A 53590-nucleotide genomic window follows, 5' to 3' on the forward strand; every position below is an offset into this window, starting at 1 on the left:
GCGCGGCTATCACGGCAAGCGCGACCTGACGCCGAAGGAGGACTAGTTGCGCGTCGTCGGCGGTCGCTTGAAGGGGCGTAATCTCGCCTCACCGTCTTCGCGTGACATCCGCCCCACGGCGGACCGGCTGCGCGAGTCCGTGTTCAACATCCTCGTGCACGCCTATGACGATCCGATTCCGGACGCCCGCGTGCTCGATCTCTTCGCCGGCACCGGCGCGCTCGGCATCGAAGCATCGTCACGCGGCGCGAAGTTCGTGCTGTTCGTGGACAATGGCGCCGAGGCCCGCGCGCTGCTGCGTAACAATGTGGAATCGCTCGGCCTCGGCGGGGTGACAAAAGTCTACCGCCGCGACGCGGCCGATCTCGGCCCCGCGCATCCGGTCGAACCGTTCTCGCTGGTGTTCCTCGATCCGCCCTACGGCAGGGGACTTGCGGAGAAGGCACTCGTCTCATTGCGCGATGGCGGCTGGCTGACGCCGGGTGCGCTGCTCGTGGTGGAAGAGGCGAAGGCCGCACAGTTTGCGGCGCCCGAGGGTTACGAGGAATTGGAGCGGCGGGCGTATGACGACACGGAGTTCGTGTTTTTGCGGAAGCCGTAGCCGCGCTGCCGTAGGGTAGGCAAAGGCGCAACGCGCCGTGCCCACCAACTTTCCTCGATCGCGATAGGTGGTGGGCACACTTCGCTTTGCCCACCCTACGACACCGTGATTACCGCCGCCCGAACAGCTTCTCCACATCGCTCAGCTTCAGCTCGACATAGGTCGGGCGGCCGTGATTGCACTGGCCGGAGTTCGGCGTCTCCTCCATCTCGCGGAGCAGGGCGTTCATCTCCTCGGGCCTGAGCCTGCGGCCGGCGCGCACCGAGCCGTGGCAGGCCATGGTGGCGGCGACGTGCATCAGGCGGCGCTCCAGCGGCAGAGCCTCGTCCCATTCGGCCATGTGCTCGGAGAGATCGCGGAGCAGCCCGCCCGCATTGGTCTTGCCGAGCAGCGACGGCGTCTCGCGCACCGCGACTGCGCCGGGGCCGAAGGATTCGATGGCAAGCCCGAACGAGGCCAGCTCCTCGCTGCGCTCCAGCAGGCGCTCCACCGTGGCCTCGTCCATCTCGACGATCTCGGGGATCAGCAGGATCTGCCGCTGCACGCCGTTGGCGGCCAGCGAGGCCTTCAGCCGCTCGTAGACGATGCGTTCATGCGCGGCGTGCTGGTCGACGATGATGAGGCCGTCGCGGGTCTGCGAGACGATGTAGGTCTCGTGGATCTGCGTGCGTGCCGCGCCGAGCGGGCGGTCGACGAGGTCGCTGGCGGGCTGTGTCTCGAACCGTACATCCGCGCTGGGCGCGCCGACGTCGAACGCCGCCTGCGCGCGCTCGGCGAAGGCGGGCGCGGCCGCTCCGTCGAATGACGGCATCGGTGCGACCGGGGCGGATGGCGAGGCCCGCCAGTCCCAGCTTGCCGGGCGCTGTGGCGTGAAGGCGGGGCGGAACGAGGACAAGGCGCTCTCACCGCTGTTGGCGGCGGTACGCCGGCCCTCCCGTGCGAGCGCTTCCTTCAGCCCGTGCACGATCAGGGCGCGCACGAGGCCGGCATTGCGGAAACGCACCTCGGCCTTGGCGGGATGGACGTTGGCGTCGACCTCGCGCGGGTCGAGCGTGACGAACAACGCCAGCACCGGATGGCGGTCGCGCGGCAGGTAGTCGGCATAGGCCCCGCGCACGGCGCCCAGGATCAGCTTGTCGCGCACCGGGCGGCCGTTGACGAAGAGATATTGACCGAGCGCATTGGCCTTGGTCAGCGCCGGCGCTGCGGCATAGCCCGAGACGACGACGCCCTCGCGTTCTGCATGGACCTCGATGGCATGGCTGCGAAACTCCGCGCCGAGGATGTCGCCGAGCCGTGTCAGCCGTCCGGCGGCGCCGGGGAGCGCCGCGGCCCAGGTCACCGGCGCGCGCTCTTCGCCTGCGAGCGTGAAGGCGACGTCCGGCCGCGCCATCGCAAGACGCCTGACAACCTCGCGGATCGCCTCCGCCTCGGTGCGGTCGGTCTTCAAGAACTTCAGCCGCGCCGGCGTCGCGTAGAAGAGGTCGCCAACCTCGACCCGGGTGCCATGTGCGAGCGCCGCCGGCATGATCTCGGATTTCTCGCCGCCCTCGACAGTGAGCGCCCAGGCATGCGGCTCGCTGGCATGGCGCGTGGTGATCGAGAGACGCGCGACGGAGCCGATCGAAGGCAGCGCCTCGCCGCGGAACCCGAGGGTGCGGATCTGGAGCAAATCCTCGTCGTCGAGCTTGGAGGTGGCATGGCGCTCGACCGCGAGCGACAGGTCTCTCGCCGTCATCCCGCTGCCGTCGTCGGTGATGCCGATCCGCCGCCGGCCGCCGCCATCGGTGAAGACGTCGATCCGGCTCGCGCCGGCATCGATGGCGTTCTCGACCAGTTCCTTGACCACGCTCGCGGGCCGTTCGACCACCTCGCCGGCGGCGATGCGGTTGACGACCTGCTCTGGCAATTGGCGGACGGGCATGGGCTCGGATCTTGGATTCGCGGAACGGCGTTATCTTAAGCGGTGTTGCGTCAAAAGCATGTGTTGGGCAACAGTCGTGTGGCGGCCTGGGGAAGAGGGATGCCTATCACATTGAAGACATTGGACCTTCGAGAAAAACGTGCAACCGGGGTGATGCGACTTCCGCCTGCCGTCCTGATTGTGGGGTGCCGGGCAGCGGTGTAGCATCGTGAAAAAACGGCAACAGGACGGGAGGACGCCATGTGCCATCTCTTCGCGCACCAACCCCAACGCGACTATGAATCCCAGACCCGTTCCTTGCGGATCGACGGCCACTGCACCTCGATCCGGCTGGAAATGGCGTTCTGGGACACGCTGGAGGAGATCGCAGCCAGGGAGAACATGAGCCTCGGCAAGTTCCTGACCACGCTCTACAACGAGGTGCTCGACCATCACGGCGAGGTCAACAATTTCGCCTCGCTGCTGCGGTGTTCGTGTTTGATCTATCGCTCGCGAAACATGGCGCCGGTGCAGGAGTTCAAGGCGAGCGTTACGCCCATTCTCGACGCGGCCGAGTAGCTGCATCCATTTTCTCGATGTCGTCCTGGCGAAAGCCAGGACGACGACCGAGGGTGCAGTTAGATCAAATCTCCTTCTTCTGCATCGCCCCGGCGATGTAATCCGCCTGCCGGATTGCGAGCGCGACGATCGTCAGCGTCGGGTTGCAGGCCGCGCCGCTGGTGAACTGGCTGCCGTCCGAGACGAACAGGTTCTTGACGTCGTGGCTCTGGCCGAACTTGTTGACCACGCCGTCGCGCGGCTTCTCGCTCATTCGGTTGGTGCCGAGATTATGCGTGCTCGGATAGGGTGGGGTCGGATAGGTCACGGTGGCGCCGACGGCGTCGTAGACCGCAGCGCCCTGCTTGTAGGCGTGCGCGCGCATTGCGATGTCGTTGGGATGATCGTCGAAATGCACGCTCGCGACCGGCTGGCCGAACTTGTCCTTCACGACAGGATCGAGCGTGATGCGGTTGGTTTCCTGCGGCATGTCCTCGCCGACCAGCCACATGCCGGCCATCCTGGGATAACCGTCGAGCGCTGAGGTGAACGGACGGCCCCAGGCGCCGGGATTGAGGAACGCGGCCATGAACGGCAGTCCGATCGACAGCGTCTCCATCTCGTAACCGCCGACGAAACCACGCTTCGGATTGTTGGCGGCTTCATCGCGGATGATGCCGGCCATGGTGGTGCCGCGATACATGTGCACCGACTTCTCGAACACGGCATAGACGCTGCCGGTCATGTGCCGCATGTAGTTGCGGCCGACCTGACCGCTCGAGTTGGCGAGGCCATCCGGGAACATGGTCGAGGCGCTGTTGAGGAGGAGCCGCGGGCTCTCGATCGAATTGCCGGCGACCGCGACGATGCGCGCCTTCTGGCGCTGCATCGCGCCGCTCTCGTCGGCGTAGACGACGCCGGTCACCTTGCCGCCGGCGTCATGCTCGATCTTGACCGCCATGCTGCCCGGCCGCACTTCGAGATTGCCGGTCGCCTCGCCCTTGGGGATCTCGGTGTAGAGCGTCGACCATTTCGCGCCGGACTTGCAGCCCTGGAAGCAGAAGCCGATCTGCTGGCAAGCGCCGCGTCCGTCGCGCGGCTGGCTGTTGATCGCCATGTTGCCGGTGTGCACGGTCTTGTAGCCGAGCTTCTTCGCGCCGGCCTCCAGCACCTTGAAGTTGTTGTTGCCGGGAAGTCCGGGAATGCCGTTGGTGCGGGTCACGCCCATCTTGTTCTCGGCCTTGGCGTACCACGGCTCGATCTCCGCCAGCGTCACCGGCCAGTCCAAAAGGTTGGCGCCGGGAATGTTGCCGTAGGTGCTCTTCACCCTGAACTCATGCTCGTCGAAGCGCAGCGACGCGCCAGCCCAGTGTGTGGTCGAGCCGCCGACCGCCTTGACGATCCATGCCGGAAGACCCGAAAAGTCCTTGGCGACGCGCCATGTCCCCGACGTGGTGCGCGCATCGGTCCAGGCGAGTTGGGAAAAGCTCTCCCACTCGTCGTTGACGAAGTCCTGGTTCTCGATGCGGGGACCTGCTTCGAGGATGACGACCTTGACGCCCTTCTGCGCCAGCTCGTTGCCCAGCGTGCCGCCGCCGGCTCCGGAGCCGACGATCACCACAACGCTGCTGTCGTTCAGATCGAATTTGGCCATATGCGTTCTCCTGAACCGTTGGGGTGCGACTTAGGCTTTTGGCAGCCAGTCGATGTCGGCGAAGCCGCGGTTGATGTAGCCGCCATGCTCGGCGGAGGAGCCCTCGTAGCCGAATCGCGGCCAGACCTCTTTCTGGTTGTAGAGCGAGACGATGAGGTCGCCGCGCACCTTCTGGAAGAAGTCGCTTCCCTCGATCTCCTTCAGCAGCACCACACGGTCGGCTTCCCAGGGGACTTCGGCGTAGGCCATCTTGTGGCGATCCCGTGCGTTCTGATCGAGCCGCGCGATGCCGTCGCTGATCAGCGCCTTGACGGACGCGTCCTTCGCGGCCTTGCCGTCCCACGGCTTGATCGCGGTGATGTAATAGCTGTCGCCGAGCACATCGTGCGGATAGATGTCGCGCGCGACCTTGAGCAGCGTCTTCATCGTCGCAGGCGAGAGCGTACTGGCATCATCCGCCCAGGCGTCCTCGATGCTGACGGCAACGCTGGTCGCGACGGCGACGACCGGGACGGCCGTCGCCGCACCCTGGAGAAAGACGCGGCGGCTGTGCTTGCTTCGACGATCGACTTCTCTCATGGCATTCCTCCGTATTTTTGTGATTTGGATTTTGTGGTTCGTTTAGTTGAAACGTCCGCCCCGCTGGATCACCTCGATCTTGTAGCCATCGGGATCACTGACGAAGAAGAAGCGCGCCAGCGTTTTGCCGTCATGCTTGAAGTCGCGTAAGGGGCCCGGCGAGAGCTTCTCGCGCTCGAAGCGGGCATGTTCGGCATCGAGATCGTCGACCACCACGGCGAGATGACCGTAACCGTCGCCGAGCGCGTACGGCTCCCTGCGATCGAAGTTCACCGTCAGCTCCACCTCGAAAGGTGAGGACGGGTGACGCAGATAGATCAGGGCAAAGTCCGAGAATTTCAGGTGGTCGGCGACTTCGAGGCCGAAGGCGCGCCTGTAGAAATCGAGCGAGCGAGCCTCGTCGAGCACGCGGATCATGGAATGGACGGGCTTGGCCATTCAGTTCAGCTCCTTCAGGTAGGCGATGATGGCGGCGCGCGTCTCCGGCCTTCCCTGCCGGTAGGCCATGACCACGCCGGGGATGACGGCTTGCGGATTGGCCAGCCACGCGTCGAGCTTCGCCTCGTCCCAGGCGAAATCAGCCTTGGCGAGATCGTCTGAATAATGAAAGCCTTCGACCTTGCCGGCGGTCCGGCCCACGATCCTGACCAGCGGCGGACCTTGTCGCATCGGCTCCGACAGATTCGTCGTGTGGCACACCGCGCATTGCTGCTTGAACAGCGTCGCGCCATCCGGCGGCTTTGCCGCCGGCAAGGGCATCTGCGCGTCCGCAATCCGCACCACCAGCACCACTGCGGTGCACAATCCCAGCACGACTGCGCGCATCGCCAAGAGCTCGCCCATCCACGTCACATTCAGCGTGCGCAAACTCTAGGCGCCGCGAAACATGCGGTGGTAGTAGCGGGCTGTTTCGCTGCGAGCGGAAGATGCTCGCAGGTCGCGTTGTTCCGTGCCGCCGCATATGCGGAGGACAATTCCGCGAAACCGCCTCGAAATCCCTAAACGATCACCACATGAGACGGGTTGCATCGCAACCGCGCCGTTCGAACTCTCTACGCGATGAACTGGTCCGGCACAGAAGGGCGGCGCAGGAAGCAGCCGACCCGGTCATCGCGAAAAATCCAGGAGAAATGGATGAAGTTGGTGAAGACTTCTGCAATCGCATGCGCTCTTGCGGCCCTCGTTGCGACGCCCGTTTTCGCGCAAGGCACGTCATCTGGCATCAAGCCGGGCGGCACCGTGCAAGGCAAACCCATGCAGGGGGGCGCGTCAGGCAGCGAAGATGAGGAGCTCGGTGCACAGCAGGGCGCAGCGGGCGAGAAGACCGGCATGAAGTCGACCAAAGGCACCCGAGGCACGGTCGGCACCACGGGTAGCGCCGCGCACAAGGGGACCGCCGACGATGCCGCGACGGGCGGTGCGGCCCCATCCAAGCGTTACTAGTCTCGCCAGGTGAAACGGCAAAACTCCGGTCGCCTTGCGACCGGAGTTTTTTCGGTTGCTTTTGCTAGTCGTCGAAGCGGCCGCCGCGTCCGGCCTTGACATCGCTGCGCCGCTTCTTGCCGTCGAGCCGGCGCTGCTTGGAGCCAAGGGTCGGCCGTGTCGCGCGCCGTGGCTTCGGCCGTATCATCGCCTCGGTCAGGATCTCGACCAGCCGGTCGATGGCGTCCTGCCGGTTGCGTTCCTGGGTCCGGAAGCGCTGGGCATGGATCACGATCACGCCGTCCTTGGTCATGCGCTGGCCGGCGATGCGGGCAAGCCGGATCGTCGCATCCTCAGGCAGGGTTAGCTTGCGGGTATCGAAGCGCAACTGGGCCGAGGTCGAAACCTTGTTGACGTTCTGCCCGCCCGGGCCCGAAGCGCGGACGAAGCCGATCTCGATGTCGTCCTCGTCGATGACGAGATCGCGGGATATCCGCAGCATGATGGCACCATTCGTGATGTCCGGACATATCCCGGACGTCCACGTTCGGCAATGGCGCTCGTCCGAAACGCAAATGGCCGGGGCGAGCCCGGCCATTCAACACAGCGGGCAGAAGACCTCAGTTCGACTTGGGTGCCGCCGCCGCCGGCTGCGCGGCGGCCTGCGGGGCGCGGCCGACGACGACGGTCAGGAGGCCCTGGCCCCAGAGGCGCCTGGCGGACGCTTTGGCGTCGTTCAGGGTCACCGCGTCGACGATGGCGTTGCGCTTCTCGATATAGTCGATCGGCAGCTTGTCCTGCTGATATTGCAGCAGCGCCTGGGCAAGCTTCGAGGACGTATCCAGCGCCAGCATCTGCGAGCCCTTGAGGTAGGACTTGGCCTCGTCGAGCTCTTTCTGCGTCGGGCCCTCCTCGGCGATCCGGCGCACCTCCTTCTCGATGGCGTCGATGGTGTCGCCGGCGCGGTCGGCGCGGGTGCCGGTGTTGCCGATGAAGATCGCCGAATGCTCCATCCAGAGCAGAGATTCGTATACCGAGTAAGCGAGGCCGCGCTTCTCGCGGACCTCGCGGTAGAGCCGCGAGGACAATCCGCCGCCGCCGAGGATGTGGTTGACGACATAGGCCGCCATGAAGGTCGGATCGCTGCGCTTCACGCCGGGGCCGCCGAAGGTGATGACGGTCTGCGGCACGTCGAGCGGCACGAAGGCGCGCTGCGGCGGCTTGGCCGCCTCGATGTCGGGGACCGGCACGAGATTGGCCTTGGCCGGCAGGCTGCCGAACGTGTGGTCGAGCAGCTTGCCGAGGGTCGCCGGATCGACGTCGCCGACGACTGCGACCTTCAAGGTGTCCTTGGCGAGCACGCGGCCGACATAGTCCTTCATGTCGGCGACGGTGATGGTCGGCACGCTGTCCAGCGTACCGTTGGTCTGCCGGCCGTAGGGATGATCGCCGAAGGTGACTTCCAGAAATTTGCGGCTGGCCAGCGACGACGGGTTGGTGGTCTCGCGGCGCAGGCCCGAGATCACCTGCGAGCGGATGCGCTCGACGTCGGCGGTGTCGAAATGCGGTGAGGTCAACGCCATCCGCAGCAGGTCGAAGGCCTCGTCCTTGTTGTCGCGCAGCATGCGCAGGCTGCCACGGAAGGTATCGCGGGTGGCGCTGAAGGAGAGCTCGATGGCGCGGCGGTCGAGCCGCTCGTGGAACGTCCTGGAGTCGAGATCGCCGGAGCCTTCGTCGAGGAGATCGCCGACCAGATTGGCGACGCCCGACTTGTCCTTGGGGTCCTGGGCCGAGCCGCCGGCGAAGGAATATTCCATGGCGATCAGCGGCACGGTGGCGTCCTGCACGAACCAGGCCTCGATGCCGCCGGGCGAGACCAGGCGCTGGATCTTTGCGGCTGCGTGCGAGGGCGAGATCGTGGCGAGTGCGAGCGCCGCGCCGGTGACGAAAGACAGTGCGAAGTGACGCGTTCGAAGGAAGGGATAGGTCACGAACGCTTCTCCTCGCGCTTGGTGGTCGCGGTGTCCTTGATCAGATAGCCCGTCACCGAACGCTTCTTCTCGAGCCATTTCTGCGCAACGGCGCGAACCTGCTCGGCGGTGACGGCGCGAATGCGGTCGGGCCAGCTTCTGATGTCCTCGATCGACAGGCCCGTGGTCAGCGCGCCGCCATACCAGCGCGCCAGCACCGCCTGATTGTCCTGGGCGTAGATCGCTTCCGCAATGAGCTGGGTCTTGACCCGTTCGAGGTCCTCGGCGCGGATCGGGTTCTGCGCGATGTCGGTGATGACGCCGTCGATCACCTGCTCGACTTCGGCGAAGCTGACGCCGGATTTCGGCGCGGCCGAGATCGCGAACTGGGTCGGGTCGAGCGAGATGCTCGAATAGCTGGCGCTGGCGGAAACCGCGAGCGGCTTGTCGACGACGAGCGCGCGGTAGAGATAGGAGTTGCTGCCGCCACCCATCAGTTGCGCCATCACGTCGAGGGCCGCGCTTTCGCTGGCCGCGGCCGTCGTCGCCGAGGGCACGAGATAATAGCGGCGCAGGCTCGGCTGCTCGACGCGCGGGTCGGCCAGCGTGACGGTGCGCGGTGCCGCGGGCTCCGGCTCCTGCGGGCGGACACGGCGCGCCGGGATCGCGGGCTGGGCGGGAATCGAGCCGAAATTGCGTTCGACCAGCGGGCGGATGTCGGCCGCCTCGACGTCGCCGGCGATCACCAGGATCGCGTTGTTCGGCGCGTAGAAGCGGCGGTAGAAGGCCAGCGCATCCTCGCGATCGAGCTTCTCGATCTCCTGGTGCCAGCCGATCACCGGCCGGCCGTAGGGATGGTTGAGATAGAGCGCGGCCATGATCTGCTCGTTGAGCCGCGCGTCGGGATTGTTGGCGACGCGCATGTTGTACTCTTCGAGCACGACGTCGCGCTCCGGCAGCACGTTCTCGTCCTTGAGGATCAGGCCGGTCATACGATCGGCCTCGAACTCCATCATGGTCGGCAGCTGCTCTTTCGGTACGCGCTGGTAGTAGTTGGTGTAGTCGACCGAGGTCGAGGCGTTCTCGTTGCCGCCGACGCGGAGCACGGTCTGGGAGAATTCGCCGACCGGATGCTTCGAGGTACCCTTGAACATCAGATGCTCGAGGAAGTGCGCGAGCCCGGACTTGCCCGGCGTCTCGTCGGCCGAGCCGACCTTGTACCAGATCATCTCGGTGACGACGGGCGTGCGGTGGTCCGGAATCACCACGACCTGCATGCCGTTGCCGAGCGTGAAGCTGGCGGGCGGGGCCGATGTCACCGTGGTCTGGGCGAGGGCCGCGCCGGCTGAGAGGACACTCGTCGAAAGCAGCGCGGCAAGGAGGCGGGCAACCGATCGGTTTGCGAACATCATGATCCCTAGTGAAAGGCCGAGCCCGGATGTCCGGCTCGGAGGCACGGCATGCTACACCGTGCGGCTGAGGCTTCGCGTCACGAAGCAGAGAACTCAACGCGTAGGCAAGTTACTGATAAGCAATTTAAGGGCCGCGTCCGGCGCGCATGGGCCGCCGGCGCCGGGTTTGCAACTGTCAGGACGTCGCGGAGGGCGAGGACGCTATTGCTCCTTGTCCTTGCCGGACATGATGTCGAAATAGGTCCGCCGCGACTTGTCCTCGCCGGCGCCATAGGCATAGCTCGGCGAAGGCGTCTGGTAGCCCGGTGGTGGCTCGACCAGCGACTGGCGGGGCGGCTCGCTGGTGAACTGCTTGGTCTCGCCTTTGCCGCCGACGCCCTTCATCATGTTCCAGAGGCCGCCGGAGAAACCGAGTTCGGCGGGGCTGAGCGACGGGTTGCCGTTGGTGCCCGGCTGAATCGGATCGTTGCTGGTGCGCTCGGGGGCGGCTGCCGTGCCGGCTTTCATCTCGGCGGGCGTCAGCGGCTGGGCCGCCTGCCAGCTCTCCGTCGCCTTGACCGCCTTCTTCCGCTGGGCGATCGCCTCCTTGCGGCGCCTCTCGTCCGGGTCCTTAGGCCAGTTCGGCGCGGCCTTGGCCTGGGTCTCGGCGGGCGGCGGCAGGTCGAGCCTGGGCGGCACCACCAGCGGCGACCGCTCGCGGTACTCGATACCCTTCTTTTCCATGCTCTTGGCGCCGATGCCGGACATCAGATTGTCGATGAGCTTCTCTTCGAAGGTCATGTCGTCATCATCGTCGCCATCGTCACCGGCGCGGACCGGGCCTGCCGACATGACGAGACCGATGCCGAGCGCGACAGCTGACAATTTCAATGCCCGCAAGATCCCCCATTTGGGGTCTCGAACCATCGAACCGCTGGTCTTCGAGCTGCGCATCACTGTACCTGTTCCAAATTGTGGCAGATTGCCGCGTCGCGCACGGCCAACCCTCGCAAAACCAAGGTTCCACCTGCCGGTCCGTATCGGCCGGGATCAGGGCGCTTTTGCGGCGGGTACCCCCAGGAAGGAATCATACAATAGCGCCGCCACCCCAGCAACGATGGCCACGTCCGCGAGGTTAAACACGTACCAATTATAGGTATTTCCGCCGACATCGAGATGAAACAGGGCGAAATCGACCACCGCGCCGTAGGCCAGGCGGTCGATGCCGTTGCCGATGGCGCCCCCGATGATCAGCCCGAGCGCGACGGTCGCAAGCAGGGTCTGGGAGCGGGCCATCCAGATCGCCAGCGCGACCACCGCGATACCCTTGACGGCCATCAGCGCGATCTGCGCCGCCTGGCTGTCGTTCTGGAGCCAGCCGAAGCTGATGCCGATGTTCCAGGCCAGCACCAGGTCGAAGAACGGCGTCACCTTCACCGCGCCGCGCCGCGCGAGGTCGAACACGTTCAGCAGCCACAGTTTTGAGGCCTGGTCGAGGATGACCGTGGCCACGGCGGAGATGATGCCGGCGCGGAGGAGGGTCATGCCGGGGCGTCCGCCACAAACATCGTCGTCGTCCCGGCGAAGGCCGGGACCCATACTCCGGGGCGGTCGTTAGTGGAGGGACTCGGAATCATCAGCCTTCGCGACGATTAGCTGCGGTGGTTATGGGTCCCGGCCTTCGCCGGGACGACAGATGAGATTAGACGCTCACCCCCAACGCCTTCCATTCGCGCAGCGCCTTGGCATCGCGCGGGGTGACGTCGGGGTATTCGGGGTCTTCGCCGACCGCCTGCGAGATCTTCCAGGAGCGGGCGCATTTGGTGCCGACTGCCTTCTCCACCACGACGGCAACGCCGGGCACGACATCGAGACGGAACGCAGAGGCCGGCGCCTCACCCTCGCGCACCTCGTAGTTCGAGGTGATGCAGATTTCGGCGAGGTCGATGTCGAACAACGTCGCCAGCATGTCGCGGTCGGCGACATAGATCACGGGCGAGGCCTCCAGCGACGAGCCGATGTTCTTGGCGGCGCGTTCGAGCTCGAGCGCGCCGGTGACGACGCGGCGGACGTTGCGGATCGCCTCCCATTTCGCGGCGAGCTTGTCGTCGCGGAGTTTCTCGAGATCCCTGGGAAATAGCGTCAGATGCACCGACGGTTCGGCGTCGGGCCGGTACATGCGCCAGGCCTCCTCCGCAGTGAAGCTGAGGATCGGCGCCAGCCATTTCAGGACCGACGAGCACAACAGGTCGATCGTGGTCAGCGCCGCCTTGCGCGTCGGCGAGGACGGCGGATCGCAATAGAGCGTGTCCTTGCGGATGTCGAAATAGAACGCGGAGAGCTCGCTGTTCAGGAATGCGGACAGCGTTGCCACCACGCTCTTGAAGTCGAACGTCGCATAGGCCTTGCCGACCAGCTCGGCGCGCATGGCAAGCTCGTGCAGCATCAGCCGCTCGAGCTCGGGCATCTCGGCCGGCAAAACCGCGTCAGCCGATTTGTAGTGATGCAGCGTGCCGAGCATCCAGCGGACGGTGTTGCGCAGCTTGCGGTAGGTCTCGACGGTGTTCTTCAGGATCTCGGGGCCGATGCGCTGATCGTCGGTGTAGTCGCAGGACGCGACCCAGAGTCTCAGGATGTCGGCGCCGGATTCCTTGATGACGGCCTGCGGCTCGATGGTGTTGCCGAGCGACTTCGACATCTTGCGGCCGTCCTCGGCTTGGGTGAAGCCGTGGGTCAGCACGATGTCGTAAGGCGCGCGGCCGCGCGTGCCGCAGCTCTCCAGCAGCGAGGAGTGGAACCAGCCACGATGCTGGTCCGAGCCTTCAAGATACATCACGGTGTCGGTGCCGCCGTCGACCTTGCGCTTGATGCCGGCAAGACCGGGGAACTGCACGGGGTCTTCCAGCACGAAGGCATGGGTCGAGCCGGAATCGAACCAGACGTCGAGGATGTCGTCGATCTTCTGCCAGTCCTCGCCGGCGTGCGAGCCCAGGAAGCGTTCGCGCGCGCCTTTCGCGTACCAGGCGTCGGCGCCTTCCTTCTCGAAGGCGTCGCCGATGCGGGTGTTGACGGCCTCGTCCTGAAGGATTTCGGCCGAGCCGTCGCCCTTCTCGCGGACGAACACGGCGATCGGCACGCCCCAGGCGCGCTGGCGCGAGATCACCCAGTCGGGGCGCGCCTCGATCATGCCGTTGATGCGGTTCTCGCCTGAAGGCGGCACCCATTGCGTCACCGAGATCGCGTGCAGCGCGCGGGCGCGCAGCGTGTCGCCGGACCTGGTCTTGCCATCGGTGGCAATATCCTTGTCCATCGCGATGAACCATTGCGGCGTGTTGCGGAAGATCACCGGCTTCTTGGAGCGCCAGGAATGCGGGTATTGATGCTTGAGCCGGCCGCGAGCGAGCAGCATGCCTCGTTCGACGAGAGCCTTGATCACGGCCTCGTTGGCGTCGCCCTTCTCGCCCTTGTCGTTGATAACACGCTTGCCGGTGAAACCGGGGGCCTGAATAGTAAACGCTCCGTCTTCGTCAACAGTATAGGGGATAGCAGTACTGATGTTACGCGCCTGCAGTTCCCTTGCGTATTCTACCCAAACATCGAAGTCTTCACGGCCATGACCTGGAGCGGTGTGCACGAACCCAGTGCCGGTATCGTCGGTGACGTGATCGCCGGCTAGCAACGGAACAGTGAATCCGTAGCCTCCCATCCCTCTTAATGGATGATCGCAAACAAGCGTTGCGAGCACGTCGTTGGGAACATCGTCGATCTTTTCGTAATCGCCGGGCTCGACGCGAGCTTGCTTGAATACATCTGGCGCAAGATTCTCGGCAAGAACATAAAGATCGCCAGCTTTAGCCCAATTTCCGGCCGGTGCATTTCTCACACCATATAGCGCGTACTTGATTTTTGGCGAGAAGCTGATGGCCCGATTTCCGGGCAAGGTCCACGGAGTGGTCGTCCAGATCACGATAGATGCCGCGAGCAAAGCCATGTTCTTGACAACGGGCTTGCTGTTCGGGTCAACCGACTGGAATTCTTCCTTGATCGGAAACTTTACCCATACCGTATCGGACGTGTAGTCCTCGTATTCGACTTCGGCTTCCGCCAGCGCGGTCTTCTCGACCACGCTCCACATCACTGGCTTGGAGCCGCGATAGAGCGTGCCGTTGGCGGCGAACTTCATCAGCTCGCGCGCGATCTGGGCTTCGGCCGGATAGTTCATGGTGGCGTAGGGATGATCCCAGTCGCCGATCACGCCGAGGCGCTTGAACTCCTCGCGCTGCACGCCAAGCCAGTGCGTGGCATAGGCGCGGCATTCTTTCCGGAAATCGATCATCGCGGCAGAGTCGCGGAAGTCGGGCTTCTGCTTGCCCTTCTTGCGGTAGTGCTCCTCCTCGACCTTCCACTCGATCGGCAGGCCGTGGCAGTCCCAGCCGGGCACGTAGTTGGAATCGAAGCCGAGCATCTGCTGGCTCTTGGTGACGAGATCCTTCAGGATCTTGTTCAGCGCCGTGCCGATATGGATGTTGCCGTTGGCGTAGGGCGGGCCGTCATGCAGCACGAACTTGTCGCGGCCCTTCGCCGTCTCGCGCAGCTTCTCGTAGAGGCCGGTCTCGTACCAGCGCTTGAGGATCTCCGGCTCGCGCTGCGGCAGGCCGGCGCGCATCGGGAATTCCGTCTGCGGCAGGAACAGGGTTTTCGAATAGTCTTTGGCGTCGGACTTATGCGGCTTTTCGGACATGAGGCTGACTGGCTCGGAAGGGCGCGGGAAAACGGATGGCGATGCGGAATCGCGGGGTGAAACGACAAAATCCCGGTCTTGCGCCGAGCCGAAGGCTCAGGCGGAAGCCGGGCCGCTAATCCCTATGATGCGCCGCGCAAACATGGGCTCTCCATAGCAGGGGGCCAAGGGAAGCGCAAAGGTCCGGCGAGCCGGTTTTCGGGATCAATCGATGACGCCAAGCCGCGGAAACGCGTCCGGGGCGGCGGCCAGGATGGCGCGGGCGCGGGCGGAATCGTCGTCCATCTGGCGGATCAGGGCCTCGATGCCGTCGAATTTCAGCTCCTCGCGGATGAAGCCGACGAAGGCGCAGTCGAGCGCCTGCCCGTAGAGGTCGCCCTTGAAGTCGAACAGGAAGATTTCCAGCAGCGGGGCGCCATTGTCGAAGGTCGGCCGGCGGCCGAAGCTCGCCACCCCGTCCAGGCGCTCCGTGCCACGGCCGACCCGCACCGCATAGATGCCGTGCTTGAGGCCGCAATTGGCATCGAGGCGGATATTGGCGGTGGGGTAGCCGAGGTCGCGGCCACGCTTTTCGCCATGGATCACCTCGCCGGTGATGAACCAGGGGGCGCCGAGCATGGTGGTGGCTTCGTCAAGCTGGCCTTCGGCGAGTGCAATCCGGATGGCGCTGGAGGAGACCGGCCGCTCGTCGAAATCGACATGCGGCTGCACGTCGACCTCGATGCCGAGCCGGGGCGCCTCGTTGACCAGCAGGCTCGGCGAGCCGACCCGTCCCTTGCCGAAATGGAAGTCGTATCCGACCGCGATCGCGCTGACGCCGAGACGCCCGATCAGGTCATGGTGAATGAAATCTTGCGCGCTGGTGCCGGCTCGTGCCTTGTCGAAGGTCATGACCACGGCGCCGGAGAGCCCGGTCCCGGCCAGAAGCCGCAACTTGGCCCGCTCGTCCGTCAGGCGGAATTGCGGGGTGTTCGGGCTGAAAAACCGCCGTGGGTGCGGCTCGAAGGTCAACGCCAGCGCAGGGCGGCCATGCGTCCGGCCCATTTCCAGGGCCGCTGCGATCACGGCGCGATGGCCGAGATGAACCCCGTCGAAATTGCCCATGGCGACCACGGCGCCGCGGGGAATGGCGGAATCCGGCGTGGTGTCGCGGATAACGGTAAAATGCGGGACCATCAGGGGAATTCTCGAGCCGGCGGGACCGGCCGGGACCGTGGCTTGACCCGCCCGGCGAAGTCAAGCGGGGGGAGGCGGCCGCATTGAACGCGATTTCAATTCTTCCGGGGCGGCCCCAGTTAACGCGCTGTTTAACGCCTTGGTGCTAGTCCTTGGAACGTGGAACTGCGCGGGCCTCCGGCCTGGCAGCTCCGATCGTAATATTCCTGAGTTTGCGTTGGGGGAGTCGAGATGGCGGTTGATTTGTCGATGCCGGTTCTGGTGGTGGATGACTACAGCACCATGATCCGTATCATCAGGAATCTGCTGAAGCAGCTTGGCTTCGAGAACATCGACGATGCCAGCGACGGTTCGGCGGCGCTGAACAAGATGCGCGGCAAGAAGTACGGCCTCGTGATCTCCGACTGGAACATGGAGCCGATGACGGGTTACGACCTCCTGCGCGAAGTGCGCGCGGATCCGAACCTCGCCACCACGCCCTTCATCATGATCACGGCGGAATCGAAGACCGAGAACGTGATCGCGGCCAAGAAGGCCGGTGTTAACAACTACATCGTCAAGCCGTTCAACGCGGCGACGCTGAAGACCAAGATCGAGGCGGTCTTCCCGGACATGGCGAGCGCGTAAGCGCGCTTTCGAAGCCATCAGGTGAATTTGAAAAGCCCGGGCGCTCGTCCCGGGCTTTTTCATGTTGGGCCGGTCGTTCCGGGTTCGAAGCTTCGCATAGTCGCCCGGAAGGACGGAAACTCGACAATCACCACTTCAATTCGCGCATCAGCGCCTTCGGCGGGTGGCCGAACAATTCCATCACCGATGCCGGGTCGAGCTGGTCGAGGCCCTCGAACTCCTCGGCATGGATGCCGCGGGTGACGAACAGGCAGTCGATGCCGAATTCGCGCGCGCCGGTTAAGTCGGTGCGGACGGAATCGCCGATCGCCAGCACGCGTCTGCGGTCGATCTGGTGGCCCTGGCGTTCGCCGGCGAGCGCCATCGCGCGCTCATAGATCGGCCGGTGCGGCTTGCCGTAGAAGATCACCTCGCCGCCGAGCTCGCGATAGAGCTCGGCGATCGCGCCGGCGCAATAGATCAGCCGGTCGCCGCGCTCGACCACGATGTCGGGGTTGGCGCAGACCAGCGTCAGCTTGCGCTCGCGCGCCTTCAGCATCATGCCGCGATAGTCTTCGGCCGTTTCGGTCTCGTCGTCATAGAGGCCGGTGCAGACGATGTAGTCGGCCTCTTCCAGCGGCGCGGTCACCGCATCCAGGCCGCGATAGATCGAGTTGTCGCGCTCGGGGCCGAGCCAAAACATCTTGCGGCCGGGATGCTGGGCGACATAGAGCCGGGTCAGGTCGCCCGACGAGACGATCGCGTCATAGGTCTCGTCGGCGACCCCGAGCTTGCGCAATTGCCGCTGCACGGAGTCGGCGGGGCGCGGGGCATTGGTGATCAGGATCACCGTACCGCCGTGGCTGCGGTAGGTGTGCAGCGCCTCGCAGGCTTCTGGGAAGGATTCCAGGCCGTTATGCACGACGCCCCAGATGTCGCTGAGCACGACGTCCACACCGCCCACGAGCTCGCGCAGGCTTTCGGCGAAATGCAGCGTGGTCATGATGCGCGCGGCCGATCAGATGCGGCGCGCGAGCGCCGCGTTGCCGGTGATACGTTGTGCCGGAGGTGCGGCTGACGTCGCGCCCGATGTCGCGCCTGGGCTGGGGGAAGCGGAGCCATTGGATCCCTGAATGTCCTGCGCCTGGTTCGGCGAGGCCCCGCCGGTAGCAGATGCCCCCTCGGGCCGCAATGGCCGGGGCGGCGCGAACAGGAAGCCCTGGCCGAACCGGACGTCATAGTCGAGCAGATCGACCACGGCGCGCTCGCCCTCGATCCGCTCGGCGATCAGGTCGATGCCGAAGCGGCCGAGCAGGTCGGAGAGGTCGGACGGGTGGATGTCGGAGGTCGAGGCCTGCCTCGGGTCGAGCAGCAGCGTGGCCGGCACCTTGATGAAGCGCACGCCGCGGTCGGCGAGCTCGCGCGGCTCGATGCGCAAATCCGTGACGTGGTCGATCGAGAAGCGGAAGCCGCGCTGGGCGAGCGCGGCGAGGTTCTCGGTCTCGGCCAGGCCGAGATTGCGGAAGGTCGACTGCTTGAATTCCAGCACCAGCGACGGCGCCAGTGCCCGGTTGGCTTCGAGGAAGTCGAGGCATTGCGCGAAGGTGGTGGAATTGCCCAGCGTGGAGGCCGCGACGTTGCAGAACACGCCGACGTCCTTGTTGCGCACCATCAGCCGGCGCAGCACCTGCACGCAGCGCAGCATCACCATGTTGTCGATGCGCCCGATCAGGCCCGAGGCCTCCGCGATGCTGATGAACTCCTCGGCGGCGATCAACTGCTCGCGTTCGTCGCGCACCCGCGTCACCGCCTCATAGAACCGCACCTTGCGCTGCGGCAGCGTCACCATCGGCTGGAGGAAGATATCGATGCGGTTCTCGTCGATCGCGTTGCGCAGCGTCGCCAGCAATTGGGTCTGGTTGCGTCCGTTGGCGGTCTGGACCGGATTGGCGGTTTGGGTCTGAACCGCCGGTGCCGGCCGCGGCTGCGCTGCGGGAGGTGGGGGCGCCGCAGGAAGCGCGGGCGGCGCCGCCGGCCGCTCCTCGAACGGCGCGATCAGGTCGATCGGCGCTTCCGGCTCCGGCCTCGCGACCGGAGCGCGAGAGGGCGGCGCCGCGCCGGCCAGCAGGTCCTCATGGGTCGACACCGTGGAAGCGAGCTGCCTGACCAGCCCGCCGAGCTCGTTGATCTCGCCGACCACCGATTGGATGCGGTCGGAGTTGGTCGAATTGGACGAGGCGATGCGCCCTTCGATCGCGGCTAACCGGCGGCCGAATTCGGCGACCTGGCGGGCGAGGTCGGCGGTGCCGCGCGACAGATCGGCGATCTGGCCGCCGACGTCGCTGCGGTCGCGCAGCCGCATCGACACCGCGTTGTAGAGGATCAGGAAGGTCAGCGCGGTCAGCGCCACGATCGCGGATTCGGTTCCGCTGATGCCGGCGACCGCGTAGAGCACAAGCCCGAGGGAGGCCGCGACCAGAACCATGCAGATGGCGATGAAGATCGTCGAAATGCGAATCATGCCGCGCGTTACGCCTCAAGAGCTGACTGCCTTACCGGGAAAACACGGGGCGTTGTGCGACCCCGTCACGCCTCATGCTCCCCCAAGCCGGATGACCCTAACATCATTGTTGATTCGAGGGGATAGTGCTCCGTTCGCGGCGCGGTCAGGCCGGGGCGGCGGCGCCGACCGTATCGGCAGAGACCGCCTCGCGGCTGCCGAGCGGCTTGGGCCGCCCGGTGGTGGTGTCGCGCAGCGTCTGCCGCTCGATCTCCGAGTTCAGCTCGGCGCCGAACATGATGACGATCGCCGACAGCCACATCCACATCATCAGGCCGATCGCCGCGCCGAGCGAGCCGTAGGCCGCGTTGTAATTGGCGAAGGACGAGAGATACCACGACAGCAGCGACGATCCGGCGATCCAGAGGATGGCGGCCGTCACCGCGCCGACGCTCAGCCATTGCCAGCGCGGTGCGTCGCGGCTGGGCGCCAAGCGGTAGAGCACGGCCAGCGCCGCCAGCAGGATCAGGAACAGCAGCGGCCATCGTGCCAGGGCCACGATCAGCTTGCTTTCGGCCGCCATGCCGAGATGGTCGAGCGCGAGCGGAAAGGCGACGACGGCGCCGACCATCGACAGCAGCGCGACGATGCCGCCGGCCGTGAAGGCGAGCGACTCCATGTTCAGATGGATGAAGCTGCGTTTCTCGCGCTCCTCATAGGCGACGTTGAGAGCGTCGAAAATGGCTTTCATGCCGGCATTGGCGCTCCAGATCGCGAGCACGAGGCCGGCCAGGAAGGTGAGGCCGAGCGTTGCATTGCCGTTCGAAACCACGCGTCCGACCTGATCCTCGACGATCTGGAACGCGCCCTCGGGCAGCATCGTCGCGAGGGTCTGGAGATTGGCGCTGATCGTGGCGGGATCGGCGAACAGCCCATAGGACGAGACCAGCGCGGTGACGGCCGGAAAGATCGCAAGCAGCCCGAAGAACACCACACCGCCGGCGGTCGCGAGCAAGCGATCGTCGTCGACGCGCTGATAGGTGCGCCAGAAGATATCCTTCCAGCCGGTCCAGGGGATCGCGAAGGGGCTTTGGGAACGGCGACCACGGCCGGGCTGCATCGCGGCACGGGTTGCGCTCGTTTCCGGAGAGCTAGCTTCGTTGTTGCGGTGGTCTTGCGGAGGTCCCGGCCGGATCACGCCGGGGTCCCGGAAGTAGCGTTCGGCGGTCAGCACGAAGACGGCGGTGGCAGCGACCAGCAGCCAGGAGTCGAGTTGCCCTGAGCGCCGCGCTGCCATCTCACGCGTCCAATCCGTGCCCGTGCCGTCTCCGACGCGCGGCCGTGAAGCCCAGCAGCCCGACGGCTGCGAGCATCAGACCCAGTTGCACGGGACGGTTGGCGCGCGCGAGCCGGGTCTTGTCGCCATGGCTGCGTTCGCCGGGCGCGAGCGGCGCCAGGGGAATCGTCGTGGCGACCTCTTTCATCGCCTGCTTGACCGTTCCGCGCGGAATCCGCGGGGTGGCGATCGCAACGCGCAGACGGCTGGCCAGCGGCACGATCGGCTTGTCCCGACGCTTCATTTGAGCCAGCGCCGCGCCGGCGCAGCCCGCAGCCAAGACCAGCAGGACCCCGCCGACGGCACCAAAGCCCCAAAATTGTCCGTAGGTGATTGCGATCCAGCGGTACAAGGCGACCAGACCGACAAAGCAGGCCGCGATCAGGAACAGTCCGGCCGCTGCGAACAGCCCGCCGGCCACCGCGTAAGATGTCACCTTGCCGGTTGCGTGGCTGGTCTGGTCACGCAGGTAGGATTGGGCGGCGCGTTTGACGTGATTGAGCTTCAGCGCCATGCCGGCGCGCAGCAATTCGCCCGATGGCGCGAGCATGCGGACATCCTCCGAGAGCGAGACATTCGTCGGGGATGAACGTGACGGGATTTGACTTGTTCCGCGCGGAGCGGCGCCGCGGTGACCGATCAGCCGAGGTCGGCCGCCGCGATCCAGAACACCTCGCCTTCGGAATCCTCGGTGTCCAGCCACAGCAGCGGCAGTTCCGGAAAGGCCTCGTCGACCAGTTCGCGGCCGCGGCCGATCTCGCAGATCAACCCGCCGTCCGGTGTCAGGTGATCGGGCGCGTCGCGCAGGATCCGGCGCACCACGTCGAGACCGTCGGCGCCGCCGTCGAAGGCGAGCTTCGGCTCGGCCCGGCATTCCGGCGGCAGCGCCGCCATGCCTTCCGCATCGACGTAAGGCGGGTTGGTGATGATCAGGTCATAGCGGGCATCGCCGAGCGGGGCGAACAGATCGCCGCGGTGCAGGCCGATCCGGTCATCGAGCCCGTATTCGCTGACATTGCGCGTGGCGACCTCGATCGCACCCTTGGAGATGTCAACGGCATCTATCGTCGCGTTCGGGAAATGATGCGCGGCGAGGATGGCAAGGCATCCCGAGCCGGTGCAGAGATCGAGCACCCGCTCGACCGCCATGGGGTCGTCGATCAGCGAGCCGGCCTCGCCGTCGCCGCCGAAATGCGAATCCATGAGCTCGCCGATGAAGGAGCGCGGGACGATGACGCGCTCGTCGACATAGAACGGCAGGCCGCGCATGTAGACCTTGTTGACGAGATAGGCGGCCGGCTTGCGCGTGGTGACGCGCTGATGGATCAGGTCGAGGATGGTCTTGCCTTCCGCAGTCGTGACGCGGGCGTGGGCAAAGCCCTCGAACTGGTCGGGATTCAGGTGTAGCGCCTCGCAAACCAGGAAGGCGGCTTCCGCGACCGGGTCGGTCGTGCCGTGGGCAAAGGCGAGCTTGGCCTCGACAAAGCGGCTCACGGCATAGCGGACGAAGTCGATCAGCGTGAGAAGTTCGCCGGGGCCGACTTTGGCAAGCTTAGGTGCGGCGCGGCCGCGCGCGGTCTTTTTCGAAACTCTTGCCATCACGATTTCGTCCAGCGGGCGGCGGCCTCGTCGTCACGGGCGTGGGCTTCGACCCAGCCGGTGCCGGTGGCGCTCTCTTCCTTCTTCCAGAACGGCGCGCTGGTCTTGAGATAATCCATCAGGAACTCGGCCGCCTGGAACGCCGCCTGGCGGTGTTGCGAGGCGGTCAGCACCAGCACGATGTTCTGGCCGGGCATGAACCGCCCGACGCGGTGGATGACCGTGACGCCGTTGAGCGGCCAGCGCGTGGTCGCCTCGTCGACATGACGCCCGATCTCTTCCTCGGCCATCCCGGGATAATGTTCGAGCGTCAGCGCGGCGATCTTCGCGCTGTCCTCGTCGCTGCGGCAGATGCCGGAGAAGCTCACGACCGCACCGATGTCGGTCCGGCTCCTGGTCAGGAGCGCGATCTCGCGCGCAACGTCGAAATCGTCTTCCTGGATACGGATGGTGACGGGGCCGGTGGTCGCAGGGGAAGTCATGGGGCCTAGCCGCCGGTCATCGGCGGGAAGAACGCGATCTCGCGGGCGCCCGCGATTGCGGCGTCCGACTTGACGTGGGCGTGGTCGATCGCGGCGCGGATCACCTTCGGCTTCTCGAAGGCGTAGGCATAGGCTTCGCTTTGGCCGGACAGCCAGGCGATCAGTTCCTCCACGGTGCGCACGGTCGCGGGCGGCTCGATGGTCTCCTCGGCCTTGCCGACGCGCTCGCGCACCCAGGCGAAGTACTTCACCTTCATGCCTCATCCTCCTTGATGAGGTGATGGATACCGGAGCGGAAATAATCGTAGCCGGTGTACATGGTGAGGATCGCCGAGGCCCACAGCAGCAAGAGGCCGATCTGGGTCACGACCGGCACGACCTGGTCGCCGGCCTCGCCCGCGAGCAGGAAGCCGATGGCGACGAGCTGGACCGTCGTCTTCCACTTGGCAAGCTTGGTCACGGGCACGCTGACGCGGAGCGCGGCAAGGTATTCGCGCAGGCCCGAGACCAGGATCTCGCGGCACAGGATCACGATGGCGGCCCACAGTGACCAGCCGTGGATGATGCCGTCGGCGGCCAGCATCAGCAGGCAGGAGGCGACCAGCAGCTTGTCGGCGATCGGATCGAGCATCCGGCCGAACGCCGATTGCTGATTCCAGATCCGGGCGTAATAGCCGTCGAGGTAATCGGTCACGGCCGCCGCGATGAAAATGGCGACCGCAACCCAGCGCAGCCACAGCGGCTGATCCAGGATCGACTGCGCATAGATGCATCCAACTACCACCGGGATCGCGGCGATCCGGCCATAGGTCAGGATGTTCGGGAGGGACATCGCGCGGTTCGTCGTCCCTCGTGTCGTGGCGATGTTCATCCGTCCTACCAATACCGCTCGTGCCTGAAGGTCAACCGTCCCGCTCCCAAATGGGGCGCGGGATGCGACGACCATATGACCGCGGTCCCCTTTAATTCACCCCGGCTGGGGATGGAAATACTCGAAAATCCTGCGGGCGCTTTCGGCGCTCACCCCCGGAACCTTGCCGAGATCGGCGATCGAGGCCCGTTCGATCTCCTTCAGGGTTCCGAAATGATGCAGCAAGGCACGTTTGCGTGACGGGCCGATGCCCGGAATCTCCTGCAAACCAGCCTCGCGGATGTCCTTCTTGCGCAGCTTGCGGTGCGAGCCGATGACGAAGCGGTGGGCCTCGTCGCGCAGGCGCTGGATGAAATAGAGCACGGGGTCGCGCGGCTCGAGCTTGATCGCCTCGCGCTCCGGCATGAACAGGGTCTCGCGGCCGGCATCGCGGTCCGGCCCCTTGGCGACCGACATCAGCGACACCTGGGTCAGGCCGAGACTTGCAAAGATCTCCCGGACGGCGTTGAGCTGGCCGCGGCCGCCGTCGATGATGACGAGGTCGGGCCATTGCGGGAAATCGTCGTCCTTGGCTTTGGCCGCGCCCTCTTCGGGCGGGTTGATCAGGCGCTTGAAGCGGCGCTCCAGCACCTCGCGCATCATGGCGAAGTCGTCGCCCGGCGTGATCCCTTCCGACTTGATGTTGAACTTGCGGTACTGGTTCTTCACGAAGCCGTCGGGGCCGGCGACGATCATGGCGCCGACCGCATTGGTGCCCTGGATGTGGCTGTTGTCGTAGACCTCGATGCGCTTGGGCGGATGCGGCAGGTTCAGCGTCGCGGCGATGGCGTCGAGCAGCCGGCTCTGCGTCGCGGTGTCCGCGAGCTTGCGGCCGAGCGCCTCGCGCGCATTGGTCAGCGCGTGGGCGACGAGCTCCTTCTTCTCGCCGCGCTTGGGCGTGGTGACCTCGACCTTGTGCCCGGCCTTGATCGACAGCGCGTTCGCGAGCAGTTCGCTCTCCTCGATCTCGTGCGAGAGCAGGATGTTCTTCGGCGGCGGCTTGTCGTCGTAGAACTGGGCGAGGAAGGAGCCGAGGACCTCCTCCGGCGTATAGGTCTTCTCCGCGCGCGGGAAATAAGCGCGGTTGCCCCAGTTCTGGCCGGTGCGGAAGAAGAACACCTCGACGCAGGAGAAGCCGCCCTCCTGGTGGATGGCGAACACGTCGGCTTCCTCCACCGTGCGCGGATTGATGCCCTGCTGCGACTGGATCGCCGACAGCGCGGCGAGGCGGTCGCGATACAGCGCGGCGGTCTCGAATTCGAGCTCGTTGGCCGCCTTCTCCATCTCGCCGGCAAGCTCCTGCTTTACCGCATGGCTCTTGCCGGACAGGAAGTCGGTCGCCTCGCGCACCAGCGTCGTATAGCCGGGGAAGTCGATCTCGCGGGTGCAGGGGCCGGCGCAGCGGCGGATCTGGTAGAGCAGGCAGGGCCTGCTGCGGCTCTCGAAGAAGGAATCGGTGCAGGAGCGGACCAGGAACGCGCGCTGCAAGGCCGTGATGGTGCGATTGACGGCGCCGGCGGAGGCGAACGGGCCGAAATAGCGCCCGGGCCGGGATTGTGCGCCGCGGTGCTTCAGGATCTGCGGCGCCCAATGGTCGCCGGTGATCAGGATATAGGGAAACGACTTGTCGTCGCGCAGCTGCACGTTGAAGCGCGGCCGCAGCTGCTTGATGAGATTGGCTTCCAGCAGCAGTGCTTCGGTCTCGGTGTTGGTCGAGACGATCTCCACGGTCACCGTGGCGGCGATCATGCGCAGGATGCGCGCCGGCTGCGGCGCACTCTGGCGCGCGTAGTTCGACAGGCGCTTTTTGACGTTCTTGGCTTTGCCGACATAGAGCACGTCGGCGTTGGCATTGAGCATGCGATAGACGCCGGGCGAGGTGGGGGCGAGCCGGACCGCCCGCTCGATCGCCTCATGGCCGCTCGCCAGCGGCTCTTCGCCGACCGCGCCGCTCTCTTCCAGGATGTCGGGCAGCCGCGCATCGTCCTCGTCGTCGCCGCCGGTGGTGGCGGGATCGAGGTCCGGCGCCGCCAGCCCTTCGGGCGGCGCGTCGGTCGCAGCAGCCCGCGGCGATTTGCGCGCGCGGTCGTCCGGATTGTCGGTGGAATCGTGAACCATGGGGCGAATTTAGGCGCTGGGGGGACCGATTTGAAGTTCCGGCCACGCTGCACGCACAGGATGGCGGCGCAGTTCCCGGTAACGCTTCCTTAAGTCTGTTAAGCGCGCGGTAACGGGTCTTAACAGGCCTTTAACTTAAAACTCTCGATAAATCTTACGCGAAAAGGTCTTGGTTCCGTAACCATGCGACATGGTCCGGCGCGGCGGCGCAGGCATCGCACCCGGTCACGGCAGTTGCGTTGGAGAGTACCGATGAAGAGGTTCGTTGTGGGCGCAGCCGCGTTGGTTGCCGCCGGCTGGACAGCTTCGGCAGAGGCCGCCGATCTCAGTTACGGGCAGCGCGCGCCCTATACCGTCAACCAGCCGCTGAACGCGTATAGCTGGGCGGGCCCTTATCTCGGCGGCAATGTCGGCTACGAATGGGGCTCGGTGAGCAACAGCCCGGTCAAGCCCGGCGGTTTCATCGGCGGCGTGCAGGCGGGCTACAATTTCCAGAACGGTCCATGGGTGTTCGGTGTCGAAGGCGACATTCAGGCCGCCGGTGCCGACGATACCTTCGCGCCGTGGAAGTTCTCCAATCCGTGGTTCGGCACCCTGCGCGGCCGTGCCGGCTATGCCTTCAGCAACGTGCTGTTCTACGGCACCGCCGGCCTCGCTTTCGGCGAGCTGCGCGCGCAGACCTTCGGCTGGACGGAGTCGCACACCAGCGCCGGCTGGACCATCGGTGCCGGTGCGGAAGTCGGCCTCGCGCCGAACTGGAGCGCCAAGCTCGAATATCTCTACATCGATCTGTCGACCAGCCAGTTCGCAATTACGGGCGTGTCAAACGGCTATAGCGCCAGCGTTGTGCGCGCGGGCGTGAACTATCACTTCTGATAGCTGAATAAGAAAATACCGGACAACAACCTCCCGGCCGCTCGCGGCCGGGATTTTTTTGCGGCAGATGTGTTCAATCAGGCCCGCTAGGAGAGGATCACTAAATTGACCGCCTTCGGTCCCTTCCCCTTCTTGTCCGGTTCGACTTCGAAAGTAATGCGCTGTCCCTCGGCAAGGTCCTTCAGTCCCGCCCGCTCCACAGCAGTAATGTGAACAAAAACATCGCGACCGCCGTCGTCAGGCTTGATGAAACCGTAGCCGCGCTCGCCGTTGAAAAACTTGACCGTTCCCGTCATGGCCATCGGGAAACTCCCCCTCATTGCTCCTCCGTCGCGACGCAGACTCACGTCGCGACATGACCGGGCGTTACGGAGCCCGGGAGAGCTGGCCATCCTTGGGCGGACCTCAACGGTCCGGCCGGATCTTTCTTAGGCCTTCACTCCGCCGCAACCATTCGCGGAAGCGGAACGTAAAGCCAGTCACGGAAACAGCATAATACGGTTCGTTGCAGATTGACTACCGCTCCTGCATATTTTTCCCAAGAATGCCGGAGTGTTACGGCCTGGTGCTGCTAAGGCTTGGGCACCTCTAATCGGAATCTGGCCGCGCCGCCCTGGCCGAGCGGCATTTCGAGTTCGGGCAGGATCGTCTTGAGCTCGCCGTGCAGCGTGTAAGGGGGATTGACGATCAGCAGCCCGGTGGAGGTGAGGGCTGCACTGTCGGCTTGCGGCGCAACACTGAATTCGAGGCGCAGGCATTTTCCGGGCGGCTTTGCTGCGGCTGCGAGCCGCGCCACTGACTGCGCCAGCGTATCGGTGGCGCGGCGGCTCTTGGCCGGATACCAGATTACGTAGATACCGGTCGGCCATTTTGCGAAAGCCTCCGCGAAGGCTTCGCCCAGCCGTTCGAACTCGTTCTTTGCCTCGAATGGCGGATCGATCAGCACGAGTCCGCGCCGCTCCTTCGGCGGCACGAAAGCCGGCAGCGCCACCCAGCCGTCGAGATCGACCACGCGGGCCTGCTCGTCGCGGCGCAGCACGTCGATCAGCGCCTTGCGTGCCTTCGGCTCGAGCTCGCAGGCCACGAGCCGGTCCTGCGGCCTGAGCAGGCCGCGCGCGATCAGCGGCGAGCCGGGATAGGCCTTGAGCTCGCCCTTCGGATTGAAGGCGCGGACGATGTCGAGATAGGGTTTTGTGAGCGCGATGGTCTCGTTCGACAGGCGCGCCTGCATCAGCCGCGCGATGCCGGTCAGCCATTCGCCGCTGCGGCGTGCCTCGTCGCTTTCGAGATCGTACAGGCCGGCGCCGGCATGGGTGTCGATGACGCGGAACGCCCCAGGCTTGTCCTGCAAATAAGTGAGGATGCGCGCCAGCACGATGTGCTTGATGACATCGGCGAAGTTGCCGGCATGAAAGGCGTGACGGTAGTTCATGGCGGAGAGTTACGACATCGCGCGATGAAAGTAACTCCCGTCATTCCGGGGGCGGTGCGCCGTTGCGATCTGGCTACCCGCCCCTGATCGGCGGCATCGTCACCTGGTCGCGGCGGCAGGCGCGGCGGTCGATCTCCTCGCAGGCGCGGAATTGCAGGTCCTTGCTGAGGCAGATGCGGACCTCGGACAGCCGCGTCCGGTTGCAGGTGACCGAGACCGCGGCGCTGCCGAGGCCCGGATTGGCCTTGATGAAGGCCTCCTCGACCTCCGCCGGTGCCACGGTCTTGGCCTGCGACAGGTCGAGATACTCGGCCGGAATCTTGATCGCGGCGCGCGCTTTGCGGATCGCCTCGAAATAGCTGCGGTCGGCGAGCCCCGAGCAGGTGCCGTGCTTGTCCCATTCGTTGAAGATCAGGCCTGGCGCCGGCATCAGGTCGAGCATCGATGAGACGATGCTCCGGCTCAGCCGCGGCGCCGGCCGCTGGCAATATTCCGGAAAGCCGTTCTCATATTGCGGCCACAGCCCGTGCACCACGAAAGCGAAGGGCCGGCCGCCGCACTGGATCTGGGAGCGGCCGCCGCGTTCGGCCGCCTCCTCGCAAAAGGAGGGCGACCACGACAGCGACAGCACATAGAAATCGAATTCGCCGGGCGCGTTCTGCCGCTTGTCCTGGGCCTTCGCGACGTCCGCCAGCGAGACCAGACCGGCGGCAAGCGGCAGCGAGATCATCAGGCGGGAGAAGGAATGCAATCTGGAATGAAACATGGCGACGCCCCTCAACTAGACTGTGCAAGCGAGCCTAGCAGGCGATGAGAACATTTCAAGAACAAAATGCGAGCAATCACCGTTCGGCGGGTTGATCGGCCGAAATCAGGACTTCCGAATCAGGGCCTGGCGGCGCGGCAGGCCGGATTGTAGGCCCAATTGCGGTCGACGCCGACCACGCACCACTCGACGCCGTTGCCATAGCCGGCGAAGCCGCCATCCTCGACAAGCGAGAAATGCACCTTGCGCACCTTGCCGTCGGTCAGCATGGCGTCAGCGCTGCAATAGCGGCGCGGAATGTTGTCGGACTGCCAGGGCCGGAACGCGGTCTCGCGAACGGCGGAGAAGCCGGTGATCTTCAAGGAAGAATTCCAGAACGTGCTTTCCTTTTCCCAGAACTGGGTGGCGATCGTCGGCAGCGCCCGTTCGCAATCGGCGACCGTGCCGTCATAGCGCGGTCCGCTCAGCCAGAAATTCATTTCCAGCGGATTGGCGGCCCTGGCCTCGCCGAGCGACAGCGCCCCGAACATGAGGCCGAGCAAAGCGGCAAAGCGGAGCGATTTCTGGGAGGGGGCGCGCATGGTCAATCCGGACGGCTGAAGTCTTGCGAAGTCCGGACGGTGCCGCGAAGGCCGGGGCAGGTCAAGTGCAACGCGGCAACACTTCGCCAGGAGTTGACCACAACGTCGCGCCCAGACGGCTTCGGTTCTTTTCACTTCCGTTCCGGCACCGTAAACTGGCGGCCAGCCAATTGGAGTGACGGTAATGCGAATCATTGCGGCCGCGGGTCTTCTCGCCAGCCTGGTTGTCTCGGGTATGGTGGCGAGCCAGTCGGCGCGTGCCGACTACGTGCTGCCGTTCAAGGGCAACGATACCGGCGGCATCATCGCCTATTCGATGGCGACCCAGGTCGATGCGCGGCAGGTCGCAGTCGATCACTGCGCGCGCTACGGCAAGGTCGTCAAAATCCTCGGGGTGCAGGCCTATGAGGGCGGCTACATCTCGTTCTCCTGCCGCTGGGTGCCCTATGGCGCCGCCGACCGGCCGATCCGCACGCTGTACTGAGGCGCTTTCGTAACGTCGCGATCTTTCAGCCGGGAGCTTCCCACATGACGCGCAAACTCGCTTTGCTCGGCTCGGCACTTTGCCTTGTGTTGTCGGCGGGTAGCAGCAGTGCCGACGATCTGCCGGTGCGCAAGGCCGGCTTGTGGGAACTGAAGATGGTCAGGAGCGGCTCTGCGATGCCGGAAATGACCATGCAGCACTGCACCGACGAGACCGTCGACAAGGAGATGAACAACAACGCCTCCCCGATGGCCAAGCAGGTCTGCGCCAAGCAGGACATCAAGAAGACGGCGACCGGTTATGTCACCGATTCCGAGTGCAGCGTCGCCGGCATCAGCACCACCTCGCATGCCGAGATCACGGGCGATTTCAACTCGGCCTATACGGTGAAGACCTCCTCGCACGCGCAAGGCGGCGCCGCCGGCGCGGCGGGGCGCGACACCACCATGACGCTCGAAGCGAAATGGCTGGGCGCCTGCAAGCCGGACCAGAAGCCCGGCGACATCGTGATGCCCGGCGGCTTCAAGATGAACGTGCGCGACGTCGACAAGCTGAAGGCGCTGCTGCCGAAGTAGGGTGAGCGTAGTTCGTAGCCCGGATGGAGCGCAGCGAAATCCGGGGCCTTGCATCCGTGGTGAAGAAAAGAATCCCGGATTGCGCTACGCTCCATCCGGGCTACGTTACCGGCTAAACCGGAATCCTGACACTCGCCCTTAGTCCGCCCATCGGGCTGTCGCCGAGCGTGATGTCGCCGCCATGCGAGCGGGCGATGTCGCGGGCGATCGCAAGGCCGAGGCCCGTGCCGCCTTCGTCCTGGTTGCGGGCGTTGTCCAGCCGCAGGAACGGCTTGAACACCTCTTCGCGCAAGTGCGCGGGAATGCCGGGGCCGTCGTCGTCGACCGTGACGGTCAGATAACGGTGATCGCGCTGGCCGGTGATGGCGATGCTCTTGCCGTAGCGCGCCGCATTGGTGACGAGGTTGGCGAGGCAGCGCTTGAACGAGGCCGGCTTCACCGTCACCACCGGCAGTCCGTTGAATGCGACGGTTGCAGCGTGACCGTGGCGTTCGGCATCGCTGCGCAGCTCCTCGAGCGCCTGCGCCATGTCGGTCGGCTGCGACTGCTCGCCGGAATCGCCGCGGGCGAAGGCGAGGTAATCCTCCAGCATCATCGACATCTCGTCGACGTCCTTGCGCATGCCCTCGAGCTCGGGGTTGTCGCCGATCAGCGCCAGCTCGAGCTTGAAGCGGGTCAGGATGGTGCGCAGATCGTGGCTGACGCCGGCGAGCATCGCGGTGCGCTGCTCCATGGTGCGCTCGATGCGCGATTTCATTTCGAGGAAGGCGACCGCCGCGCGCCGCACCTCACGCGCGCCGCGCGGCCTGAAATTCGGCGCCTCGCGGCCCTTGCCGAAGCTCTCGGCGGCATCGGCAAGCCGCAGGATCGGCCTGATCTGGTTGCGCAGGAACAGCACCGCGACGATCAAGAGGATCGAGGACGTGCCGACCATCCAGAACAGGAAGATCTCCGAATTCGAGGCATAGGCCGCACTGCGCTGCGCGAACACGCGCATCACGGCGTCGTCGAGCTGGATGCGGATCTCGACCAGGTTGGAGCGGCCGACCGTGTCGATCCAGAACGAGCGCCCGATCTGGCGGCCGAGCTGCACCGACAGCGTCTGGTCGAGCAGCGAGAAGAACGGCTTTGGTCCCGGCGGCGGCATGTCGCCGGCGGGCAGGAAATCGACGACGAGGCCGAGGCGCTGCTGGGCGATGCGGCGGATCTCGTTGCGGTCCTTGTCCTGCGGATAGCCCTTGTAGACGTCGATCAGCGCGGCGATGTCCTGCACCACCGCGGCCGACAGGCGGCGCGTCACCGTGTTCCAGTGCCGTTCCATGAACACGAAGGCGACGACGGATTGCAGGATCACCATGGGCACGATCATGATGAGGAGCGCGCGGGCATAGAGGCCGGTCGGCATCCAGCCCTTGAACGCGTTGCCCATCCAGCCATTGGCGGCGGAGACGCGGCCGGCCGCGCTCTTGAGCAGCGTCAGGCCGGTATCGATCGTGCTCATCGGTCGCGCTTCACTGCTTTATGGCGAGGCCACCAGCCGGTAGCCGATGCCGCGCACCGCCTGGAGGAATAGCGGATTGGCGGGATCGGTCTCGATCTTGCGCCTGAGGCGGTTGATCTGCACGTCGACGGCGCGCTCGTTGACGCTGCCATTGCCGGTCAGGGCGCTGCGCGGCACGGTCTCGCCCGGCGTCTCCGAGAGAATCCGCAGCATCTCGCGCTCGCGGTCGGTGAGGTGGATGACCTCCTCGCCCTGGCGCAATTCGCCGCGATCGAGATGGTAGACGTAGGGGCCGAACGCGATCTTCTCCACCATTGCGGCCTGCGGCGGCGGAGCGGCGCGCTTGAGGATGTTGTTGATGCGCAGCGCGAGCTCGCGCGGCTCGAACGGTTTTGCGACGTAATCGTCGGCGCCGATCTGAAGGCCCTCGATGCGGGCTTCGGCCTCGTGCCGCGCCGTCAGCATCACGATCGGCACCGAGGAGGAGGTCCGGATGAAACGGGCGAGGTCGAAGCCGGTCTCGCCGGGCATCATGACGTCGAGGATCAGCAGGTCGAAATGCAGGCCCATGAGCTTCGAACGCGCATCGCTGGCGCTGGCCGCGGTCGAGACGCGATAGCCCTCGCTGGCGAGGAAGCGCGACAGCAGATCGCGGATGCGGCGGTCGTCGTCGACCAGCAGGAGATGCGGGGCGTCGTCGGCCGGTTGCACCGGCGGACGGGCGAGCGTGGCAGCGAGTGGCACGGTCACTCCTTTGCGTCTTGATTGACGGAGGCGAAGATCGTCTCCAGCACCTTGTCCGGATCGTCGCGGTCGATCATCGCGCGCAGGAAGCGCTTGACGGTCTCCGCATCCTGCGGGCCCATCTCGGCGAGCGCCTTGGTGATCCGCGTGGTCTGGAGCCCGGCGAGCTTCTGCACCAGCGCCTCGCCCTTCGGCGTGGCGTAGAGCAGGCGCTGGCGGCGGTCATTGTCGCCGGTCTTCTGCACGATATAGCCCTCGTCCAGGAGCTGCTTGAGCACCCGGCCGAGCGATTGTTTGGTGATGCGCAGGACGTCGAGCAGATCGGCGACTTTGAGACCTGGATAGCGATAGACGAAGTGCATGACGCGGTGATGGGCCCGGCCGAAGCCGAAAGCCTCCAGTTCCTGGTCGGGATCGCCGACGAAATCGCGATAGGCGAAGAACAGCAGCTCGATGATATCCCAGCGCAAATTGCCTCCATCGCCTGCGGCCGGCCGAGGCTCGGCAGCGTCTTGAGGGGGAGTCGCGAAATTTATGTCAGGCATATTGACGTATCTTGGGTTCAATGTTACAAAACGATCGACCCGCACGAAATTTTAGATCGTTTCGCGTCGGGTGGCATCGAAGCAGAGACGGCCGGAGGGAGCCGGACAGGCAGCGACGGCCGGATCAGGTCTACCGTGCGATTGTCGAGCGGCATTTCGGCAAAACATACTGGACTTCCGCCTTCCGCAAAAGCATGTCCTCGGCGACATGCTGGCCACGGAAACCGGCCGTAACAAGGCTGGCGGTGGCCCGGCCACAACCCTAATCAAGCCAGCCGGACCCAAAACAGGGCAGGCGGGCGCCAGAACAGCGCCGCTACCGGCAGCGGGAGCCAAGGACATGAGCATGAAATTCGACATCCAGCCCGCATCCAATCCTACGCCAGAGAAGGATCGCGTCGCCAAGCTGGTGGACCCCGGCTTCGGACGGATCTTCACCGATCACATGGCGATCGTCCGCTACAACCAGGCCAAGGGCGGCTGGTACGAGGCCCGCGTCGAGGCGCGCGCCAATTTCCAGCTCGATCCGGCGGGTGCCGTCCTGCACTACGCGCAGGAAATTTTCGAGGGCCTCAAGGCCTACAAGCGCGACGACGGCGGCGTGAACCTGTTCCGACCCGACGCCAATGCGCGGCGCTTCAGGGACTCGGCCGACCGCATGGCGATGGCGCAGCTGCCCGAAGACGTCTTCATCGAGGCGGTCGAGCAGGTCGTGCGCATCGACCGCGCCTGGATGCCGGGCGGCGAGGGCAGTCTTTACCTGCGGCCCTTCATGATCGCGAGCGAGACCTTCCTCGGCGTCAAGCCGTCGTCGGAATACATCTTCGCGGTCATCGCTTCGCCGGTCGGCTCCTACTTCAAGGGCGGGCCTGCGCCGGTGTCGATCTGGGTGTCGGAGAACTACACGCGCGCCGCGGTCGGCGGCACCGGCGCCGTCAAATGCGGCGGCAATTACGCCGCGAGCCTGCGTGCGCAGGCCGAAGCGATTCAGCACGGCTGCGATCAGGTCGTGTTCCTCGACGCGGTCGAGCGCCGTTACATCGAGGAACTCGGCGGCATGAACGTCTTCTTCGTGTTCGACGACGGATCGCTCTCGACGCCGCCGCTCGGCACGATCCTGCCGGGTATCACCCGCGACTCCATCATCACGCTGGCGAAGGATGCCGGCAAGACGGTGCGCGAGGAGCCGTACTCGCTCGACCAGTGGCGCAAGGATGCGGCGAGCGGCAAGCTGAAGGAAGCCTTTGCCTGCGGCACCGCCGCCGTGATCTCGCCGATCGGCAAGGTGCGCTCGGTGAGCGGCGATTTCGACATCAGCGGCGGTGTCGCCGGCCCCGTCGCGATGGGCCTGCGCAAGCAGCTCGTCGACATCCAGTACGGCCGCACCAACGATCCGCACAGCTGGATCCGCAAGGTGTTTTGAGGCTCTGCGGCCCCGGGAAGACGGGGCCATGCTCGCGAAAAGGATCGGTAGCGCATCTTCCTCCGAAGGCCGTGCGCTCCGCTCCGCCTGCACTGCGCCAATCCTTAGTTGTTGAAAGCGCCGGTGCAACTGTGTGACAATGTCTGGGACATCAAGCCTCCCAGACGTTGCGCTCCATGCCCACTCCTCTCCCCCAGCAGATCAAATGGGCCCTATCCGCTGTCGTAACGGCAGTCGCCGTCTACGGTATTCTCACATTGCGTCCGGGGCCCGCGCTCGACGTGGCGGACCGCGTCATCAGCGTTGCTGACACCGACGCCGAGATGAATGCCGCCATCGCGCGCGCACGCGCGACACTGCCCGTCTTCTGGGCTTCCTATGAGGCGCCAAAACGGATGGAGACAGAGCACGCCCTCAAGGTGCGATTTCGGGCCGCCGGCAATGACGAGCACATCTGGATGAGCGAGGTGAAGAAGCTTCCGACCGGGGAATATGCAGCGCGTTTCGCCGACACGCCTCGGAATCTGTCAGGGAAGCGGTTCGGAGACCTCGCCGAGTTCAAGGATACCGACATCTCGGACTGGATGTTCATGCGCAACGGCAAGATCGTCGGCGGGGAAACCATCAAGCCGCTGCTCAAATCCATGCCGAAAACCGACGCCGACGCGCTCCGGGCGCGGATGGAGCAGCCGTAAAAGGGGACTTTCTTCCTTCTCCCCTTGTGGGAGAAGGTGGCGCGAAGCGCCGGATGAGGGGTTCTCTCCGCAATTTCAATCGTGAGAGGCGTGCTCGCGGATAGAGACCCCTCACCCGTCTCGCCGCTGGCGCGGCGAGCCACCCTCTCCCACAAGGGGAGAGGGGAAAAGGCGGCGGTTGCCGCCTTGCGCCCCGACTGGTAAATGCCGCGCATGGCCGAGAAACCCAAAAAACCCCAGAAACTGAAGGCGCGCCTGCCGCGCGGGCTCGAGGATCGCGACCCCGCCGCGATCCGGGCGACACGCGAGATGGTCGAGAAGATCCGCGCCGTCTACGAGCTCTACGGCTTCGAGCCGGTGGAGACGCCGGCGATGGAATACACCGACGCGCTCGGCAAGTTCCTGCCCGATCAGGACCGCCCGAACGAGGGCGTGTTTTCGTTCCAGGACGACGACGAGCAGTGGATCAGCCTGCGCTACGATCTGACCGCGCCGCTCGCGCGCTATGTCGGCGAGCGGTACGGGACCGACGCTCTGGTCCTGCCCTATCGTAGCTACCGCGTCGGCTATGTGTTCCGCAACGAGAAGCCCGGCCCCGGCCGCTTCCGCCAGTTCATGCAGTTCGACGCCGATACCGTCGGCTCGGCAACGCCGGCGGCGGATGCCGAGATCTGCATGATGGCCGCGGACACGATGGAGGCGCTTGGCGTTGCGCGCGGCCAGTACGTGGTGAAGGTCAACAACCGCAAGGTGCTCGACGGTGTTCTGGAGGCCATCGGGCTCACCGGTGACGAGAATGCTGCGCGCCGACTGACCGTGCTGCGCGCAATCGACAAGCTCGACAAGTTTCCCGCCGACGAGGTGCGCAAGCTGCTCGGTCCCGGACGCTGGGACGGCGGCGAGGAAGGCAAGGGCGACTTCACGAAGGGCGCCAATTTGAGTGCGGCGGAGGCTGACGTTGTTCTCGCCATCACCAAACCGCGTGACGATTGGAAAGAAGCCATTGCTGCGGCGGAAGCTTACCTCGCCAAGAGCGAAGTCGGTCAGGCCGGCGTGAGCGAGCTGGAAGAGATTGCCAAGCTGGTGACGGCGTCGGGTTACGGCGCGGACCGCATCAAGATCGATCCGTCCGTCGTACGTGGTCTCGAATACTACACCGGCCCCGTCTACGAGGTCGAACTGCTGCTCGACACCAAGGACGATAAGGGCCGGCCCGTACGCTTTGGCTCGGTCGGCGGCGGTGGCCGCTATGACGGTCTCGTCTCGCGCTTTCGCGGCGAGCCGGTGCCGGCGACCGGTTTCTCGATCGGCGTCTCGCGCCTCCAGGCTGCGCTGACGCTGCTCGGCAAGCTCGACACCCGGCCCGAATTCGGCCCCGTCGTCGTCACCGTGTTCGACCGCGACCGCGTCGCCGACTATCAGAAGATGGTGGCGAGCTTGCGCACCGCCGGCATCCGCGCCGAGCTCTATCTCGGCAATCCCAAGAACATGGGCAACCAGCTCAAATATGCCGACCGCCGCAACTCACCTTGCGTGATCATCCAGGGTTCGGATGAGAAGGCGCGCGGTGAGCTGCAGATCAAGGATCTGATCGAGGGCGCCAAGGCGGCCGCCGCCATCGCCTCCAACCAGGAATGGCGCGAAACGCGTCCGGCGCAGTTCTCGTGCAGCGAAGCCGATCTCGTCGCGAAGGTGCGCGAGGTCCTGGCCCGCCATGACGTGAGCTGGGGCTAGCCATTCACTGGCGTCGTCATGCCCGGGCTTGTCCCGGGCATCCACGTCTTGTTTGATAGCGAAGACCGTGGATGGCCGGGACGAGCCCGGCCATGACGGAGAGAGAAGAGGGAGCGAACACAATGCCTGAGATCACCGTCAGCATGGCCGAAGGCCGCACCGATGAACAGAAGGCCGGCATGATGCGCGACATCACGCAGGCACTGGTGAAGAATCTCGGCGTCGACGCCGACGCCGTCGTCATCCAGATCAACGAAGCCCCGCTCCGCCACAAGATGAAGGGCGGCAAGACCTTCGTGGAGCGCGCGGCGGCGGCGAAGAAGTAGCCAACGCCGGCGCGGCATTTTCCGCTGTCGTCCCGGACAAGCGTCGGCGCAGATCCGGGACCCATGACCACAGGGAGTGGTTATGTGGTGAAGCGGTAACTCCGAGTCCCCGTAACCACGACGTCCTGTGGTTATGGGTCCCGGATCGGCGCGCGCTCATGGCGCGCTTGTCCGGGACGACACCGGGTGTGAGGCAAGCATGGACGCACGCGGCTTCATCACAACAGGCATGAGCGCGGAGCGCACGCTGGTGGTCCCCGTGGAGCGCACGGTCGGGCATTTCGTGCCGGGCATGCCTTTTGTCTACGCGACGCCGATGATGATCCTCGAGATGGAGATGACGGCGGGCGATGCGATCCGCGCTGCGCTTCAGCCGGGCTGGGTCACGGTCGGCACCGAGGTCGACATCCGCCATCTCGCAGCCGCCCTCGTCGGCGCGACGGTGCGGACCACCGCCAAGGTGACTGCGGTCGAGCGCCGCGTCATCCGCTTCGAGGTCGAGGCGTTCGAGGGTACCCGCAAGCTCGGCGAGGGCCGCCACGCGCGCGGGCTCGTCAATGTCGAGCTGTTCAACAGGCGGCTCGCCGCAGGCTCGAAACCGTAGAAATCGTAGGGTGGGTTGGCGAAGCGTAACCCACCAACTTCGTTCTGCAATCGCTGAAGCAGGGTGGGTTACGGCTTCGCCTAACCCACCCTTTGGCACCGTCTTACTTCGCCAGTTCCTTCGACCGCTGCGTTGCAGCGGCGATCGCGCGGATCATCAACTCGCGCAGGCCTGGCTCGCCCATCAGCACGCCGAGGGCCGCGGCGGTGGTGCCGCCGGGCGAGGTGACGTTCTGGCGCAGCGTAGCGGAGGGAAGCTCGGATTGATGCAGCAGTTCGCCGGAGCCGGCGACGGTCTCCCGCGCGAGCTTCGTCGCCAGCGCTTCGGGCAATCCCGCTTCGACACCGGCCCGCGCAAGTTCCTCGGCGAGCAGGAACACATAGGCCGGTCCCGAGCCGGACACGGCGGTCACCGCGTCCATCAGGCTTTCATCATCGACCCATTCGACCGAGCCGGTGGCGCGCAGCAGCGCATCGGCCACCGCGCGTTGCGCAAGGCTGACATTCTTCGCCGCAACCGCCACCGTGATGCCGCGGCCGATCGCGGCCGGCGTGTTCGGCATCGCGCGCACGACCGCGCCGCCACAGACCTCGTGAAGCGAGGCGATCGTGGTTCCCGCCATGATCGAGACCACCGAGGTCTTCTCGGAGACGAAGGACTTCAGCTTGGCGCCGGCCTCGCGGAACATCTGCGGCTTCACCGCGACGACCATGGTCTCGACCTGGCCTGCCGCCTTCGCATCGGGATTGAGCGCCACGCCCCGGGCGGCGAGCGCGGTGATCTCGGGCGCGATGTGCGGATCGACCACGGCGACACGGCGCGGGTCGAGCCCGCCCGCCAGCCATCCGGTCAGCATAGCGCCGCCCATCTTGCCGGCGCCGGCAAGAAGGATGGTGCCGGTGATGTTTTGAAGAGTGCTGTTCGCCACTGTGGTCACCACAAATTCGGTGTCGTCCCGGCGAAGGCCGGGACCCATAACCACGACTGGTTTTAGTGGATGGAGGTGTTGGCAACAAGCGCGTGCCACAAGCGAAATCACGCGGTATGGATCCCGGATCTGCGCGCGCTTTAGGCGCGCTTGTCCGGGACGACGTGAGGCGCGAGCGGCGATTCTGTTACGTCGCGAGAGACCTTACGCCTCGCCCACCGTATCGAACATCGCCGCGTCCATCGCCTCCGTCGTGCTCTTGCCGGCCCACACCACGAACTGGAACGCCGGGAAGTAGCGCTCGCAGGCGTGGATGGCGCCGGCGAGCATGGCCTCGCATTGCGCGGTCGAGGCGGTGAGTCCGCCCGGCAGCACCAGGGCCTGGCGATGCATGACCATGCCGGTGTTGGTCCACAGGTCGAAATGGCCGACCCACAACTGCTCGTTGACGGCGGCGACGAGCCGCTGCACTTCGCCGCGGCGCGGAAGCGGAATCTTCATGTCGAATGCGCAGGCCAGATGCAGCGCCTCGATCCCGCCCATCCAGGTGAACGAGAGCTGATAGTCGGTCCATTGTCCCTTCGAGACAATCGTGAGTTCGTCTTCGCCGGAGCGTTCGAACGGCCAGTTGTTGCTGGCAGCGATATCCTCGACCACCGCGAGCGGGTGATTTCGGGAATCGATAGCGCCTTCGAGCAGGGACATGCCGTCTCGACCTCTTGCCTTCTTGTTGTCTTTGATACGCACGCGGTTGGTCCGGCGCGCGCTCCCTCGATATCGCTGAGGCGATCCCGCGGAGTCGCTGTTGCGACCCGGGGATCAAGCGCGGGCTTGTCGCGGATCAACTGATGTGATTTGCGGAATCTGCGCAACTGGCTGCCGAGTCCGTCCACAAGCGAGGACTCGTTCGTCCACAGCTCATCTCGGCCACAATTATTAACGGGAAGAACAAATCGGAATCGGAGTCCCGGCCGCGCCCCAATCGTTAATTCCGTCCCGCGAGGGCCGGACCGCCATGGGAGCATGGGACCATGCGGTTTTTCCATGCGGAACGCGCTTGCTGCGGTAGCCCTCCGGCGTCATATTTCGGGGCAGGCCGTTCATTCCGGACGGCCGATGTTCTCAGGGCGGGGTGAAAGTCCCCACCGGCGGTAAGGGCCGAAAGGCCCAAGCCCGCGAGCGCCTTCCCCAAGGATTGTCCCGAAAGGGACTTCTTCCGAAGGGAAGGGTCAGCAGATTCGGTGCAACTCCGAAGCCGACGGTTAAAGTCCGGATGAAAGAGAACGGTCGGTGGCGGACGCATCGCGAGGTGCGGCTGCTTGTCGTTCCGTGTGCCCTGATTCTGGTCCTTAACTGAGGAAAGCCATGAATCAGATGTTGCAAGACCCCCAAACCGAAACTTCCCAGACACAATCGCCGGTTCCCGTGGACCCGCCGGCCATCGAGCATCCGCATTTCGCAAAGCCGCAGCGGGTGGCCTTCGTGCAGGCCTGCTGGCACCGCGACGTCGTCGAGGAAGCCCGCATCGCCTTCATCAGGGAAGCCGAGGCGCGCCACCTCACCCATGTCGACGTGTTCGAGGTGCCGGGCTCGTTCGAGATCCCGCTGCACGCGCAGATCCTCGCCAAGACGCGGCGCTACACCGCGATCGTCGCGGCCGGTCTCGTCGTCGACGGCGGCATCTATCGCCACGAATTCGTCGCCGACACCGTGATCAAGGCGCTGATGGACGTGCAGCTGCGCACCGAGGTGCCGGTGTTCTCGGCCGTGCTGACGCCGCAGCAATTCCACGAGACCGAGGTGCACTACGATTTCTTCCGCAGGCACTTTGCGATCAAGGGTGTCGAGGTCGCGGAAGCCTGCGCCAACACGCTGCTCGGCCTGGAGCGCCTGCGCGGCCAGGTCGCGGCGGGAATTGTCGGATAGGCACAACAAGGTTGTTCCGGGGTTCGGCGGCAGCGCCGCCCCGGATGACCATGCCCTGACTTACGCGTCGGTCCGCTCCGGCTTGAGCAGCCGATAATGCAGCCGCGCGTAGTTGCCGAGCCACCGGACCGCCGCATTGAGCCCAAGCGCCAGCAACGCAGCGAAACCTGCGCCCGTGGTGACCAGCGCGACGCCAGCGAGCCCGCGCAGGATCAGCTCGACGATCCGTCCGTCGCCCGCGTGCTTGTAGACGCTGATCAGCAAGCCGATGCCGACGATTCCAAGCACGCACATCACGAAAGCGATCACGAGCAGGATGAGCAGGACGGCGAGCAGCAGCGGCAGCAGCAGGACGATGTCGACCACGGCGAGGCCGCTGAGCGCAAACAGCGCGGCCGTGGAGTTGCGGAAGGAGTGATGGTTCTCCCACCGCCGCAATCCCGTCTCGGCGCGCAGCTCGCGTGCCAGCCGTCTGGGGTCGCCGAGCGCGGAGGCGACCTCTTGCTCCGACCGCCCCGAAGCGCGGGCCTCCTCGAAATGGGCGGCGTAGTCGGCCAGGATGTCGTCGATCTCGATCGCCGGCAGTCCCGCGAGCCCATCGCCGAGGATGTGAAGGAAGTCGGCGCGGTTCATCTGGCGTCTCCGAGCAGCCTGTTCACGGCATCCGAAAAGCTCCGCCATTCGCGCTTCTGCGCGGTGAAGGCGGCGCGGCCTGCAGCCGTCAGCCGATAATATTTGCGCGGCGGACCGCTGCTGGATTCCTCGAGGCGGGTGTCGACCAGCCCGTCGTCCTGCATGCGCCGCATCAGCGGATAGATCGTGCCTTCACCCATGCCGACGCCGGCCGACAGCGTACTCGCGATCTCATAGGCATAGCTCTCGCCGCGCGCGAGCAGAGCGAGCACGCAGAGCTCCAGCGCGCCCTTCTTGAGCTGAACCTGATTCGTCGAGTCGGCCATTTCCTCCTTGACTACACCGCTTTCGAGAGAGCTTATATAGCAAGGTACTGTGTATTACAAGGTACCTGTGTATACCCCATTCCAGAGGAAATAGACCATGGCCTATCTCAACCGTCGTCATCTGCTGGCGGGCCTCGGCGCGAGCGTCGTCCTTCCGCGGGCCATGCCCGCGATTGCAGCATCGTCCGATGCGGCGGAGCGCCTCGCCGGGCTCATGCAGACCGGAAAGGTGCCCGGTCTGCACGTGTTCCTGGTCAGCCAGGGCGGCAAGCTCGTGTTCGAGCATTACGGGCGGGGCGCAGACGAGCGCTTGGGCGCTCCGCTCGGCGACGTCGTCTTTGGCCCCGACGTGCTGCACGATCTGCGCTCTATCTCCAAGAGCGTCGTCGGTCTCGCCTACGGCATCGCGCTCGCGGAAGGCAAGGTGCCGCCGCCGGATGCCAAGCTCTACGCGCAGTTTCCGGAATATGCCGATCTCGCCGCGCAGCCAGGCCGCGACAAGATCACGATCCATCACCTGCTCTCGATGACGCTCGGCTTCGAATGGGACGAGCTCTCGGTCGTTTACGGCGAGCCGCGCAACAGCGAGACGGCGATGGAAGCCGCGCCCGAGCGTTACCGCTTCATTCTCGAACGTCCGATCGTCGGCGAGCCCGGCGCGAAGTGGACCTATTGCGGCGGCGCGACCGCGTTGCTCGGCCGGCTGATTGCGAAAGGCACCGGCGAAGCCCTGCCGGCCTATTGCCGCCGCGTGCTGTTCGATCCGATGGGCTTTGGCCGGTCCGACTGGCGCGTTGGCCGTGACGGCGAACCGCGCGCTGCGTCGGGCGCAGCTCTCTTGCCACGCGACCTCGTCAAGATCGGTCAGCTCATGCTGGCCGACGGCAAATGGGACGGTCGACAGCTCGTTCCGGCCGACTGGGTGAAGCGCGTGACCACGCCGGTCGTCCCGATCCGCCCCGGCCGCGATTACGGCTATCATTGGTACATCGGCGATTTCGCCACGGCGCAACCCCTGCGTTGGTTCGGCGGTGTCGGCTGGGGTGGCCAATATCTGTTCGTGATGCCGGCGCGCGATCTCGTCGTGGCGATCCACTGCGGAAATTACCGGCGATCCGGCGAGGAGCAGACCGCCGTGATGCTCGCACTCATGAAGGACGTGGTGTTGCCGGGTTTTGCTTGAATCCGCTCTTAACCCAGCGACACGCCCGCCTTGGCCCGGCTGATCCCGAGGGTCAGGATGCGTTGCAGGAGATCCGGATAGTTGAGCCCTGCATGTTGAGCCGCCGTGGCGAACTCCTGGCTTTTGGCGATCTCGGGGTTGGGGTTGGCCTCGATGAAATACGGCGTGCCGTCGGCGGCGAGGCGAAAGTCGATGCGCGCGTAACCGTCGAGGCCGAGCGCCCGGTAGATGCGTTTCGCGGCGCGCTGGATGCGGGCGGTAACTTCGGGCGCGAGGTCCTTCGCCGGCCCGTCGACGATCCCGACCTTCTCCTGATAGTCGGTGTCGTGCTTGGCCTTTTCGGTGGCGATGTGACGTGACCTGCGCCCGCCCATGCTGCCGAATTTCAGCTCCCAAACCGGCAGAACGCGCAAGCGGTTGTTGCCGAGCACGCCGACATAAAGCTCGCGCCCCTCGATGAATTGCTCGGCGATGGCCGCGGACTCGACCCGCTCGTGGATGAAGGCGACGCGTTCCGCCAGCTTCTCGTCGGTGTCGACGATCGAGGCCTGCGAAATGCCGAACGACCCGTCCATGTTCAGGCTCTTGACGATCAGCGGCAGTGCAAGGCGCGTCGGGCGTTTCACCTTGCGGCGCATCGGGAACACGGCGAAAGCCGGCGCCGCGATCCGGCGATGATGCACCAGCGTCTTCGACAAATCCTTGCCGCGCGCGAGGATCAGGCCGCGCGGATTGCACCCGGTATAGGGAACCCTCATCAGTTCGAGATAGCTGGCGATGTGCTGGTCGTAGGCGACGTTGTTGTGGAATTCCTCCAGCAACGTGAAGACCACGTGCGGCTTGAACTCCTCGATCGCCTCGCGGATCGGCTTGATCTCGTCCTGCGCGCCGAGCGCGCGGACCTCGTGGCCGGCCGTGCGCAAGGTGCTCACCACGTCGTATTCCGTTTTCCACGCGTTGATTTCCTGCGCGCTGTACCCGTCGCTCGAGTCCGGAGGCATGAAGTCCGGATGCATCAGGACCAGAATGCGCAAGCGTCTCATAGCGCGATCCATTTGCGCCGAGACGGGCCAAACAGCGCGTGCATCGTCTTGGCGGTCACGAGGACGGTGAAATCGAGAACGAGCTTCTGCTCGGGGCCGACGGCGCGCAGGTCGAGCTCGCGGCAGCGGGAGATCATGTCGTCGAGCACGGCATCGAGCGTGAGCTGGTTCTCGCCCGTCCATCGCGAGACCAATTGCCTGATCTGGGCGCGGTGGCGCCGGATCAGGCTCGAAGCCGGCTTCGAGCGGTGATGGCGTGGATCGGCGGAAAACAGCCGGGAGAGATCGCGGTCGTAGGTCTTCGGCGGCGTGAAGGCATAGAACGCCTGCTTCTTCTTGTAGTGGTCTTCGAGCGTCTGGCTGAGCCGGCCCAGCGGGTCGACACGCTCCCGCGTCGTGATCAGCGGCCGCTTTCCCGCGATTTCGCCCATCAGCTCGTCGACATATTCGAGCTTCTTCAGCGCCGGCCAGCCGGCATAGCGCGTTCGCCAGTTCGAGCGCGGCCGCAGCCACACCGCGAAAGTTTCGGCGAAATCCTCATCCGGATGGCTCTGTGCGTACCAGAGGCGGAGGTGCTGGACATAACGCCGGCTCGCCGGATTGGGGCGGTAGTAGCGCGGGTAGTGTCTCGATGACGGGCCGAACAGCTGCTGCCAGCGCCGCCGGCGCTGCAGCTGGTAGCCGTGCTGCAGGGCATGGCCGGCCTCGTGACGGAGGATGGCCATGCATTCGCGCCAGGTCCCGCCCTCGACGTCGAACATCATCTTCTTCTCGAGCTTCATCAGGCGGGGATGGGCGAGATAGAACGGGATGGCGATGCCGGGCACGTCGCCCGGGCTGAACCATTCGCTCGAGATCCATGTGTGCGGCCGCAGCCGGATGCCCCGCTCTTCGAGCTCCTCGTGGAGCGTGCCGACGCAGTCCTCGAGCCAGGTGCCTTCGACCGTCACCCTCAGGCTGGAGAGGCGCTGCTTGAGCAACTCGTCATCCGACAGCTTCTCCCAGGCGAATTTCCGGCGTGGCATCGGGCATCCAGAAGGCAGAGATGACTCGGGTGTCCGGATGATGTCATGGGCGGCAGCCGGCAACAACCCGTGGGGCCTGTGGGGCGTGCTGCGGCGCGAGGTAGGCACGCCGTAGGGTAGGCAAAGCGCAGCGTGCCCACCGTCTTCGCGGCAACAAAAAAGGTGGGCACGGCGCTTTGCGCCTTTGCCCACCCTGCGAGACCTTTCGGAATCGAGAAAGCTAGTCGAACAGGCTCGACACCGACTCTTCAGCGGCGGTGCGCGCGATCGCGTCCGAGATCAGGCTGGCGATCGGCAGCGTGCGGATGTTCGGCGCCTTGCTCACCGCTTCCGTCGCCAGGATCGAGTCGGTGATGACGAGCTCTTTCAGCCTCGAGCCGGCGATACGGGCGGCTGCGCCGCCGGAGAGCACGCCGTGGGTGATGTAGGCGTAGACGTCCTTGGCGCCCTTGGCGATCAGCGCGTCGGCCGCATTGACCAGCGTGCCGCCGGAATCGACGATGTCGTCGACCAGGATACAGCTGTAGCCGGAGACGTCGCCGATCACGTTCATGACCTCGGATTCACCCGGACGTTCGCGGCGCTTGTCGACGATCGCGAGCGGGGTGTTGATGCGCTTGGCGAGGCCGCGGGCGCGAGCCACGCCGCCGACGTCGGGCGAAACCACCATCACCTTGCCGAGATCGAAACGTTCGCGGATGTCGCGCACCATCACGGGGGCAGCGAACAAATTGTCGGTCGGGATATCGAAGAAGCCCTGGATCTGGCCGGCATGCAAGTCGAGCGTCATGACGCGGTCGACGCCGGCATGGGTGATCAGATTGGCGACGAGCTTGGCCGAGATCGGCGTGCGCGAGCCGGAGCGGCGGTCCTGCCTGGCATAGCCGAAATAGGGGATCACTGCGGTGATGCGGCGCGCCGAGGAGCGGCGCAGCGCGTCGGTGATGATCAGCAGCTCCATCAGATTGTCGTTCGCCGGAAACGAGGTCGACTGGATGATGAAGGCATCCGAGCCGCGGATGTTCTCCTGGACCTCGACGAAGATCTCCATGTCGGCGAACCGCCGGACCACCGCCTTGGTCAGCGGCATGTCGAGGCCCTGCGCGATGGCCTGTGCGAGAGCCGGATTGGAGTTGCCGGCGACGAGCTTGATGGAGCCGTTCTTGGCCGACATGGACGCTTCCTCCCGCGCTTTGCTGGATAGGACGTTCAACATCTGGGAATACCCACTGGAAGCACGGTTACGACGGGCGAGGAAATATCAGGCCGGGGGCCGCAATGGCAACCCGGGATGCTACGTTTTCCCTTTGAAAATCCTGAGTCGGGCCAACGGTTTGGCTGCAAGTTGAGGCCGTGGTTTAGCGGGGGTTATCGCTCGGCATAGCCCAGCGCCGAGGCCGGCATCTGCGGCGCCGTCGCCTCCGGGGTCACGCTTGCCACCGCGGGTCCGCGCAGGCCGGGAGCCGTGCTCGGCGCATCCGGGGTGCCGTTGATCATGTTGGAAAGTCCGCTGAATCCGGCCTGGGCGATCTTCCGCAGCACGAGGTCGTCGGCGGCGGCCCAGGCATCGCGGCCACCCTTGGCCGAGGTCGGTTCCTCGCCGGAGAGGCGCAGCGCCCGCTGCTGGTTGGCGTCGTAGACGTCCCAGACCCAGGCGATCACGGTCCTGCCGCGCACGATCTGGGCAGAGAGATAACTGCGCACGCGATAGGCAGCCGTCCCTTCGCGGGAGACCACGGACAGGCTGCGCAGCTTGGATTCGCTGTCGAGCACGCCGACCATGCGGTCGAACACCTGAGGCGGCGGCCCGTCGATCGATTCGAAGGCCACCGTCGCCCCGGAGCCGGCGCTCGGCGCCATCGCGTAGGAGTTGGCGGCACCGTTGCCGCCGGCGCAGCCGCCAAGCGCGGTCGCCGCTGCCAGCAGCATGACCGCCAGCACGCGCGAACCCGCGCGGCGCAAGATGGATGACGCGTCCCTCATTATGGAGGGCAGCGATATCGTTAAAATCGATTAAGGTCTAGGGCAGAGGCGACACAAGCCACCGTCATCGCGTCAGGGGATCGCCCCGGAATGAGACGACGTTGCCCCTGTGTTCACGCTTCGAGCGCGATCGCGTGAACGTGGCGGCCGTAATCCGGCTCCTTGCGATGCACCGAGCGACGATAGCTGAAGAAGCGCTCGTCGGCGTAGGTATCGAGGCCGAGATCGTCGATCATCAGGATGCCGGCGGCCTCCAGCCGCGCCCGGATGAAGCCGGCGAGGTCGAACATCGCGTGGCCCTCGCGCACCGACGGGATGAAGAACATCGCGTTGTCCGCATCCGCCGCGATGAAGCGCGCCACGAACTCGTTGCCGACCTCGTAGCTGTCCTGCCGGATCAGCGGGCCGATCGCGGCGATGATGCCGCCGCGGGTGGCGCCGAGCTTCTCCATCGCCGAGATCGTTGCCTCCAGCACGCCGGTCAGCGCGCCCTTCCAGCCGGCATGGGCGCCGCCGATCACGCGCGCATCGGGATCGACGAACAGCACCGGCCCGCAATCGGCGGTGGAGACGCCGAGCGCGATGCCGGGCGTTTTGGTGACCAGCGCGTCGCCCTTCGGCCGCGGCCCGCTCGGCCATGGCGTCTCGGCGACGAGCACGTCGGGCGAGTGGATCTGGTGCAGGCTGAGAAAGCGTTCCGGCGCCACGCCGACATGCTCGGCCATGCGGCGGCGGTTTTCCGCGACGAGGGCCTGGTCGTCGTTGGAGCCGAGCCCGCCGTTCAGCGCCGAATAGATGCCGCCGGAGACGCCGCCCTTGCGGGTGAAGAAGGCATGGCGCAGGCCGGGTACCGCCGAGAGCAGCGATGAAGCAAGCGTCATGAACCCTCTCCAGTCCGTTCGAGATCGCTGAGGCCGGCGAGGCCTGACAGCCGCGGCTCGGAGATGCCGAGCACCTTGAACATCGCGCCCATGCCGCTGCGTCCGGTGTCGGTCAGGCGCTTGAGCGCGATCGAAATGTCGGTGGCGACCTCAGGCGTCGCCTTCTGCATCAGGGCGGCCGCGCGGGTGTCGATGCCGACGCGCTTGAGGAAATCGCCCTGGGTCACCGGGCCGTGCACGCGCGCGCCGACGTCCTCGGCCGCCCGCGCCAGCGCCTGGAAATCGACATGGGCGGTGACGTCGGCCTGGCCCGGGGCCTTGAGGGGATCGGTGAAGGTGTGGCGCGCGATGGCCTGGAAGGTGTCGCCGGCATCGCTGCGCAAATGGCCGTAATCGATGATCAGCGCGGCGCCGTCCTGGTCGCGGACGCGGGTGGCGAGCTTCATGATCTCCCCGTCCGGCCGCCATTCGAACACCGCACCGACCGGTGCGGCCCGCACCAAGGGCGGCAGCAGCACGTCGAAGCGCGGCGTCGGTTCGGGAGCCGCGCCGAACTGAAGCTTGCCGTTGGGATCGATCTCGATCACGCGCTCGTGCCAGCCGTTCTCGCGCTTCACCATCTGGTGGATCGGCAGCACGTCGAAATATTCGTTGGCGAGGATGATGCTCGGACCATCAGGCACGTCGTCGATGCTGTCGTGCCAGGCGATGTTGCGCACGCCCGACAGCGTCGCACTCTGCCGTTCGCGCAGGACGGGATTGACCTCGACCAGATGGATATGAAGCGCCTGGTAGAGCGGCGGCAGCACGCGGAGCGCGCGTAGCGCATCCGCCATCATGGTGCCGCGGCCGGGGCCGAGCTCGATCAGCCGCAGGAATTGCGGCGAGCCCATCTGCTTCCACACCGAGGCGGTCCACAGGCCCAAGAGCTCGCCGAACATCTGGCTGACCTCGGGCGCGGTGGTGAAGTCGCCCTCGCGCCCGAGCGGATCGCGCGAGACGTAGTAGCCGTAGCGCGGGTGCATCAGGCACAGTTCCATGTATCGCCAGACCGGCATGGGGCCTGAGGATTTGATCAGCGCCTTGATCTCGTTGAGTAGCGGCTGGTCGGTCACGACGTGCTTTCTCGAAATGAATTAACTGACAGCCCCGATCGGCTTCGGCGCACCGCGCCTGATTGCCAATACAATAAGTATGCCGCCTACAATAAGCATCGGGATCGACAACAGCATGCCCATGGTTAATCCGCCCCAGAGGAAGCCGAGCTGGGCGTCGGGTTCGCGGAAATGCTCGCCGGCGATCCGGGTCAGACCATAGATCAGGATGAAGGCGCCGAGGATCATGCCGGGTCGCTTCAGGGCGCCGAAGCGGATCATGATCGCAAGCACCGTGAACAGCAGGATGCCCTCCATGCCGGCCTCGTAGAGCTGGCTCGGATGGCGTGGGAGCTGGGTCGGGTCGTTGGGGAAGATCATCGCCCAGGGCAGGCTCGCATCGGTGGCGCGGCCCCACAATTCGCCATTGATGAAATTGGCAATGCGCCCGAGCAGCAGCCCGACCGGTGCGACCGCGGTGGTGATGTCGCCGAGCGACAGGATCGGGATGCTATTGCGGTAGGCAAACCACATCACCGCGACGACACAGCCGAGGAAGCCGCCATGGAACGACATGCCGCCTTCCCACAATTTGAAGATCGCGGCGGGATGATCGATGAAGAAGGGCAGGTTGTAGAACAGCACGTAGCCGGTGCGGCCGCCGAGGATGATGCCGAGCGTGACCCACAGGATGAAATCGTCGATCTGCACCAGCGACATCGGCGCAGGCCCGCCCCACAGGCGCTCTTTCTTCAGGAGCGAACGGGCATAGAGCCAGCCGAACACGATGCCGCAGATATAGGCCAGCGCGTACCAGCGGATCGCGAACGGACCGATCTCGATGGCGATCGGCTTGAAGGCGGGAAAGTCGATGAGCAGAAAGGGCATCACGCCTTGTTTCTAGAGTTCGATGGGCAAGCTGCGGCCCCGACGGAGCTGCGCTCCCTCTCCCGCTTGCGGGGGAGGGCTGGGGAGGGGGTGTCTCCGCAATCGAGATAATCTCCGTGTGGAGAGAACCCCCACCCGGCGCTTCGCGCCGACCTCCCCCGCAAGCGGGAGAGGTGCACCGGGTTCGCGGATAGGCCGATCATACTGCTGCTCACACGAGATTGCGGCGATAGAGCGCCAGCAGGCGCTCCCAATGCCGCTCGGCGGCGTCGCGGTCATAGACCGGGCGCTTGGGGAAGGCGAAGCCGTGATGCGTGCCGGGGTAGATCTCGACCTCGGCCTTGGCGCCGCTCATGCCCTGCTTGATCTTCTCGATGATCTCGGCGGGCGCGTAGATGTCGGTCTCGGCGCAGGCGAAATAGAGCTCGGCCTTGGTCTTGGCTGCCGCAAGATGCGGGCTGTCGTCCTGGTCGGTCGCAAGCTGCGTGCCGTAGATCGAGGCGGCGGCCTTGACGCGGTCGGGGAAATGCGTGGCGGCGTTGACGGCATAACGGCCGCTCATGCAGTAGCCGACGGTGCCGACGATCTTCGTGTTCGCGGCGGCCTGGCCTTCGGCATAAGTGAGCAGCGCCTTGGTGTCGTCCATGATCATGGGGATCGTGAGCGAGCCCATCAGTGCGAACATGCGCTTGCGCTCGGGCGCGTTCGGGTCGGCCGGCAATGCACCGAGCTCCATCACGCCGGAGCGGTAATAGAGGTTGGGCAGCATCACGTAATAGCCTGATGTCGCGAGCCGGCGCGCCATGTCGCGCAGCTCTTCGCGGATTGCGGGTGCGTCCATGTAGAACAGGATGACCGGAAACGGCCCGCCACGTTCGGGATGGCTGATGAAGGTTGCGGTGTGGCCGTCCTTGGTGGGAATCGCGATCTGCTGGTCGATCATCTCGTGCGCCTTGTGATTCTTCTTATGCCGGGACGTTGAATACGATTGCAAGGAAACCGGGGCATGACAAGGATACCGCCGCTTCGCCCTTGAACCGGCCCAATCGGATTGCCATTGTCTGCCCGAGAGTTCGCGCAAAGTTTATCGGAGGCCGACATGACCCAGACCAACAACCGGTTTTTCGACGAGATCGGCCGCCTGATGAACGACGCCGCCGGTGCCGCCCAGGGCGTCAAGCGCGAGTTCGACACGGTGATGCGCACCCAGGCCGAAAAATTCCTGCGCGACATGGACCTGGTCAAGCGCGAGGAGTTCGAGGCCGTCAAGGACATGGCCCGACTCGCTCGCGAGGAGAACGAGGCCCTGAAGGCGCGCATCGCGGCGCTGGAGGCCAAGCTCGGCGGGTAGGACTGCTTACCCTCCCCTGGAGGGGGAGGGTCGGCGCGGAGCGCCGGGGTGGGGTGATCTCTCCACTCGGGCACCGCCTCATTGGAGAGACTGTCACCCCACCCCGCTGCGCATTCCGCTTCGCTGCTTGCGCATCGACCCTCCCCCTCCAGGGGAGGGTAAGAACCGGGGTGGGAACCCCACCCGGGCAGCCCATTCTCCTTGTCATTTCCGCGTCTTCCGGGTAAAAGCCCGCCACGTTCGTGGCCCCCGCACCCCTGGAGGCTTGCTGCGAACTATGCCATGGGCCGCGTTGCGGCCCATTAACTTTTGCAAAAACAAGGACTTAACGACATGGCGACGACCGTCAAGGAATTGAAGGCGACCGCACGTCCGAAGAGCGGCAAGGGGGCCGCCCGGGCTGAGCGTCGCGCCGGGAGAGTGCCCGGAGTGATCTATGGCAACAACCAGCCCCCCGTCACGATCTCGATTGCAGATCGCGAACTGCGTCAGCGCATCCTGGCCGGCCGGTTCCTGACCACGCTGGTCGACATCGACCTCGAGGGCAAGAAGCACCGCGTGATTCCGCGCGACTACCACCTCGATCCGGTCAAGGACTTCCCGATCCATGTCGACTTCATGCGGCTCGGCGAAGGCGCCACCATCCGCATCAGCGTTCCCTTGCACGTCGTCAAGTCGGAAGCCTCTCCGGGCGTGAAGCGCGGCGGCACCGTCAACATCGTCGCCCACGCGATCGAGCTCGAATGTGGCGTCGAGAGCATTCCGCAGTTCATCGAGGCCGACGTCGGCGCGCTGGAAATCGGTCACTCGCTCCATCTGTCTGACGTCAAGCTTCCGGCTGGCGTCAAGGCGCTGACCCGCGAGGACGCGACCCTCGTCACCATCGTGCCGCCGTCCGGCTACGCCGAAGAGCAGAAGGCCGCTGCTGCGGCTGCTGCTGGTGGCGCGGCTCCGGCTGCGGGCGCTGCTGCTCCGGCGGCTGGTGCGGCTCCGGCTGCCGGTGCGGCTGCACCTGCTGCGGCTGCCAAGGCTCCCGCCGGCGGCGACAAGAAGAAGTAATCTCTCAAAGCTGGCGCGCGGTCTCTGATCGCGCGCCGAGCGAGGGGCGCGCCGCGTCATGCGACTCTTTGTTGGGCTCGGCAATCCCGGCGCGAAATACGCACGTAACCGGCACAATATCGGCTTCATGGCCGTTGACGAGATCGCGCGGCGTCATGGTTTCTCGCCATGGCGCCGCAGGTTTCAGGGCGAGACCTCGGAAGGCACGCTCGGCACGGAGCGCGTGATCCTGCTCAAGCCGACGACCTACATGAACGATTCCGGCCGCAGCGTTCAGGAGGCGGCAGGCTTCTTCAAGATCGCGCCGGGCGACGTCACCGTGTTCCACGACGAGCTCGAGCTGCCGCCGGGCAAGGTGCGGGTGAAGATCGGCGGCGGCATCGCCGGCCACAACGGTCTGCGCTCGATCTCGGCGCATATCGGCAACGACTACCGCCGTGTCAGGCTCGGCATCGGCCATCCCGGCGTCAAGGAACTGGTGCACGGCCACGTGCTGTCGGACTTCGCCAAGGCCGACAACGACTGGGTGGCGACGCTCTGCGATGCCGTGGCCGAGCACGCCGCGCTGATCGCCAAAGGCACGGACGCGACCTTCGCCAACAGGGTGCATCTCGCCATGCAGGCGAAGGGGTTTTTGACCAAGGACGACAACGGCAAGGAATAACGCTCGTGGGATTCAAATGCGGGATCGTCGGATTGCCCAATGTCGGCAAGTCGACCTTGTTCAATGCGCTGACCGAGACGGCGGCGGCGCAGGCCGCGAACTATCCGTTCTGCACCATCGAGCCGAATGTCGGCGAGGTCGCCGTGCCGGATCCGCGGCTCGACAAGCTTGCGGCGATCGCCAAGTCCGGGCAGATCATCCCGACCCGGCTGACCTTCGTCGATATCGCCGGCCTCGTGCGCGGCGCCTCCAAGGGTGAGGGCCTTGGCAACCAGTTCCTCGCCAACATCCGCGAAGTCGACGCCATCGCGCACGTCGTGCGCTGCTTTGAAGATTCCGACATCACCCATGTCGAGGGCAAGATCGCTCCGCTCGCCGACATCGAGACCATCGAGACCGAGCTGATGCTCGCCGACCTCGACAGCCTGGAGAAGCGCGTCGACAACCTCACCAAGAAGGCCAAGGGCAACGACAAGGACGCCAAGGAGCAGCTCGACCTCGTCAACCGCACCCTGGTGCTGCTGCGCGAGGGCAAGCCCGCACGTCTCGTCGAGCGCAAGGCGGAGGAGGAGCGCGCGTTCGGGATGCTCGGCCTGCTGTCGTCCAAGCCCGTGCTCTATGTCTGCAACGTCGAGGAAGGCTCGGCCGCGACAGGCAATGCGTTCTCCAAGGCGGTGCAGGAGCAGGCTGCCAAGGAGGGCGCCGTCGCCGTCGTCATCTCCGCCAAGATCGAATCCGAGATCGCGACCATTTCGCGTGAAGAACGCGCCGACT

59 protein-coding genes and 1 riboswitch (2 of these 60 only partly in view) are annotated in these 53590 nt (G+C 65.4%); of the genes, 19 read left to right on the forward strand and 40 right to left on the reverse strand.

The genetic code is table 11. The features are described 5' to 3' along the window. Both AC1RUR_RS17265 and rsmD read left to right on the forward strand, forming a co-directional pair. Window positions 1-46, forward strand: partial view of a pseudouridine synthase gene (locus AC1RUR_RS17265; protein ID WP_492846059.1) — the final stretch only. 2087 nt of this gene lie to the left of the window's left edge; 46 of the gene's 2133 nt are visible here — the last part of the coding sequence; the start codon falls outside the window, past its left edge; it ends in the stop codon at window positions 44-46. After that, window positions 47-601, forward strand: coding sequence for a 16S rRNA (guanine(966)-N(2))-methyltransferase RsmD (rsmD, locus tag AC1RUR_RS17270; protein ID WP_492846061.1), 555 nt, complete (start codon window positions 47-49; stop codon window positions 599-601). Window positions 602-710: 109 nt separating this feature from the next. Here rsmD and mutL read toward each other — a convergent pair whose 3' ends face one another. Next, window positions 711-2525: a DNA mismatch repair endonuclease MutL gene (gene mutL / locus AC1RUR_RS17275; RefSeq protein ID WP_492846063.1), complete on the reverse strand. Its 1815-nt coding sequence runs from the start codon at window positions 2523-2525 to the stop codon at window positions 711-713. 240 nt (window positions 2526-2765) lie between these two features. Between mutL and AC1RUR_RS17280 the strand changes: the two genes are divergently transcribed. Beyond that, on the forward strand, window positions 2766-3083 hold the full coding sequence (locus AC1RUR_RS17280) for a ribbon-helix-helix domain-containing protein (RefSeq protein ID WP_492846065.1): 318 nt from the start codon (window positions 2766-2768) through the stop codon (window positions 3081-3083). Window positions 3084-3147: 64 nt separating this feature from the next. Here the strand turns inward: AC1RUR_RS17280 and AC1RUR_RS17285 are convergent, their stop codons facing one another. The 4 genes from AC1RUR_RS17285 to AC1RUR_RS17300 are packed head-to-tail and all read right to left on the reverse strand — an operon-like array spanning window position 3148 to window position 6120. Beyond that, window positions 3148-4716, reverse strand: coding sequence for a GMC family oxidoreductase (locus tag AC1RUR_RS17285; protein WP_492846067.1), 1569 nt, complete (start codon window positions 4714-4716; stop codon window positions 3148-3150). A 30-nt stretch (window positions 4717-4746) separates the two neighbouring features. After that, the gene (locus AC1RUR_RS17290) at window positions 4747-5295 is read right to left on the reverse strand and encodes a gluconate 2-dehydrogenase subunit 3 family protein (protein ID WP_492846069.1); all 549 of its coding nucleotides are present in this window, start codon (window positions 5293-5295) and stop codon (window positions 4747-4749) included. Window positions 5296-5337: 42 nt separating this feature from the next. Then, the gene (locus AC1RUR_RS17295) at window positions 5338-5733 is read right to left on the reverse strand and encodes a VOC family protein (protein ID WP_492846071.1); all 396 of its coding nucleotides are present in this window, start codon (window positions 5731-5733) and stop codon (window positions 5338-5340) included. Beyond that, window positions 5734-6120 (reverse strand): c-type cytochrome, encoded by a 387-nt coding sequence (locus tag AC1RUR_RS17300; protein ID WP_492846478.1) that lies wholly within the window; start codon window positions 6118-6120, stop codon window positions 5734-5736. 309 nt (window positions 6121-6429) lie between these two features. Here AC1RUR_RS17300 and AC1RUR_RS17305 point away from each other — a divergent pair, with 309 nt between their 5' ends. Further along, window positions 6430-6738, forward strand: a complete 309-nt coding sequence (locus AC1RUR_RS17305) for a hypothetical protein (protein ID WP_492846073.1) — start codon at window positions 6430-6432, stop codon at window positions 6736-6738. A gap of 64 nt (window positions 6739-6802) precedes the next feature. Here the strand turns inward: AC1RUR_RS17305 and arfB are convergent, their stop codons facing one another. The 7 genes from arfB to AC1RUR_RS17340 form a co-directional block, all read right to left on the reverse strand. Next, entirely contained in the window at window positions 6803-7219 is a 417-nt protein-coding gene (gene arfB, locus AC1RUR_RS17310; protein WP_492846075.1) for an alternative ribosome rescue aminoacyl-tRNA hydrolase ArfB, read from the reverse strand. A gap of 118 nt (window positions 7220-7337) precedes the next feature. Beyond that, a complete protein-coding gene (locus AC1RUR_RS17315) occupies window positions 7338-8708 on the reverse strand; it encodes a M16 family metallopeptidase (RefSeq protein ID WP_492846078.1) in 1371 nt (456 codons plus the stop codon). Next, the gene (locus AC1RUR_RS17320) at window positions 8705-10096 is read right to left on the reverse strand and encodes a M16 family metallopeptidase (protein WP_492846081.1); all 1392 of its coding nucleotides are present in this window, start codon (window positions 10094-10096) and stop codon (window positions 8705-8707) included. Before AC1RUR_RS17320 ends, AC1RUR_RS17315 begins: the two co-directional genes overlap by 4 nt. Before the next feature lie 204 nt (window positions 10097-10300). After that, window positions 10301-11032, reverse strand: coding sequence for a hypothetical protein (locus AC1RUR_RS17325; protein ID WP_492846083.1), 732 nt, complete (start codon window positions 11030-11032; stop codon window positions 10301-10303). Window positions 11033-11128: 96 nt separating this feature from the next. Beyond that, the gene (gene lspA, locus AC1RUR_RS17330; protein ID WP_492846085.1) at window positions 11129-11623 is read right to left on the reverse strand and encodes a signal peptidase II; all 495 of its coding nucleotides are present in this window, start codon (window positions 11621-11623) and stop codon (window positions 11129-11131) included. A 157-nt stretch (window positions 11624-11780) separates the two neighbouring features. After that, a complete protein-coding gene (gene ileS, locus AC1RUR_RS17335; RefSeq protein WP_492846087.1) occupies window positions 11781-14819 on the reverse strand; it encodes an isoleucine--tRNA ligase in 3039 nt (1012 codons plus the stop codon). A gap of 204 nt (window positions 14820-15023) precedes the next feature. Further along, window positions 15024-15995 (reverse strand): bifunctional riboflavin kinase/FAD synthetase, encoded by a 972-nt coding sequence (locus AC1RUR_RS17340; protein WP_492846089.1) that lies wholly within the window; start codon window positions 15993-15995, stop codon window positions 15024-15026. 231 nt (window positions 15996-16226) lie between these two features. On the opposite strand from AC1RUR_RS17340, the gene AC1RUR_RS17345 reads away from it, so the two are divergent. Then, on the forward strand, window positions 16227-16622 hold the full coding sequence (locus tag AC1RUR_RS17345) for a response regulator (RefSeq protein WP_008567674.1): 396 nt from the start codon (window positions 16227-16229) through the stop codon (window positions 16620-16622). A gap of 127 nt (window positions 16623-16749) precedes the next feature. On the opposite strand, the gene AC1RUR_RS17350 is transcribed toward AC1RUR_RS17345, so the two are convergent. The 9 genes from AC1RUR_RS17350 to uvrC all read right to left on the reverse strand — a co-directional run bounded on the left by AC1RUR_RS17350 (window position 16750) and on the right by uvrC (window position 25546). Then, entirely contained in the window at window positions 16750-17604 is an 855-nt protein-coding gene (locus tag AC1RUR_RS17350; RefSeq protein WP_492846092.1) for a TIGR01459 family HAD-type hydrolase, read from the reverse strand. 15 nt (window positions 17605-17619) lie between these two features. Further along, on the reverse strand, window positions 17620-19122 hold the full coding sequence (locus tag AC1RUR_RS17355) for an EAL domain-containing protein (RefSeq protein WP_492846094.1): 1503 nt from the start codon (window positions 19120-19122) through the stop codon (window positions 17620-17622). A 145-nt stretch (window positions 19123-19267) separates the two neighbouring features. Further along, entirely contained in the window at window positions 19268-20398 is a 1131-nt protein-coding gene (locus AC1RUR_RS17360; protein WP_492846096.1) for a YihY/virulence factor BrkB family protein, read from the reverse strand. 1 nt (window position 20399) lies between these two features. Next, entirely contained in the window at window positions 20400-20987 is a 588-nt protein-coding gene (locus tag AC1RUR_RS17365; RefSeq protein WP_492846097.1) for a phage holin family protein, read from the reverse strand. Window positions 20988-21076: 89 nt separating this feature from the next. Continuing rightward, window positions 21077-22036 carry a 50S ribosomal protein L3 N(5)-glutamine methyltransferase gene (gene prmB, locus AC1RUR_RS17370; protein WP_492846099.1) on the reverse strand — a complete coding sequence of 320 codons (960 nt, stop codon included), beginning with the start codon at window positions 22034-22036 and terminating at the stop codon, window positions 21077-21079. Further along, window positions 22036-22518, reverse strand: coding sequence for a molybdenum cofactor biosynthesis protein MoaE (locus tag AC1RUR_RS17375; protein WP_492846101.1), 483 nt, complete (start codon window positions 22516-22518; stop codon window positions 22036-22038). The genes prmB and AC1RUR_RS17375 overlap by 1 nt, the downstream gene beginning before the upstream one ends. Window positions 22519-22523: 5 nt before the next feature. Next, complete coding sequence (gene moaD / locus AC1RUR_RS17380; RefSeq protein WP_007596861.1) at window positions 22524-22775, reverse strand: molybdopterin converting factor subunit 1; 252 nt, start codon at window positions 22773-22775, stop codon at window positions 22524-22526. Continuing rightward, entirely contained in the window at window positions 22772-23389 is a 618-nt protein-coding gene (gene pgsA, locus AC1RUR_RS17385) for a CDP-diacylglycerol--glycerol-3-phosphate 3-phosphatidyltransferase (RefSeq protein ID WP_492846103.1), read from the reverse strand. The genes moaD and pgsA overlap by 4 nt, the downstream gene beginning before the upstream one ends. 96 nt (window positions 23390-23485) lie before the next feature. Next, window positions 23486-25546 carry an excinuclease ABC subunit UvrC gene (gene uvrC / locus AC1RUR_RS17390; protein WP_492846105.1) on the reverse strand — a complete coding sequence of 687 codons (2061 nt, stop codon included), beginning with the start codon at window positions 25544-25546 and terminating at the stop codon, window positions 23486-23488. A gap of 252 nt (window positions 25547-25798) precedes the next feature. Between uvrC and AC1RUR_RS17395 the strand changes: the two genes are divergently transcribed. Then, window positions 25799-26422, forward strand: coding sequence for an outer membrane protein (locus AC1RUR_RS17395; protein ID WP_492846107.1), 624 nt, complete (start codon window positions 25799-25801; stop codon window positions 26420-26422). An 86-nt stretch (window positions 26423-26508) separates the two neighbouring features. On the opposite strand, the gene AC1RUR_RS17400 is transcribed toward AC1RUR_RS17395, so the two are convergent. From AC1RUR_RS17400 to AC1RUR_RS17415, 4 genes are all read right to left on the reverse strand, one after another. Continuing rightward, window positions 26509-26724 carry a cold-shock protein gene (locus tag AC1RUR_RS17400; RefSeq protein ID WP_008544396.1) on the reverse strand — a complete coding sequence of 72 codons (216 nt, stop codon included), beginning with the start codon at window positions 26722-26724 and terminating at the stop codon, window positions 26509-26511. A gap of 269 nt (window positions 26725-26993) precedes the next feature. Then, on the reverse strand, window positions 26994-27854 hold the full coding sequence (locus AC1RUR_RS17405; protein WP_492846109.1) for a 23S rRNA (adenine(2030)-N(6))-methyltransferase RlmJ: 861 nt from the start codon (window positions 27852-27854) through the stop codon (window positions 26994-26996). A gap of 73 nt (window positions 27855-27927) precedes the next feature. Next, a complete protein-coding gene (locus AC1RUR_RS17410) occupies window positions 27928-28620 on the reverse strand; it encodes a ribonuclease T2 family protein (RefSeq protein WP_492846111.1) in 693 nt (230 codons plus the stop codon). A gap of 119 nt (window positions 28621-28739) precedes the next feature. After that, window positions 28740-29201, reverse strand: a complete 462-nt coding sequence (locus AC1RUR_RS17415; RefSeq protein WP_492846113.1) for a hypothetical protein — start codon at window positions 29199-29201, stop codon at window positions 28740-28742. A 184-nt stretch (window positions 29202-29385) separates the two neighbouring features. On the opposite strand from AC1RUR_RS17415, the gene AC1RUR_RS17420 reads away from it, so the two are divergent. Next, window positions 29386-29685 (forward strand): hypothetical protein, encoded by a 300-nt coding sequence (locus tag AC1RUR_RS17420; protein ID WP_492846115.1) that lies wholly within the window; start codon window positions 29386-29388, stop codon window positions 29683-29685. A 44-nt stretch (window positions 29686-29729) separates the two neighbouring features. Next, window positions 29730-30260, forward strand: coding sequence for a DUF3617 domain-containing protein (locus AC1RUR_RS17425; protein ID WP_492846117.1), 531 nt, complete (start codon window positions 29730-29732; stop codon window positions 30258-30260). 112 nt (window positions 30261-30372) lie between these two features. Here AC1RUR_RS17425 and AC1RUR_RS17430 read toward each other — a convergent pair whose 3' ends face one another. Genes AC1RUR_RS17430 through AC1RUR_RS17440 form a run of 3 tightly spaced genes read right to left on the reverse strand, consistent with a single transcriptional unit; the run spans window position 30373 to window position 33050 of the window. Continuing rightward, window positions 30373-31761, reverse strand: a complete 1389-nt coding sequence (locus tag AC1RUR_RS17430; RefSeq protein WP_492846119.1) for an ATP-binding protein — start codon at window positions 31759-31761, stop codon at window positions 30373-30375. 18 nt (window positions 31762-31779) lie between these two features. Beyond that, a complete protein-coding gene (locus AC1RUR_RS17435) occupies window positions 31780-32511 on the reverse strand; it encodes a response regulator (RefSeq protein ID WP_492846121.1) in 732 nt (243 codons plus the stop codon). Continuing rightward, the gene (locus AC1RUR_RS17440; RefSeq protein WP_492846123.1) at window positions 32508-33050 is read right to left on the reverse strand and encodes a MarR family winged helix-turn-helix transcriptional regulator; all 543 of its coding nucleotides are present in this window, start codon (window positions 33048-33050) and stop codon (window positions 32508-32510) included. Before AC1RUR_RS17440 ends, AC1RUR_RS17435 begins: the two co-directional genes overlap by 4 nt. A gap of 340 nt (window positions 33051-33390) precedes the next feature. Here AC1RUR_RS17440 and AC1RUR_RS17445 point away from each other — a divergent pair, with 340 nt between their 5' ends. From AC1RUR_RS17445 to AC1RUR_RS17465, 5 genes are all read left to right on the forward strand, one after another. Next, window positions 33391-34473: a branched-chain amino acid aminotransferase gene (locus AC1RUR_RS17445; protein WP_492846125.1), complete on the forward strand. Its 1083-nt coding sequence runs from the start codon at window positions 33391-33393 to the stop codon at window positions 34471-34473. Window positions 34474-34649: 176 nt separating this feature from the next. After that, on the forward strand, window positions 34650-35168 hold the full coding sequence (locus AC1RUR_RS17450; RefSeq protein WP_492846480.1) for a DUF2314 domain-containing protein: 519 nt from the start codon (window positions 34650-34652) through the stop codon (window positions 35166-35168). Window positions 35169-35381: 213 nt separating this feature from the next. Further along, entirely contained in the window at window positions 35382-36902 is a 1521-nt protein-coding gene (gene hisS / locus AC1RUR_RS17455; protein ID WP_492846127.1) for a histidine--tRNA ligase, read from the forward strand. A 122-nt stretch (window positions 36903-37024) separates the two neighbouring features. Next, window positions 37025-37228, forward strand: a complete 204-nt coding sequence (locus tag AC1RUR_RS17460) for a tautomerase family protein (RefSeq protein ID WP_008144861.1) — start codon at window positions 37025-37027, stop codon at window positions 37226-37228. Window positions 37229-37427: 199 nt separating this feature from the next. Then, the gene (locus AC1RUR_RS17465) at window positions 37428-37832 is read left to right on the forward strand and encodes a thioesterase family protein (protein WP_492846129.1); all 405 of its coding nucleotides are present in this window, start codon (window positions 37428-37430) and stop codon (window positions 37830-37832) included. A 103-nt stretch (window positions 37833-37935) separates the two neighbouring features. Here the strand turns inward: AC1RUR_RS17465 and proC are convergent, their stop codons facing one another. Beyond that, a complete protein-coding gene (gene proC, locus AC1RUR_RS17470; protein WP_492846131.1) occupies window positions 37936-38808 on the reverse strand; it encodes a pyrroline-5-carboxylate reductase in 873 nt (290 codons plus the stop codon). 156 nt (window positions 38809-38964) lie between these two features. Further along, window positions 38965-39465 carry a type III secretion system chaperone family protein gene (locus AC1RUR_RS17475; RefSeq protein ID WP_492846133.1) on the reverse strand — a complete coding sequence of 167 codons (501 nt, stop codon included), beginning with the start codon at window positions 39463-39465 and terminating at the stop codon, window positions 38965-38967. 409 nt (window positions 39466-39874) lie between these two features. Continuing rightward, window positions 39875-40049: riboswitch (FMN riboswitch) on the forward strand. A gap of 76 nt (window positions 40050-40125) precedes the next feature. Between AC1RUR_RS17475 and AC1RUR_RS17480 the strand changes: the two genes are divergently transcribed. After that, entirely contained in the window at window positions 40126-40686 is a 561-nt protein-coding gene (locus tag AC1RUR_RS17480; RefSeq protein ID WP_492846134.1) for a 6,7-dimethyl-8-ribityllumazine synthase, read from the forward strand. Between the two features lie 60 nt (window positions 40687-40746). Here the strand turns inward: AC1RUR_RS17480 and AC1RUR_RS17485 are convergent, their stop codons facing one another. Beyond that, on the reverse strand, window positions 40747-41319 hold the full coding sequence (locus AC1RUR_RS17485; protein ID WP_492846136.1) for a DUF1700 domain-containing protein: 573 nt from the start codon (window positions 41317-41319) through the stop codon (window positions 40747-40749). Then, window positions 41316-41645, reverse strand: coding sequence for a PadR family transcriptional regulator (locus AC1RUR_RS17490; protein ID WP_492846138.1), 330 nt, complete (start codon window positions 41643-41645; stop codon window positions 41316-41318). Before AC1RUR_RS17490 ends, AC1RUR_RS17485 begins: the two co-directional genes overlap by 4 nt. Before the next feature lie 97 nt (window positions 41646-41742). On the opposite strand from AC1RUR_RS17490, the gene AC1RUR_RS17495 reads away from it, so the two are divergent. Beyond that, window positions 41743-42828, forward strand: a complete 1086-nt coding sequence (locus AC1RUR_RS17495) for a serine hydrolase domain-containing protein (protein WP_492846140.1) — start codon at window positions 41743-41745, stop codon at window positions 42826-42828. Window positions 42829-42836: 8 nt separating this feature from the next. On the opposite strand, the gene AC1RUR_RS17500 is transcribed toward AC1RUR_RS17495, so the two are convergent. From AC1RUR_RS17500 to AC1RUR_RS17535, 8 genes are all read right to left on the reverse strand, one after another. Next, a complete protein-coding gene (locus AC1RUR_RS17500) occupies window positions 42837-43871 on the reverse strand; it encodes a D-alanine--D-alanine ligase family protein (RefSeq protein ID WP_492846142.1) in 1035 nt (344 codons plus the stop codon). After that, window positions 43868-44896, reverse strand: coding sequence for a putative zinc-binding metallopeptidase (locus tag AC1RUR_RS17505; protein WP_492846144.1), 1029 nt, complete (start codon window positions 44894-44896; stop codon window positions 43868-43870). Before AC1RUR_RS17505 ends, AC1RUR_RS17500 begins: the two co-directional genes overlap by 4 nt. Window positions 44897-45116: 220 nt before the next feature. Next, window positions 45117-46070 carry a ribose-phosphate pyrophosphokinase gene (locus AC1RUR_RS17510; RefSeq protein WP_492846146.1) on the reverse strand — a complete coding sequence of 318 codons (954 nt, stop codon included), beginning with the start codon at window positions 46068-46070 and terminating at the stop codon, window positions 45117-45119. Between the two features lie 194 nt (window positions 46071-46264). Continuing rightward, window positions 46265-46879 carry a hypothetical protein gene (locus AC1RUR_RS17515; protein ID WP_492846147.1) on the reverse strand — a complete coding sequence of 205 codons (615 nt, stop codon included), beginning with the start codon at window positions 46877-46879 and terminating at the stop codon, window positions 46265-46267. 113 nt (window positions 46880-46992) lie between these two features. Further along, window positions 46993-47760 carry a peptidoglycan editing factor PgeF gene (gene pgeF, locus AC1RUR_RS17520; RefSeq protein WP_492846149.1) on the reverse strand — a complete coding sequence of 256 codons (768 nt, stop codon included), beginning with the start codon at window positions 47758-47760 and terminating at the stop codon, window positions 46993-46995. Further along, window positions 47757-48875, reverse strand: coding sequence for a class I SAM-dependent methyltransferase (locus AC1RUR_RS17525; protein ID WP_492846151.1), 1119 nt, complete (start codon window positions 48873-48875; stop codon window positions 47757-47759). The genes pgeF and AC1RUR_RS17525 overlap by 4 nt, the downstream gene beginning before the upstream one ends. Window positions 48876-48896: 21 nt before the next feature. Continuing rightward, window positions 48897-49742, reverse strand: a complete 846-nt coding sequence (gene lgt / locus AC1RUR_RS17530; protein WP_492846153.1) for a prolipoprotein diacylglyceryl transferase — start codon at window positions 49740-49742, stop codon at window positions 48897-48899. A gap of 211 nt (window positions 49743-49953) precedes the next feature. Then, window positions 49954-50685 (reverse strand): dienelactone hydrolase family protein, encoded by a 732-nt coding sequence (locus AC1RUR_RS17535; RefSeq protein WP_492846155.1) that lies wholly within the window; start codon window positions 50683-50685, stop codon window positions 49954-49956. A gap of 156 nt (window positions 50686-50841) precedes the next feature. Here AC1RUR_RS17535 and AC1RUR_RS17540 point away from each other — a divergent pair, with 156 nt between their 5' ends. The 4 genes from AC1RUR_RS17540 to ychF all read left to right on the forward strand — a co-directional run. After that, entirely contained in the window at window positions 50842-51093 is a 252-nt protein-coding gene (locus tag AC1RUR_RS17540; RefSeq protein WP_007596812.1) for an accessory factor UbiK family protein, read from the forward strand. A gap of 333 nt (window positions 51094-51426) precedes the next feature. After that, window positions 51427-52152, forward strand: a complete 726-nt coding sequence (locus AC1RUR_RS17545) for a 50S ribosomal protein L25/general stress protein Ctc (protein WP_492846157.1) — start codon at window positions 51427-51429, stop codon at window positions 52150-52152. A gap of 58 nt (window positions 52153-52210) precedes the next feature. Beyond that, entirely contained in the window at window positions 52211-52816 is a 606-nt protein-coding gene (gene pth, locus AC1RUR_RS17550; RefSeq protein WP_492846159.1) for an aminoacyl-tRNA hydrolase, read from the forward strand. A gap of 5 nt (window positions 52817-52821) precedes the next feature. Continuing rightward, window positions 52822-53590, forward strand: partial view of a redox-regulated ATPase YchF gene (gene ychF / locus AC1RUR_RS17555; RefSeq protein WP_492846161.1) — the 5' portion only. Its footprint extends 329 nt past the window's final position; the window shows 769 of its 1098 coding nt (coding positions 1-769); its start codon is at window positions 52822-52824; its stop codon lies beyond the right edge, outside the window.

The organism is Bradyrhizobium sp. GW821-FHT12B03, from assembly GCF_058807535.1.

Coding starts and splice junctions, on each gene's coding strand:
- mutL (WP_492846063.1), bottom strand. CDS start 2,525: ATGCCCGTCCGCCAATTGCCAGAGCAGGTCGTCAACCGCATCGCCGCC.
- AC1RUR_RS17280 (WP_492846065.1), top strand. CDS start 2,766: ATGTGCCATCTCTTCGCGCACCAACCCCAACGCGACTATGAATCCCAG.
- AC1RUR_RS17285 (WP_492846067.1), bottom strand. CDS start 4,716: ATGGCCAAATTCGATCTGAACGACAGCAGCGTTGTGGTGATCGTCGGC.
- AC1RUR_RS17290 (WP_492846069.1), bottom strand. CDS start 5,295: ATGAGAGAAGTCGATCGTCGAAGCAAGCACAGCCGCCGCGTCTTTCTC.
- AC1RUR_RS17295 (WP_492846071.1), bottom strand. CDS start 5,733: ATGGCCAAGCCCGTCCATTCCATGATCCGCGTGCTCGACGAGGCTCGC.
- AC1RUR_RS17300 (WP_492846478.1), bottom strand. CDS start 6,120: ATGCGCGCAGTCGTGCTGGGATTGTGCACCGCAGTGGTGCTGGTGGTG.
- AC1RUR_RS17305 (WP_492846073.1), top strand. CDS start 6,430: ATGAAGTTGGTGAAGACTTCTGCAATCGCATGCGCTCTTGCGGCCCTC.
- arfB (WP_492846075.1), bottom strand. CDS start 7,219: ATGCTGCGGATATCCCGCGATCTCGTCATCGACGAGGACGACATCGAG.
- AC1RUR_RS17320 (WP_492846081.1), bottom strand. CDS start 10,096: ATGTTCGCAAACCGATCGGTTGCCCGCCTCCTTGCCGCGCTGCTTTCG.
- AC1RUR_RS17325 (WP_492846083.1), bottom strand. CDS start 11,032: ATGCGCAGCTCGAAGACCAGCGGTTCGATGGTTCGAGACCCCAAATGG.
- lspA (WP_492846085.1), bottom strand. CDS start 11,623: ATGACCCTCCTCCGCGCCGGCATCATCTCCGCCGTGGCCACGGTCATC.
- ileS (WP_492846087.1), bottom strand. CDS start 14,819: ATGTCCGAAAAGCCGCATAAGTCCGACGCCAAAGACTATTCGAAAACC.
- AC1RUR_RS17340 (WP_492846089.1), bottom strand. CDS start 15,995: ATGGTCCCGCATTTTACCGTTATCCGCGACACCACGCCGGATTCCGCC.
- AC1RUR_RS17345 (WP_008567674.1), top strand. CDS start 16,227: ATGGCGGTTGATTTGTCGATGCCGGTTCTGGTGGTGGATGACTACAGC.
- AC1RUR_RS17350 (WP_492846092.1), bottom strand. CDS start 17,604: ATGACCACGCTGCATTTCGCCGAAAGCCTGCGCGAGCTCGTGGGCGGT.
- AC1RUR_RS17355 (WP_492846094.1), bottom strand. CDS start 19,122: ATGATTCGCATTTCGACGATCTTCATCGCCATCTGCATGGTTCTGGTC.
- AC1RUR_RS17360 (WP_492846096.1), bottom strand. CDS start 20,398: ATGGCAGCGCGGCGCTCAGGGCAACTCGACTCCTGGCTGCTGGTCGCT.
- AC1RUR_RS17365 (WP_492846097.1), bottom strand. CDS start 20,987: ATGCTCGCGCCATCGGGCGAATTGCTGCGCGCCGGCATGGCGCTGAAG.
- prmB (WP_492846099.1), bottom strand. CDS start 22,036: ATGGCAAGAGTTTCGAAAAAGACCGCGCGCGGCCGCGCCGCACCTAAG.
- AC1RUR_RS17375 (WP_492846101.1), bottom strand. CDS start 22,518: ATGACTTCCCCTGCGACCACCGGCCCCGTCACCATCCGTATCCAGGAA.
- moaD (WP_007596861.1), bottom strand. CDS start 22,775: ATGAAGGTGAAGTACTTCGCCTGGGTGCGCGAGCGCGTCGGCAAGGCC.
- pgsA (WP_492846103.1), bottom strand. CDS start 23,389: ATGAACATCGCCACGACACGAGGGACGACGAACCGCGCGATGTCCCTC.
- uvrC (WP_492846105.1), bottom strand. CDS start 25,546: ATGGTTCACGATTCCACCGACAATCCGGACGACCGCGCGCGCAAATCG.
- AC1RUR_RS17395 (WP_492846107.1), top strand. CDS start 25,799: ATGAAGAGGTTCGTTGTGGGCGCAGCCGCGTTGGTTGCCGCCGGCTGG.
- AC1RUR_RS17400 (WP_008544396.1), bottom strand. CDS start 26,724: ATGGCCATGACGGGAACGGTCAAGTTTTTCAACGGCGAGCGCGGCTAC.
- AC1RUR_RS17405 (WP_492846109.1), bottom strand. CDS start 27,854: ATGAACTACCGTCACGCCTTTCATGCCGGCAACTTCGCCGATGTCATC.
- AC1RUR_RS17410 (WP_492846111.1), bottom strand. CDS start 28,620: ATGTTTCATTCCAGATTGCATTCCTTCTCCCGCCTGATGATCTCGCTG.
- AC1RUR_RS17415 (WP_492846113.1), bottom strand. CDS start 29,201: ATGCGCGCCCCCTCCCAGAAATCGCTCCGCTTTGCCGCTTTGCTCGGC.
- AC1RUR_RS17420 (WP_492846115.1), top strand. CDS start 29,386: ATGCGAATCATTGCGGCCGCGGGTCTTCTCGCCAGCCTGGTTGTCTCG.
- AC1RUR_RS17425 (WP_492846117.1), top strand. CDS start 29,730: ATGACGCGCAAACTCGCTTTGCTCGGCTCGGCACTTTGCCTTGTGTTG.
- AC1RUR_RS17430 (WP_492846119.1), bottom strand. CDS start 31,761: ATGAGCACGATCGATACCGGCCTGACGCTGCTCAAGAGCGCGGCCGGC.
- AC1RUR_RS17440 (WP_492846123.1), bottom strand. CDS start 33,050: ATGCCTGACATAAATTTCGCGACTCCCCCTCAAGACGCTGCCGAGCCT.
- AC1RUR_RS17445 (WP_492846125.1), top strand. CDS start 33,391: ATGAGCATGAAATTCGACATCCAGCCCGCATCCAATCCTACGCCAGAG.
- AC1RUR_RS17450 (WP_492846480.1), top strand. CDS start 34,650: ATGCCCACTCCTCTCCCCCAGCAGATCAAATGGGCCCTATCCGCTGTC.
- hisS (WP_492846127.1), top strand. CDS start 35,382: ATGGCCGAGAAACCCAAAAAACCCCAGAAACTGAAGGCGCGCCTGCCG.
- AC1RUR_RS17460 (WP_008144861.1), top strand. CDS start 37,025: ATGCCTGAGATCACCGTCAGCATGGCCGAAGGCCGCACCGATGAACAG.
- AC1RUR_RS17465 (WP_492846129.1), top strand. CDS start 37,428: ATGGACGCACGCGGCTTCATCACAACAGGCATGAGCGCGGAGCGCACG.
- proC (WP_492846131.1), bottom strand. CDS start 38,808: ATGGGTCCCGGCCTTCGCCGGGACGACACCGAATTTGTGGTGACCACA.
- AC1RUR_RS17475 (WP_492846133.1), bottom strand. CDS start 39,465: ATGTCCCTGCTCGAAGGCGCTATCGATTCCCGAAATCACCCGCTCGCG.
- AC1RUR_RS17480 (WP_492846134.1), top strand. CDS start 40,126: ATGAATCAGATGTTGCAAGACCCCCAAACCGAAACTTCCCAGACACAA.
- AC1RUR_RS17485 (WP_492846136.1), bottom strand. CDS start 41,319: ATGAACCGCGCCGACTTCCTTCACATCCTCGGCGATGGGCTCGCGGGA.
- AC1RUR_RS17490 (WP_492846138.1), bottom strand. CDS start 41,645: ATGGCCGACTCGACGAATCAGGTTCAGCTCAAGAAGGGCGCGCTGGAG.
- AC1RUR_RS17495 (WP_492846140.1), top strand. CDS start 41,743: ATGGCCTATCTCAACCGTCGTCATCTGCTGGCGGGCCTCGGCGCGAGC.
- AC1RUR_RS17500 (WP_492846142.1), bottom strand. CDS start 43,871: ATGAGACGCTTGCGCATTCTGGTCCTGATGCATCCGGACTTCATGCCT.
- AC1RUR_RS17505 (WP_492846144.1), bottom strand. CDS start 44,896: ATGCCACGCCGGAAATTCGCCTGGGAGAAGCTGTCGGATGACGAGTTG.
- AC1RUR_RS17510 (WP_492846146.1), bottom strand. CDS start 46,070: ATGTCGGCCAAGAACGGCTCCATCAAGCTCGTCGCCGGCAACTCCAAT.
- AC1RUR_RS17515 (WP_492846147.1), bottom strand. CDS start 46,879: ATGAGGGACGCGTCATCCATCTTGCGCCGCGCGGGTTCGCGCGTGCTG.
- pgeF (WP_492846149.1), bottom strand. CDS start 47,760: ATGACGCTTGCTTCATCGCTGCTCTCGGCGGTACCCGGCCTGCGCCAT.
- lgt (WP_492846153.1), bottom strand. CDS start 49,742: ATGCCCTTTCTGCTCATCGACTTTCCCGCCTTCAAGCCGATCGCCATC.
- AC1RUR_RS17535 (WP_492846155.1), bottom strand. CDS start 50,685: ATGATCGACCAGCAGATCGCGATTCCCACCAAGGACGGCCACACCGCA.
- AC1RUR_RS17540 (WP_007596812.1), top strand. CDS start 50,842: ATGACCCAGACCAACAACCGGTTTTTCGACGAGATCGGCCGCCTGATG.
- AC1RUR_RS17545 (WP_492846157.1), top strand. CDS start 51,427: ATGGCGACGACCGTCAAGGAATTGAAGGCGACCGCACGTCCGAAGAGC.
- pth (WP_492846159.1), top strand. CDS start 52,211: ATGCGACTCTTTGTTGGGCTCGGCAATCCCGGCGCGAAATACGCACGT.